Genomic DNA, 56,297 nt, shown 5'->3' with positions numbered 1-56,297 from the left:
GCCGGTCGACGGTGACGCCGGGCACATGATCGGGCAGGCCCGCGACCAGCCAGCAGGTGCGGGCGATATCGCCGGCCTGCGAGCCGATGGTTTCGGTACAACCATAGATCACGTCATCGACGGCGGCCGGGTCGATACCGGTACGCGCCATCAGCGCCTTGATCGGATGCGCGCCGAGATCGGCCGAGTGCAGGGTGGCCAGCGATCCCTTCTTGCGGCCGATGGGAGTGCGCACGGCGTCGACGATGTAAGCTTCGGGCATGTTTCGGACCTCTCCATAGAACGCGCCAGTGGCTGGCACCCTAGGCAAGGACCGGGTGCGGACAATCATCCGAAAAGACGAGCCGGGGGGCTGCGGAAACGCTCACCCAAACAGACGATGCGGTAACGTGAAGATGGACCAATCCTGAATTGCATACCGCATGAAGGGAGGAGTTCATGTCACGTCGCCTTGTGTTGTTTCTCACGTGTCTTCTGTCCACATCCCTGTGGGTCGGGCCTGCGACCGCCTCCGAGTGGCGCATTCTGGCGCAATTCGACGATGCGCCGGAAGGGCTCGTCGCCGATGGCAAGGGCGGGTTCTACGTCAGCCTGTTCCACTCAGGTCATGTCATGCAGGTTGCCAAGGACGGGACGGTCCGGAAGATCGCCGATCTGCGGACTGTGATCGGCTCGGCCAGGGGCAGCACCGTCGGCATCGACTGGGACGGTGTCGACAAACTCTATGTCGCGTTTTCCGAATACTCCAAGCGCTTTCCGTGGCCGGCCAAGGCAAAGCTATCGGTCGAGGCTTGCGGCGATGCGACCGTAACCCGGTCGGGACTGTATGCGGTCACCCTGTCGACCGGTGTCGTGGAACCGGTGGTGACCCGCGCCGATGGTTACCCGTTCTGTTTTCCCGACGATCCGGTGGTCGCCTCCGATGGCAGCGTCTATCTGTCCGATCTCAGCCTGAAGGCGATCTGGAAGATCGATCCGCAGGAAAAGTCCGCCGTCCTGTGGTCGAAGGATCCGTTGTTTGACCCGGCGGGCAAATCGCTGAGCGGATATCCGGTGGGGGTGAACGGCATTGCCCTGGCGCCGGATGAAGGCGCGCTCTACGGGGTCACCGGCGGGGTGCCGATGCTGGTCAAGGTGCCGATCAATGCCGATGGCAGCGCCGGCGAGGCCGAGATGCTGACCTTTGGCTACGACAACATGGACGGCTTGGAGGTCGATCCGCAGGGGAACTTCTACCTGACAGAGACCCTGCGCAGCGAGGTCTGGAAGGTAAGCCCGGATGCGCGCAGTCGCGAACAGCTCGGCGAACCGTTGCAGGCGCCGCTTGGGGCGCCGGCCAGCCTGGCTTTCGGTGAAGACAGCATCTGTGTGACCAATCTCAATTTTTTTGGCCATCTTCCCGACGACAAGGCGAAGTCGATCGCCTGCCGTAGGCTCGGCCCATCGCTCTGGTAGTGGGCGGGCCCGCCGACGACGGCGGTACGCCGGGTCGCGGGACCGCCCGAACAGTCGACGCGATTTCCGGCGCCGAGACCATGTTTCCCCTCTTTGGCTCAGGATTTTGAGAAGAAAAAAGATCCTGAAGTCCTGAAGCTTCGGTTTTTTAAAATGAAATTCATGCAGGAGGCTGAGATGAAGCAATACGAAACGGATGTTCTTGTTATCGGTGGCGGACCGGCGGGATCGACGGTGGCGACCATTCTGGCGAGGAACGGGATCAGGACAAACGTTCTGGAGCGCGACATCTTCCCCCGCTATCACATCGGCGAGTCCCTGCTCGCCTCCCTGATGCCGATGATCGACATCATCGGCGCGGGAGAGAAGATCAAGGCGCACGGCTTTGTCGAGAAGCCCGGCGGCTACTTCAACTGGGGCAACGAGAAATGGTCGTTTCGCTTCGACGAGGTCGAGGGCGCGCCGACGCATTCCTATCAGGTGAAGCGGGCGGAGTTCGACGAGCTGATGCTCAATCATGCCGGCGAGACGGGCGCCAGCGTGCATCAGAACGTCAAGGTCACGAAGATCAACTTTGAGGACGGACGGGCCGTCAGCGCCGACTTTCATGACCGGACCAAAGAGAGCAAGGGCACGATCCGCTTCAAGTATCTGGTCGACTGTTCGGGCCGCAGCGGCATCATGGCGACCGAGCACACCCGCAGCCGGCAGTTCCACGAAGCCTTCAAGAATGTGGCGATCTGGTCCTACTGGACCGGCTGCGATCTCCACTACGACGACCTGCCCGAGGGCTCCACGCGCATCATCTCGATCGAGGCCGGCTGGATTTGGTTCATTCCTCTGCACGACGGGACCGTGAGTGTGGGGATCGTCCTGAGCCACGACCATTTGCGCAAGGAGCGGGCGGCTGGTCGCAGCAATGAGGAGATCTACGACCGCACCCTTGCCGACCACCCCGAGGCGCAGATCATCCTGGCGAAGGCCGCTCGCCGGGAGGTTCGGATGGAAACTGACTATTCCTACACTTCGGACCGGTTTTCCGGCCCCGGCTACTTCATGTGCGGGGACGCGGCCTGCTTTCTCGATCCGCTGCTGTCGAGTGGCGTCCATCTGGCGATGGTCTCCAGCCTCATCGCGGGCGCTTGCATTGCCAGCGTGCTGAAGGGCGAGGTCGCCGAGGACCGGGCCGTCAGCTTCTTCGAGACCAGCTATCGTCAGGCCTACCTTCGTTTCCTGATGCTCGTCTCCTCCTTCTACGACCTCGGTCGCGGCCAGGACGGATACTTCTGGGAAGCCCAGCGTCTTACATCGAAGGACTACGCCGACGGCGACATGAAGAAGGCCTTTGTGAGCATCGTGTCGGGTGGCGCCGATTTCGAGGACGTGCGCGATGGGCGATACGGCGAGGTGGTTGCGAAGAAGGTGGCGGAGAAGCTGCGCCTGGGGGTCGACATGCGCCGCGGGGCCGCGACGGTTGGCGAGGAAACGCGGCAGCAGACCATGGAATTCATGGACGCCCTCAACGGCTTGACGTTCCTGCAGAAGACCGCTGCCATTGACGGTCTCTATGTGGCCACGTCGCCGGAGGTCGTCCTCAAGGAAACCGCTGACGCGCGCGTTTGAAGCGCGCGGAAGGTACGGCGCGGCGGATACGGCGTTTGCGATCGGGTTCCCGCGCCGTCCCGCTGTCGGTGCGGGGGCTCCGCAGCCTCCGCATCTGCCGCCAGGCGCCGCACGGGAGCGCGGCAAGAGTTGCGTCCGATTGGGGCGTTCACGCAATTTCAGAGCGGGCGGCGCGCCTCGCGCCGCCTGGACGGGTGACCAGATGATAGCAGAAGACGACCAATGGAGGTTCACCACGATCCCGGCGCTATGCGCCCGTGCCGCGGAGGTCTACGGAGACCGGCGGGCGGTCGAGGATGCCGGGGTCGCACTTTCCTTCCTCGAGCTCGATGCCATGCGCCGGCGGATGGCCAAGGCGATGATGGCCGCGGGCGTCGAAAAGGGCGACCGGGTGATGATCTGGGCGCCAAACGGCTGGCGCTGGTTCGTGACCGCCCTCGGCCTCGTCAGCGCCGGTGCCGTGCTCGTGCCGGCTAGCACGCGCTTCAAGGGCGGGGAAATCGCCGATCTTGTGAAGCGCAGCGGCACGTCGCTGTTGTTCTCGGTCGGGGACTTTCTCGATCAGTATTATCCCGATCAGCTGAAGCCGGATACCCGCGCGCGGTTGCGGGAGGTCGTTGTGTTCGAGGGGCCGCGCGGCGGCGATCGTGACTGGGCGGAGTTTCTGGCCGCCGGCGACGGCATTGCTGACGCGGATCAGGCCTTGCGAGAGGCTGAGGTCGGTGCGGACGATCTGTGCGACATGCTGTTCACATCCGGAACCACGGGCTATCCCAAGGGGGTGATGTACGCCCATCGCCAGTGTCTGCGCGGCATTGATGGCTGGGCGACACGGGTCGGGGTGCGCGAGCATGACCGGGTGCTGGTCATCCCGCCGTTCTTCCATGCCTTCGGCTATCGCTGCGGCGCCATCGTATCGATGATGCGCGGTGCGGTGCTGGTTCCGCATCTGACCTATGATGCGCAGGAGATCCTGCAGCGGGTGCAGGACAGCCGCATTACCGTCATTCCCGGTCCACCGGCGATCTTTCACGGCATGTTGCAGCATCCCCAGCGGGCGGAGTTCGACACGCGCAGTCTGCGCCTTGGGGTAACCGGCGGGGCGGTGGTGCCGGAGGTGCTCGTCCGGCGTATGCGCGAGGATCTGGGCTTCGAGGGGGTGGTCAGCGGTTACGGTCTGACCGAGTGCGGCGGTTTCGGCACCATGTGCGACTTTTCCGATCCGGATGCGGTGATAGCCAGAACCGCGGGCAGGGCTATGCCCGACACCGAAGTACGCATCATGGGTTCGGACGGCGCGCTCCTGGCGGACGGCGAGCCAGGCGAGGTGGTGATACGCGGCTACACGGTGATGAAGGGATACTTTGAGGATCCGGTCGCGACCCGTGAGACGATCGATGCGGACGGCTGGTTGCATACCGGTGACATTGGCATCCTTGACGAAACCGGCAATCTGCGGATCGAAGACCGGCTGAAGGACATGTACATCACCGGCGGATTCAACTGCTACCCGGCGGAAATCGAGCGCATTCTCAGCGGTCATTCGGCGATCGGCGTCGTGGCGGTGATCGGCGTTCCCGACGAGCGGCTCGGCGAAGTGGGCCGGGCCTTCGTCATCCTGCGTCCCGGCAAGACCGCGAGCGAGGATGAAATCATCGCTTGGGCGCGGGCGAACATGGCGAATTTCAAATGCCCGCGCGCGGTCGAGATCCGAACCTCCTTGCCCATGAGCGCGCAAGGCAAGGTGCAAAAGCAGCGTCTGCGGGAGGAGTTGGCGGCCCGCGTCAGCGTCGCTGTCTAGGGGGCAGCGCGCGGCGAAGCGTCAGAGCCGAACCCGGCACCATAAAACAAAGATCTGAAGGAGGAATACACCATGATTGGCAATGTAGGACGGCTCGGGCTATGGGCCGCGATGGCGGTGGCCCTCGTGTCGACGCAAGGCACCGCTGCGGAGCCGCTGAAGCTCGGTGGGATGGTATCGCTGACCGGCAACGGCGCCTCCATCGGCAAGGTGGCGGAAATCGGCTGGCGCATGGCGGTGGAGGATATCAACGCGCAAGGGGGGATTGCCGGTCGGCCGGTGGAGTTCATTCTGGCCGACACGCTGACGGATCCGACCCATGCGCTGGGCGAGGCCCGGCGCTTGATCGAGAACGAGCAGATTGAGGCGATGGTCGGTCCGGTAACGAGCCAGGAAGTGATCCCCGTCACCGCGGTGACGACGGCGGCGAACCTGCCGCAGATCACCGCCGCATCCTCGGCGACGCTGACGCCCCAGGCCGCGCCCTATCATTTTTCGAACTCGCCGACCGGTCTCGCGCAGATGATTCCCAACATCGATTACGCGCTCGATGTCCTGGGGCTGACCAAGCTGGCGATCATCTCCGACAATGGCGGCATGTCGAAGGATGCGGTCGCGGAGATGGTCCGTTACCTGCAATCGCGCGAGTTGGAGCCGGTCGAGGTGCAGGAGTTTGCCTTCCGCACGGAGGACATGACCCCGCAACTCTTCTCCCTGCGCTCGAGCGGCGCGGAGGCCGTGCTGATCATCAACTCGCTTGGCGATGATGCCCGCAAGTTCCTGCAAAACAGAGATGAAATCGGTTGGAGCGTGCCGGTGTTCGGCAGTCTGACAATGACCAATTTTTCCGTCGGCAACGCCAAGATCCTTGGGCAGGAGGCCTTCGATGAGGTCCGTAGCGTGCAATTCGTTGGTATGACTTATTGCGAGGGGGATCCCGTCGGGGTTTCCGCCTACGCAAGGTTCGACAAGCGCGCGAAAGAGACGGTGAGCGATCTTGAGCGGCTTGGCGGCAGTTCCTCCATCATTCCGTACTACATCGAGCCGTTCATCCTGAAGGCGGCGATCGAAGGGGCGGGCTCGACCGACGGCGACAAGGTCGCCGCCTGGATCGAGGCCAATGCGGCAGCGATGGACAATATGCTGGGAACCTTCGAGGCCAGTAGCGAAACCCATTTCCTGCCCTCGTCGAAAACGCTGGCGGTGGTCAGGAACGCTTATGCGCCGCGCGAGGATGGGCTGACCGAACGGGCCAGGTGCGATTGACGCCCTCACCCTTGTGAAATCGAAACCAGGGGCCGCTTCCGGGCGGCCCTTCTTGCGTCTATCGGGAAGCCGGGTGCGTGCAACGCGCTGCGCGCAAGGATTGTCGCGCCGGTGGATTGCGCGCCGGGTATCGAGCCTCCATCCTGCATTTGGACGATGCGGCACCGCGTTCGGCGTGGCTGATGGAAGGTGGAACAGGACAAATCCGGGATACCCGATGGACGTGCTACCGACCGATGAACACATGATGATCCGCGATGCGCTGGCGCGTTTTCTGGAACGTGCCGGCGGGTTGGAACCGGCCTTCCGGGTATCGGAGGGCGGGGAGGCTTGCGAGTTGTGGCGGGGGATCGCCGAGGAGTTGCAGGTCACCGCCATCGGGCTGCCGGAGGCGTGCGGCGGTCTGGGCGCGGACATGCGGGCGCTGGTCGCGGTCGGGCGTGAATTGGGAAAGGTGCTGGCGCCTGTTCCCTTTGTCTCCACCGTGGCACTGGCCGGCCAAGTGCTGGCGGCGGCAACGCCGGGCAGATGCCGTGATGGATGGCTGTCACGGATTGCGGGCGGAACGGCGCAGGCCGTGCTTGCCCACGGCGCTGATGCCGCCGGCGACTGCTGGGATACGCCTGCGTTCCGGGTCGAACAGGCGGGGGACGGCTATGTTCTGGAAGGGCAAAGCGGTCCGATCCCCGATCTGATGGGCGCGGATCTGGTACTGGTGCCGGCGCTGTGTGCCGGGCAACGGCTGCTGATCGCGCTGGAAGGTGAGGCGTTGTCGGGGCACCGGCGGCCTTGCGCGCCCATGGATGTGACCCAGCCGACGGGCGTTCTGGAACTGACGGATCTGCTCATTCCCGCAAGTGCGGTGCTCGACCGAGGCACGGCTTTTGCCGGGCGCTGCGACACTTCTCTGGACCGGGCGCGATTGGTACTCGCCGCAGAGATGGCCGGTGCGGCGCGGGGCGCCTTCACGCTGACCCTTGAGTATATCGCCGAACGCCGTCAGTTCGGCCGCACCATTGCGTCCTATCAAGCGATCAAGCACCGGATGGCGGATCTCTACGTGCGGCTGAACCGTCTCGATGCGCTGATCGACGGGGCGGCAGCGGACTTCGACCGGTCTGCAAATGCTTCAGACGGCGCGGTGCTTGCCGGGGCTGAGGCCCGAGCAGCAAAGGCGCTGGCCTGCGAGGAGCTTTTCGCCGTCAGCGCCGAGGCGATTCAGCTTCATGGCGGTGTCGGCATGACCTTTGAATACGCGCCGCATCTGTTCTTCAAGCGCGCCACCGCCATGCGGGCGCTGTCCGCTGGCCCTGTCGCGGCCTTCCGGCAGATTGGTCTCGATCTGCTCGACGGGCGGCTTTCCGCGCTCCCGGTCAGTGGGGCTGCGAGTGAGGCGGAGACTGCGTTGCGCCGAGCCGTGGCCGGGTGGATGGCGGAGAACCTTACCGGAGAGTTCGAGCCGCTGCGCGGGCGCGGCGGCGCCGGCGATGGCGATGCCCTTCCGGCGCTTCGCAAGGCCTGGGAGCAGCGTCTGGCCGCAGGCGGTTGGGTCGGGCTGGGCCTGCCCGAGGCGCTCGGCGGGCGCGGCATGTCGGTCGGCGATCAGGTGATCTTCAACGAGGAATACGCCCGGGCCGGCGGGCCGGGGCGGATGGGCCACATCGGCGAAGGGCTGTTGGCGCCGACGCTCGCCGCTTTCGGGACGGAAGATCAAAGGGCGCGATTCCTGCCTGGGATCCTGCAAGGCACCACCTTCTGGGCGCAAGGGTATTCCGAGCCAGGGGCGGGGTCGGATCTGGCGGCCCTGCGCACCCGGGCGCGCCGCGATCCGGCGAGCGGCGACTGGATCATCTACGGGCAAAAGACCTGGACGTCGCTGGCGCATCTCTCCGACTGGATCTTCGTGCTGGCCCGGGCGGAGGAGGGCGCGACCGGCCGCGATGGGCTGATCTTCCTGTTGATGCCGCTCGACCAACCGGGCATCGACATCCGCCCGATCCGACAGATCAACGGCGCCTGCGAGTTCAACGAGGTCTTCTTTGACGGAGCGGTGGCAAGGGCGGAAGACGCGGTCGGGGCACCGGGGGAGGGTTGGGCGATAGCCATGGCGCTCCTCGGGTTCGAGCGTGGCATTTCGACCCTTGGTCAGCAGATGGGGTTTGCGCGGGAACTGGAGGCGGTGGTTTCATTGGCGCGCCAGGCGCGCGACCCGATGGATCATGCCGAAGCGCTGGGCCGGGCCTGGACCGGCTTGCGGGCGATGCGCCATGGGGCCATGCGGGTGCTGGGCGCGGTCGAGCGCGGCGAGCCGGGACCCGAGGCGCTTGGCTACAAATACGAATGGTCGAACTGGCATCGCTCGCTGGGGGAACTGGCCATGGACGCGCTGGGGCCGGAGGCTGCCGTTCATGCATCCGAGCCGGGGATTGCCCGCTTGCAGCAGTTGTATCTGTTTGCCAGAGCCGAGACGATCTACGGCGGTACCAACGAAATTCAACTGAACATCATTTCAGAACAAGGGCTTGGCATGCCGCGCGAACCGCGCGGCCAAACCCAGAGCGGCGTGCGTTAGCGGTTTTTCTTTTTGCGGTGCGAGGGCGAGGGTTTGGGCCTTGGGCTCCAGCTCGCTGGCGTCGCCGCGGTCAGCAATTGAGGAGAAAGGGAGAGGCATGACAGGGGATTTCACGGGCAAGGTGGTTGCAGTGACCGGTGCCGCACATGGCATCGGCCGGTCGATCGTTCTTGGCTTCGCGGCGGAGGGGGCCGATCTGGCGATCCTCGACCGGGATGGCGAGGCGCTGGCGGCCACGGCGGGGGAGGCCCGGGCAAAGGGCGGGCGCGTTCTGGCGCTTGAGGGCGACCTGCTCGACCGGGCGCATGTCACCGCCAGCTTCGCCCGGATCGAGGGGGAGTTCGGGCCGGTGCATACGCTGATCAACAATCTCGGTCAGACGGCGCGGGAGAAATACTCCGAATTCTATCTGGCGGAAGGCGACACGCTGGATTTCGTGATCGACATCTCGCTCGGCGCGACCTTGCATTGCTCGCGTCAGGTGGTGCCGGGGATGCGGGCACGCAGAGAGGGGCGGATCGTGTCGATCTCTTCCGACTCGGCCCTCAATGGCGACATCGGCACGGTCGATTACGCGGCGGCCAAGTCCGGCGTTCTCGGCTTCACCCGTGCGCTCGCCCGGGAGCTCGGCCCGCACAAGGTGACCGTCAATGCGATCTGTCCAGGCCCGACCAACACCCGGGCGATGCAGCGCATTCCGAAGGATGCTTATGAGCGGGCACGCAGTGCGATCCCGCTCGGCGAACTCTGTGAGCCGGAGGACATCGCCAATGCCGCCGTGTTCCTGGCCAGCGACAAGGCCCGCTGCATCACCGGTCAGACGCTGGTGGTCAATGGCGGCCGGGTCTTCAACTAGCCTTGCGGTCCGATAGGGCTCGGCAGTGAGAACGCGTGGGGGAACAAGGGTATGAGGCGGTGGAGATGACAGGCAACGGGTTTGAAACGCCCCTGACACGGGCGCTCGGATGTCGTTATCCGGTGGTGCAGACGGCGATGGGCTGGGTGGCCGATCCGAAGCTTGTTGCGGCAACGACCAATGCCGGCGGGTTCGGCTTTCTTGCCGCAGCCTCGATCCCGCCGGGGGGCATCGATGCGGCCATCGCGGCGGTCAAGGCGGCGACGGATGGCCCGTTCGGCATTAACTTCCACATGTTCCAGCCCAACGCGGAAGAGGTGATCGAGGCGATCCTTTTGCACCGGGTCCGGGCGGTGAGTTATGGCCGTGGCCCGGATGCGGCGACCATCGCCCGGTTCCGCGATGCCGGGATCGAGTGCATGCCGACGGTCGGGGCGGTGAAACATGCCGTGCGGGCGGTGGCGCTTGGCGCCAGCATCATCACCGTCCAGGGCGGCGAAGGGGGCGGGCACACCGGATCTGTGCCGACCTCCCTGCTCTTGCCGCAAGTGCTCGACGCGGTCGATGTGCCGGTGGTGGCCGCCGGCGGGTTTTACGACGGGCGCGGGCTGGCCGCGGCGCTTGCCTGGGGCGCGGATGGCATCGCCATGGGCACCCGCTTCCTTTTGACTTCCGAAAGCCCGGTGCATCCGGAAACGCTCGCCCGCTACCTCAAGACCGCCGATCCGGCGGCGATCCGGGTGTCGAAGGCGGTTGATGGCCTGCCACAGCGGTTCATCGACAATGAGGAGCTGCGCCGCATGGAAGGGATGAGCCGCCCGGCGCGGTTCCTTGCCAGCCTGCGGCACGGCCTGTCCTGGGGGCGGGCGCAAGGGATGAGCTACGCCAGCATGCTGCGGCTGGCCCTGCGCGCGCTGAAGGCGGGTGACGCCGGGTTTGCCGCCACGGTGATGGCTCCGAACCTGCCCCGCCTGGTGGAACAGGGGCTGGTGAGTGGCGATACGCGGGGCGGGCTTTTGCCCTCCGGTCAGGTGGCGGCGTTGATCGGCGAGTTGGAGAGCTGCGACGCGCTGATCACCCGCATCGTTCGGGAGGCCGAAGAGCGTCTTTCCGCTCTGCGGCAGTTGCCGGGCCGCGACTGCGAAACGGCAACACAGGGAGCATGGGCATGAGTGCGCCATTTTCCGCTGAGGTCAGCGATCATATCGGCGAAATCATCCTGAACCGGCCACCGGTCAACGCCTTCGACAGCGCCGGCTGGGCCGCGCTGGCGCGGGCGGTGGATGACATGAACGCGGACCGGCAAGTGCGGGTGCTGATCATCCGCGCCGAGGGGCGCGGGTTCTGCGCCGGGGTCGACATCAAGGAATTGCAGCGGCATCCGGAACGGATCATCGAGGTCAACCGGGGCAACTACGACACCTTCCGCGCCATTCACCGGGGCCGGGTGCCGGTGATCGCCGCAGCCCATGGTTTCGTGCTCGGCGGCGGGATCGGCATCTGCGGTGGCGCGGACATCGTGCTGGCCTCAGATTGCGCCAGTTTCGGCGTGCCGGAGGTGGATCGCGGCGCGCTGGGCGGCGGTGCGCATCTTCAGCGCCTGTTTCCGCTGCAAAAAGTGCGGCAGATGTATTTCACCGGCGATCCGGTGAGCGCGACGGAGGCCTTTCGCTTCGGCGGCATCGAAGCGGTGCTGCCCCGGGCGGAGCTCGCCGATGCGGCGCGGGTGCTCGCGGCGAAAATCGCAGCAAAGAGCCCGGCGATGATCTCGCTGGCCAAGGAGGCGCTCAACGGGGTGGAGGCGGCGGATCTTGAGGCACAGTACCGCTGGGAGCAGGGCTTCACCGCGCAGGCCTATCTGATGGCGGATTCCCAGGCGGCCCGCGATGCATTTGTCGCCGATGGCCGCACGGCCGATTTCTCGAACAAGGCAAGGATGAGCCGAAATGGACGCTGACACATTCTCCGCGAGCCCCTCCTCTCAGTGCCCGCCTTATGTGCCCGGCCATGGGCTGCTCAAGGGGCGGTCGGTGCTGATCACCGCCGCCGCCGGACAGGGCATCGGTTTTGCCACCGCCCGCCGCGCGATGGAGGAAGGGGCGCGGGCGTTGATGGTCTCGGACATTCACCCGCGTCGACTCGATGAAGCCGTTGCCGCGCTGAAGGAGATCGCGCCCGAGACCCCGGTGACCGGGCATCTTGCCGATGTCACCAATGAGGATCAGGTGCAGGCCCTGGTCGGCGCGGCCGAGGCGGCGATGGAGGGCATCGACGTTCTGGTCAACAACGCGGGGCTGGGCGGTGTCAAACCAATCGTCGAGATGAGCGACGAGGAGTGGCACCGGGTGCTCGACGTGACGTTGAACGGCACCTTCCGCATGACGCGGGCGGCGCTGCGGGCGATGATGCCGCGCCGTCGCGGCACCATCGTCAACAACGCCTCGGTGCTCGGCTGGCGTGCGCAAAAAGGGCAGGCGCATTATGCCGCCGCCAAGGCGGGGGTGATGGCGCTGACACGGTGCAGCGCCCTTGAGGCGGCGGATCACGGCATTCGCGTCAACGCGGTCTCCCCGTCCATCGCCATGCACGACTTCCTGAAGCGCTCGGCACCGGAAGAGGTGCTGAAGGATCTTTCCGCGCGGGAAGCCTTTGGCCGGGCCGCCGAAGTCTGGGAGGTGGCCAATGTCATCATGTTCCTGGCCAGCGACTACGCCTCCTACATGGTGGGCGAGGTGGTCTCCGTGTCCAGTCAACGCGCCTGAGGGGAGAGCGCTCGCATGACCTTCCGCTTCCGTTCCGCCGAAGAGGCAATCGGCGCAATCGGCCGCAAGCTCGGTCCCAGCGACTGGCTGACCATCGATCAGGATCGCATTAACCTGTTCGCGCAGGCCACCGGGGATTTCCAGTGGCTGCATGTGGATCCGCAGCGTGCAGCAAGGGGGCCGTTCGGCAAGACCATCGCCCATGGGTTTTTGTCCCTGTCGCTGACGAACCTGTTCCTGCCGGATCTGTTCATGCCGGACAATCTCGATTGGGGGGTGAATTACGGCCTCGACCGGGTGCGGTTTCCCGCGCCGGTGCCGGTGGGCGCAAATATCCGTGCCAGCGGCGAATTGCTTGATGCCAAACCGATCGGCGAGAACGGCGTTCAGACCACTGTGCGCATGGTGATCGAGGTCGAGGGCGGCGACAAGCCGGGGTGCGTCGCCGATACGCTCCAGCGCTATGCGTTTCTTTAGAAGTTTGCCGCCCGGTATCGTCCTGACGGACGATGAGGGTGGCTGGCTGTCTCTCTAGGCTCTTCGGAAACAGGCGGAAATCCTTTCTGCCGAAGGGCAACAGCGATTACGGGTTCATGACATGGACAAACAGAAAAGCCTTCGCGAGGCCGTCCGCAGTCTGCATGACGGCATGGTCATCGGCGTCGGCGGCTGGGGTGCTCGGCGCAAGCCGATGGCATTGGTGCGGGAAATCCTGCGCTCGGATCTGAAGGATCTGACGCTGGTCGCCTATGGCGGGCCGGAGGTCGGCATGCTGTGTGCCGCTGGCAAGGTGCGCAAGGTGATTTACGGCTTCGTGTCGCTCGACAAGATTCCGCTCGAACCCTACTTTCGCAAGGCGCGCGAGAGCGGGGCGATCGAGGTAATGGAACTCGACGAGGGCATGTTTCTGCTCGGTCTCAGGGCCGCTGCCGAGGGCGTCCCCTTCGCGCCGACCCGCATCGGCATGGGCACCGATGTGCTGACCCACAATCCGGAGCTGCGTCTGGTCACCTCTCCCTATGATGCGGAGGATGTGCTGGTGGCGATGCCGGCGCTGAAGCCGGACATCTCGCTGATCCATGTCAGCCGCGCCGACCGGAGGGGCAATGTGCAGACCGATGGGCGCGATCCCTATTTCGACAATCTGATCGCCCGTGCTGCCAGCCGTGTGATCGTGTCGGCGGAGGAGGTCCACGATCGGCTCGATCTGACCCATTCCCACATGGCGCAAAAGAGCCTGTTCGACCGCTCCGTGGTGGAAACGGTGGTGGCGGCGCCCTTTGGGGCCCATCCCACCACCGCGCATGACGCCTACGGTTGGGATATGGCGCATCTGAAGACCTATTGCGATGGGGCGCGTCAGGAAGGGGGCTGGGACGCCTACCTGCGCGACTACGTCGGCGCCGATGAGCCGACCTATCTGGACCGGGTGGGCGGCGTCGATGCGATCCGCACCCTGTCGATCCCCAATCTGTGAGGTGCCGTCATGATTCATGCTGAGACTTTCACCCTGGCCGAGCTGATGATCACTGCCGCCGCCCGGGCCTGGGCGGAGGACGGCGAGGTGATGGCCAACGGCATCGGCACACTGCCCCGGATCGCCGCCGGTCTCGCCAAGCTTCGCCTCAACGACCGGCTGCTGTTGACCGATGGCGAGGCCTTCGCCGTCGAGGAGCCGGTGCCGCTCGGTTGCGCGCCGGAGGACCGGCCCGGACATGCGGGCTGGTTTCCCTATGGCCGTATCTTCGAAAGCCTCTGGTCCGGTCGCCGGCACGCTATGGTGACGCCGGTGCAGATCGACCGGTTCGCCCAGGCCAACATTTCCTGCCTCGGCGATTTCCGAAAGCCCAAGGTGCAGATGCTCGGCGTGCGCGGGTTTCCCGGCAACAGCATCAGCCACCGCAACTCCATGCTGGTGACGAGCCATGACCGGCGCACCTTCGTGCCGGGGGAGGTCGATGTGGTGTGCAGCGCCGGCTTCAACGATCGGCTGTGGCCGGAGGGCGCGCGGCGGCCGGAAATCCGGATCGGTCTGGTCATCACACCGCTTTGCGTGATGGATTTCGGCGGGCCGGACCACGCGCCGCGGGTGCTCTCGCTGCATCCGGGCGTGAGTTTCGAGGAGGTCGCCGCGAACACCGGCTTCGAGCTGTTGCGGGCGCCGGATCTTCATGAGACCGCGATTCCGACGGCGGAGGAACTGGTGGTGATCCGCCAACTTGATCCGCACGATCAGCGGGCCGGCGCCCTGAAAGGCAATCCGTCCGGCCTTCGCGCGCGCGCAGCCTGACGGCGGGCGTCATACGAGGTGCGCCTTGGCGCACGCGCCGGGCAGGACGCTCAACTCCGGGCAAAGGTCGAGCGGATCAGACCGATCCCGGCAGGGGCGAAAAAGCCTGCTGCGGCCGTGGAAAAGCTGACCGACTTTCCCGTCTGACAGGTCCCCAATCCCAGACCCAGAGCGACATGGGTATTGCCCGTGTCACTCGGCCCGGGCGCAATGGCGTTCTCACGTCGCTCGATCCATTCACAGCGCGCAAGTTCCGGTACCTACATCTTGTTTGGCTTTGGGATCGCCGTGTCGTCGATGCCGACAGCCTCCAGCTTTGGGGCCTTCTTCGCGGCGGCGTGCACATGTCGGCAAGTCCGAAGGTCTCCACCAGGCGCAGCGCCTGCACCTATGCGCGGCGGCCAACCAAGGCCGACCGGGATCGGATTGGGCGTTTCGGGGGTGAAAGGGCTTTTGAGGCGCACGTCCGTGAGCAACTGCCCTGGTACGAACTGGCATCGGATGCGGCGGCTTTGGTCGCGAAGCATGACATCCCGAAAGGTGGGCTTGTCTACGATATCGGATGCTCAACCGGTAAAGTCGGTCGATCGCTGGCTGGTGTCCTGGAGGAACGGCAGGCGCGGCTGATTGCCCTTGATGAGTGCGCGGACGTGGTCCGAGCCTATCAGGCCCCGGGTACGGCAATCTGTGCCGACGCGGCAACATTCGATTGAGAGCCTTTCGACGTCGCGATCCTGTTCCTCACCCTCATGTTTCTGCCGGTCTCGCAACGGGTGAAGTTGCTCGCCCTTCTCGGGGCGAGCCTTAACCCGTTGGTTGCATCATCGTCTTCGACAAGAGCGGCACCGCGCCAGGCGAAGAGGGGGCGGCGCTCGCCCGACTGACCTGGCACGACAAACTGCAATCGGGAGCGACACCGCATGATTTGGCCAACAAAAAGATGAAGCTGATTGGTGTTCAAAGACCGATCGACCGGCGGGAAACTGATCCGGCGATCCAAGTGTTTCGCTTCGGCGACTTCGGCGGGCGGATCATCACGTCCGAGATCACCCTGTATCCTCCCGCCTAGAGCATATCCGTTTTGTGTTGGTTCATATCCAGCTGCAGCAAAGTAGTTTGCGCATTCGCGTGGTTTGAAATGGGCGCAGAGGTCGCCAACGGAGTTCCACTAGACGTTGACCGTACGCTCCGTCTTGGCGCGCAACAGCGCCTTGAGTTTCGAAAACGCGGTCTCGATCGGTTTGAAATCGGGACTTTAGGGCGGCAGATAGCGCAGCTCGGCACCGACGTTTTCAATGGCTTCCCGGACCCCGGCAGCCTTGTGGGCCGGCAGATTGTCCATCACGACGATGTCGCCGCGTGACAGCGTCGGCACAAGGACCTGCTCGACATAGGCCAGGAAAGCCAAACCGTTCATGGCACCGTCGAGGACCATCGGGGCCGTCAGGCCGGTCAGGCGCAAGGCTCCGGTGAAGGTCGTCGTTTGCAGTGGCCGTGCGGCACTACCGCCCGGCCACGTCCTCCCCTCAGCGATCGTTCACGCAGCCGATCCATCTTCGTATTAAGGCCGGTCTCGTCAATGAAGACGAGCCTGGCCGCGATCGCCGCCCCCGTCAGGCGCAGGTCGCGCCGCAGATGCAGGGCGAGCGCGACCAGGCGATCGGGCAGACGCCCCGCCACGCGGGCGGGGGCACGGGCCACGATCTGCTCTCGACTATAGACGGTCAGGCGGGCACCTTGGTGCGGGTTGTTCATCTTTCGGGATCCTCGGCTGGAGTTTGGCGATTGCAGCCTAATCCCGAACCGGATGAACAACCTCTCGAGACTTCACACCCAGATGTCACCTTCACCCGGTGCGGCGCGCCATTTCCTTTGAATAGCCCGCCGCGTTGCGTTTGATCCGGTGCCGCTGTGGTCGGCAACCGCGCCACTGCGCACGCCGTCGGAGACGGGATGGAGTCAGGCGCCCTTTGCACCGGCCATGATCCTGCACGTCCGCTCCGGCTTCAGCGGTGTCGCGCTCTTGCGATTTCCCCCGCGATTTCCCTCCCGACCGAGCCGGGTTTTCGATTTTTCATGTCCCCTTGATCGTCACCCGTAGGAACCGACAGGTTATCGGGTCGGGCAATCTGTGTATTCAGATAGGGTCATAGTTTTTCAGCAGGTTAATCAGTTTTGTAAAAGTGAGAATCATGTAGGCGTGATGTAAATCGTGAGGGTGTTCAAATTCTGCGCTCCACGATCATGTGTTTCTTCTTGTCCTTAAGCGGGCTTCGCCGGATGAGAAGTGCAGGCGCGCCTTGTCAGAGATCCTTCCTGGGTGTCCGCCTCCAGGTGAATGATGATCGGGACTTTGAACCATGAAACACATACAGCCTCCGCTTTCGGATACGAAGGTCGTCGCCGTGACCGGCCTGGAATCCGAGGTTCGCTCCTATTGTCGCAGCTTTCCCGCGACCTTTGCCCGTGCCGCCGGCAGCATTCTCGAGACGGACGGGGGCGAGCGGTATCTGGATTTTCTCGCCGGGTGCGGCGCGCTCAACTACGGGCACAACAATCCGCTGCTGCGACACCGTCTGACCCGCTACCTTGAAGACGATGGCATCTCCATGTCGCTCGACATGGAAACGGTGTCGAAAGCGGCCTTCATGGATCTGTTTCGCCTCCGGATCATGATCCCGCGAAACCTCGACTACAAACTTCAGTTTCCCGGGCCGACGGGTGCGAATGCGGTCGAGGCAGCCGTCAAGCTGGCGCGCAAGGTCACCGGCCGCACCAATGTCATTGCCTTTACCAACGCTTTCCACGGCTGCACGCAGGGCGCGCTGTCGCTCACCGCGAACGCCCACCATCGCTCAAGTTCCTCGGCACTGCTCAACCAGGTGACCCGTCTGCCCTATGACGGCTACCTCGGCGCGGACGTCGATACGGCCGATATTGTGGAAAAACTCCTGGCGGACGGATCGTCCGGGGTCGACAAGCCGGCGGCCATCATCCTTGAGACGGTGCAGGGCGAGGGCGGGTTGAACCGTGCCAGCGCCGCGTGGTTGCGCCGCATTCGCCGGATCGCCTCGGATCATGGCGTGCTGGTGATCGTCGACGATATCCAGGCCGGATGCGGTCGGCTGGGAACCTTCTTTTCCTTCGAGCATGCGGGCCTTCAGCCGGACATCGTCGTGCTGTCGAAATCGCTTTCCGGTTTCGGGCAGCCGTTGGCCATGCTCATGATCGCGCCGCAATGGGATGCCTGGAAGCCGGGCGAGCACAATGGCACCTTCCGCGGCAACAACCTCGCCTTCGTGACGGCGGCCGCCACCCTGGAGGCCTATTGGTCCGACGCCCTGTTCGCGTCGGAGGTGGTCCGCAAGGGGGGCCTGGTCACACATGCGCTCGATGCCATGGCCGCTGACTATGGCGGCATGCGCAAGGGAGCCGGCATGATGCAGGGTCTCGACGTGCGCGACGGCAAACGGGCGGCGCAGATCCGCGAGCTTTGCTTCCACAACCGGCTGATCCTGGAAACCTGCGGGCCGGACGAGACGGTCGTGAAGCTCCTTCCCCCGCTCACCATCGACGACGGCGACCTTTCTCACGGGCTTGCGGTTCTCAAACGCTGCGTCGCAGCGACCTGCGCGGGACCCGCGCGCCTGGCAAGCATCCATTGAACAGCGGAGGACATTTCATGACTTATCAAGGCGATATTGATCCACTCGTGCCCCTTCGCGACAGGATCGACCGGTACAGCGAGGCCGAGGTCGCGCGTTTCAGGGCCGACTTTCTCGCAAACGGCTTCGTGCGCATCCCGCACTTCCTGCCGTCCGCGTTGCATCGCGCGATCACGCGGGAGTGCGAGGGGATCAGCTCGACCAGCGGGCGCAACAAGCACCTGACCATGAAGAGCACCGGCGACACGCCGCGCCGGATGCGCACCGTCGGCCAGCACATCCTCAGGGAAAAGAGCCTCTTCATCCCCCGGATCTATGCGTGCGAGGCGGTGCGCGGGTTTCTGACTGCGATCACCGGAGAGACGGTCCACCGCGTCCCGTGGCCCCCGGAGGAATATGTGCTCAGCAACCTCTTCCGCGACGGCGATACCCACGGTTGGCACTGGGATGACTACTCCTTTGCCTTCGTCCTCTATCTCAAGGCGCCGGACGTCGCCCAGGGCGGCTTCTTGCAGCTATGTGGCGGTGGAAGCTGGGACAAGGAAAATCCGAAGGTCAACGAAACGCTCCTGAGCGGGGCGATCCACACGCACCGCTGCGACGCGGCGGACGCCTATCTCCTCAATGCCCAGAAATACCTTCACCGCGTCACGCCGATCGCCCGCGGCGGCGAGCGGCTGATCGTCAACATGACCTGGGCGAACGAGCGCGACCTGGCGGCGGAGATGACGCACGAAACCAACGATGTGCTGTTCGCCAGCTGAGGCCGGGAGGGTTCACGAGATGACGTCGACCTATCTGTCTCCCGCCCGCGAGGAACTGGCGCACCGATTGCCGCCGGGGGTCCAGTCTTTCGTGACCTGGCTCAGCGGCATTCGCGGCTCGCGTGATCCGGCCGCCCGGCCGCTGTCGCCGGTGGAGGTCGTCGGGATCGGCGTCGCCTCGATTGTTGCCGGCTTCGCCCTGATCGGCCTTGCGCTCTCTCTGGGGGGGATCGGCGGCGGCCTGGTCTACATGCTCGGCTTTTGTTTCGTCTCCGGCGGAATGCGACGCCTGGACGTTCTCGTCATCCACCAGACGCTTCACTACAAGGTGCTGAAAACGCCCCTTGCCAATCATGTGCTGGGGGAGGTTCTGACGACACTGCTCCTGCGAACGCCGTTTCGCGAGAACCAGAAATCCCATCTCATGCACCACCGGGCGCCGTGCTTTGAAGACGACGCGGATGTCCTGTTCCTGCGCAACGCGGGGCTGGGACTGGAGGAAAGTCGCGGTCGCCTGTGCCGCCGGATCGTCCTGATCTGTCTGTCGCCGGTCTTTCATGTCCGGTTCCTGGCCGAAAGGCTCAGGGCGAATTTCATCGATGCGCGTCCGCTCTATCGGCTCGCATTGTCCTGGGCCTATCTCGCGGCTCTGGCGCTGCCGGGGGTTTTCCTCGGGTCCGCTTATTACGTCGCGCTCGGGCTCTTCTGGCTGCTGCCGCTGACGATCGGCTTCCAGATTTCCAACTTTCTCTACACGGCCAGCAAGCACCGGTGGTGGGCGTTTTCCAACCAGACCATCCGCGACCGGGAGAAGAAGGACTTCCTGAGTTTCACCCGCGTGTGCTGTTGCAAGGCGCCGGAGCGAAACACGTTCGTTGCCTGGATCCCGTGGTGGATCAGGGCGGTGTCGATCCACATGCCCGCGCGGTTGTTCGTCGTCGTCGGCGACACGGTGCACCATGACCTGCACCACATTGCCCCCAACTGCGACTGGCCGAATTCCTCGGCGGAACGTCCTGGATATGTTGGCCGGACGCCGGACCGGTTTTCGGAAGTCTGGGGCGGGCTCCCGGCGCATTTGGGCGAATGCAACCTTCGGGAAAATTCCTTTCGCGCGACCGCCAGGACCGTGACGGCGTGACGGGGCGTCCCTTGACACCTGGAGCCGGGATCGTCCCGCCTCTCACTTTCCAGGAAGGAAAATCCATGACCCATACTGTGGTGGTTGTCGACAAAACGGGACGCGGGCACAGCATCTGTGCGGCCCTCGTTGCCAATTCCAGGACGGTGAAGGTCCACTATCTTCCAGGGACCGGCGGGATCCTTGGCGAAAGGATTGCGCGTGCGCCGCGAATCGATGATTTCCGCTCGGTCATTGCCGCCTGCGAGGACTTGCGGCCGGACCTTGTGTTCGTCTCGCACATCGAAGCGCTCGACGACGGGATCGCCGATGAGCTGAGGCAGCGCGGCTTTCGCGTCTTCGGCGCGTCGAGCAAGGCCGCCCGGCTCGAAAGCAGCAAATGGTTCTGCAAGGAGGTCTGCCGCGAAAACGGCGTGCCGACACCGCGGGCGCGTCTGTTTGAGGATCGGGCGGCGCTGGGCGCGTTCCTGTCCGACCCGTCCAATCTGCCGAAGATGGTCAAGGTCGACTGGTTGACGCGCAACGGCAATGGCGCGATCCCGGTGCCGGCCGGGACCCGGCCGCAGGACGTGCTTGCGCAGATCGACGCGGTGATCGCGCAAAACCCCGGGGCGCCCTTCAAGGTGCTCGCCGAGGACTACCTGCCCGGCGTCGATTATTCGGCGCATTACTTCGTCCAGGGTCGAAGCATCGTCGAGTTGCCGTCCGCCCAGGACTTCAAGAAAAGCCATGACGCCGACGGCGGTGCCAATTGCGACGGCATGGGCAGCCTCTCGCCCCACATGATGGATTCGCCGGCGCTGAGCCAGACGATCGCCAACAGCATTCTCAAGCCGGTGCTCAAGGGACTGCGCGCGCGCGGCATATCCTACAGCGGGCCGATCTATCTTGGCCTTCGGATCGATGCGGACGGGCGCCCTCATCTTCTGGAAATCAACACCCGGCTGGGGGATTCGGAAAGCCAGACCATTTTTCCCCGTGTGGACGAGGACCTGTTCGCGCTTTTGATGCGCATGACCTCGGGCGAACGCGTCGAGCGCCGGCTGAAGGTCAAGCCCCGCTCCTGCGTCACCATTACCCTTTCGGCGGGAGCGAAATCCGCCCTGAAGGATCAGGCGGAGCTCGACCGGGAGACGGACTGGCCGTTCCGCGATATCGGAAGCGGAGAGATCGTGAGGTTCTTCCCGGCTCTGCTGGCGGACAAAGCCATGGTGTTCTGGGCGGGGGTCGAGCAGTCCGCCGACAGCAGCCTGCGGACCCGCGCTGGCCGCGTTGCCCATATTTCTGCGCTTGGCGGCAGCATCCGCGAAGCCCGCGACCGCGTCTACGCCTCGATCCAATCCGTGTGCTTTCAGGGCAAACGGTGGCGCACGGACATCGGCGCGTGACGTCGAGGACCGCATGACGGACCCCGACTGGCCTGCGGCCGGTCGGGTCTTCCCGCCGTCCGGTCCGTTAATGGCCCGCGAATGGGCTGGGGCGCGCCACGTCCTAGAAGGTCGGCCCCTGGGCGAGCGGCGAACGGTCGAAGAAGCGGTTGAACCGAAATCGTGTCAGGTCGTGCGGCTGTGCGCGGCCGCCGGCCCAGTGTCCGACGACGCGCGCGACCGCCGGAGCGATGCCGAAGCCGTGGCCGCTGAAGCCCGTGGCGACAAAGACCGACCCGCCTGCATGGGGCGTGTCGAGGACCGGCAGGAAGTCCGGCAGGAGATCGATGGATCCGGCCCAGCACCGCCGGACGCGGGCGTTTGGGCCGATCAGCCCGCGCTGACGCGCGGCGCTCATGCTGTCGCGCACGACCTTGCGGGACGGGGCGGGGTTGACGTCGCCACTGCCCTTGCGGGGCAACGCCAGGCGCGCCATTTGCAGGCAGCTTCGCAGCGAGCGCGCATAGTGGCCGAGATGACGCAAGGTCTGCGGCCCGACCCGGTGCACGAAGCCCTTGCACAGGCTGAGGCCGACATGGCCTTGCGCCGTGCGATAGAAGGCCAGGACGCCGTCTGTTCCCGATCCCCGCCACAGGTTTGACGGATCAAAGACTTCGGTCACGGTCGATTCCACGCACAATTGCGGCAGGCGGGCTGCGGCGCCGGCGGCAAGGCTTGCCGATCCCGCGCCCGACGCGATGACGACGCGTTCCGCGGTGAGATCTCCCAGGTCCGTCTCGATCCGGACGCGGCCGTCGCCCCCGGGGTCAATCGAGCGAACGGCACAGGTCTCGAAGATGCGCCCGCCCTTTTCCAGAACGGCGTTGGCAATCGCGGGCGCGGCAAAGGCAGGCGCGACCCGCCCGTCGCCCGGCGTGCGGAGCCCGTATTGCCAGCGTTGTTCGGGCAGGGGGTAAAGCTGCGCGATCCGCCTGCGGTCGAGCCTCTCGGGTCGAACGCCATGTGCCTCGAGCGCTGCGGCGAAGGTCTCGTATCGCTGCGCATCCGACGGGTGAAGGCCGAGATAGTTGATGCCGGTCTCCTCGAAGGCGAGCGCGGCGGACCCGCATCGCTCGCCGAGCTCCTTCCAGAGCCTGCAGGCCTCCACCATCAGCGGCAGCTCGGCTGGATCGCGTCCCTGCTGCCGGATCCAGCCCAGATTGCGACCGGATTGGGCCCAGCCGACCCGGTCTTTCTCGAGGCACACCACCCGGTGGCCGCGCTCGACCAGTTCGAGGGCGCAGAGGATCCCGACAATGCCGGCGCCGACAATACAGACTTCGGTGCTGGACGGGATGGTCGGGTGCTGGGAAGGTTGCATTGCCTGTCTCCTTGCGCGAGGGGGGCTTGTGCGGCGCGCATGCGAGGCGGTGCGCGCGGCTGCGCCGGCGAGCCCGGGACGCCGACGCGCCGGGGGCGGGCGCAGGGCCCGCTCCCCGAGCGATCGTTTCGACGGTGTCGTCCGCCGGCCCGCGGCTTCGCCATCCGGTCGGTCGCTGGTCAGTTGACCTGCGGAATGTCGGCCGGGTGAAGTCTGAGGGCCACCGACCGCACGCCGCCGACCAGGGTCGTCCTGCCGTCGCCGAACCGCTGGAGGCGAACGCCGTGCCGGCGCAGCAGCCGTTCGATGGCGGTCGTGGTCACGAAGACGAACGCGCTGACGCGGTGGTCGCTGGCGTAGCGGCGCAACTCCTGCAGGATCAGGGACATGACCCCTCCGCGCAGCGACGGGCAGGCGGTTGCCGCGAGACGGCTGATTTCGATCACGGCTGGATCCGGCAGATAGTCTTCCCCGCGCAAGAGGCCGGGAAACACCTCCGACAGCATTGTCGGGCGCGTGGTCGGAATGAGCCGGCACGTGCAAATCAGCGTGTCTTGGTGCCTGACGACGAGATAGTCGCAGTCGGCATTGTCGAAAGCATCGAACTCAAGCCCGCCAGAGCACAGGACATTCCATCCGAGTCGATCGAAGAAAACATCCTTGCGAATGCGATAAATTTTTTCGAGGTCCTTTTCATCGCATGAAGTATTTTTGAAATATTCTGCCTTTATAAACATCAAACCATCCCCTCCCGATAAAGTGATGGGACAATTCTTAAATTTACTGCACTTTCCAGCAACTGGCTGATCCGACAGCATGGTCCTCCCGGAACCTGTTGGTTCCTACAGCAGAGCCCGGCAAGCCGGGTGCGTAGGATGGTCACCACAATTGACCCAATGCCACGAAGCGGAACGGACGGGGGGAGCAGCTTCATGAAAACCGACAAGCTGATTCTGGGCGTGCCGAAAGGGCGTGTCATGAACGACACGAGGCGGCTCTTCAATCGCTGCGGGATCGACCTGTCGATCTCGCGAAAGGACGAAAGGGCGATTTTCGCGGACACCAGCCGGGCGGATCTGACCCTGTGTCCGGTGCGGTCCTCCGATATTCCTCTCTTGCTGGAGGAAGGGGTCCTGGACATCGCGGTGCTTGGCGGCGATGTGATCGCGGAAGCGGCAAACCTGTCCTTCGGCAGCAAGCGCGATCTGGACATTTGCAAGTGTCGGCTGTCGGTGATCGGTCTTCCCGGCGCATTCGTCAGCCGGACCTACATTCGTCGGCCGCGTGTGGCGACGAAATATCCGCGGATCGCCCGCGAATACTTCGAACGGCAAGGCTGTGCCCCCGACATCGTCAAAATGTACGGATCCGTCGAACTGGCGCTGCTCGCTGGCATGGCGCATTTCGTGGTCGATATCGTCGATACCGGAGCAACGATCGCCCGCAACAATCTGCGCGAGCTCGAGGTCATCCAGAAGACCGGTGCGATCGCGTTGATCAGTCATCGCACGACGGGTGCCAGGCGGCAGCGATGCCACGACCTCTTGAGCCACATCCTCGACGCCCCGCATTCCCTTCGTCGGTCTGCGCCGGCGATGAGCGAAGAAGCCATTCTCTAGGACCGGGAGACCTCCGATGAACGTCGCAATTCACCCTTCATCCACGCTTGAGACCACAGCCGCAGGGCGGACCAATCCGCTGTCGATGAACCTGCCGCCCTATTTCACCATTCCGGCGGACTCGGGCCTTGTGTCTGGCGAACAGCCTTGCCTGAAGCCCAAGAAACACCTGATGGATATCATCGAGCTCGTCGCGGCGCGCTACGGCCCGCATCACGGCCTGCGGGTTCTTGCAGGCAATGTGATCGGTGCCGGCGGCTGGGCGCGGCTCCCCACGAAACGCCAGCACGACTATGTCAACTCTCGGGCGGGCGCCTTCATTGCCTCCGGCATGATGTATCTCGAGGTGTCGGGCCCCCAGGCGCTCGACGTTCTCGATTACCTGACGCCGCGCAATCTGCGGTCGCTCAAGACAGGCCGCGCCGCTTTCACCCTTTTCACCACGCCGACGGGAACGGTCGACGAGGAGGCCTTGGTGCTGAGGGTCGAGGAGGACCGCTATCTGGTCTCCTGTGGCGGCGGCGCGCCCCCCTCCCATCTGCACGAGGCGCTTGAACGCTTTCCCGATGCGCGGGTCGTGGATTCCGATTTCGTCAGCTTCAACATCAAGGGACCGGACCGCATTGCCGTGATGCGCGATCTTGTCTGCGCCGCCGACCGGGCCGCCGTCGACGCGCTCAAACCCTTTCAGGCCTGTCGTTGTCGCACGAACGCCGGCGACGACGTGACCGTCGTCCGCTCTGTCATCGGCATGGAAATGTGGGGCATGCCGGAGGCGGTCACCGCCGTCTGGACCGCCATGCTCGACATGCCGGACAGGGTGCTCCCCTGCGGCTGGGACCTGCTCGATACCTATCGCATCGAATGCACGGATATCGACTTCCTGCTTCACCCGCTCGACATGAACTACGGCACCACGCTCGGTGAAATCGGCCTCGGGTGGATGGTCGATCCCCAAAAGACGGCGGATTACGTCGGTCGCGAGGCCATTCGGGAACCGGCGGCAGAGCCGCGGATCACGGTCCGCAAACTGGCCGTTGCCGGCGACAGGACCAGTCGGCCCCGGATCGGCGAAGCCGTTCAGGACGCCGACGGGCGCATCCGCGGTCATGTCTCGAGCTGCGGCTATTCCTATGCCGCGGACAGACATGTCGCCTTCGTTCACCTGACCGACGACGGGTCGGATGCCCCGCTTGAGCTCAAGGGCTGGACTTCTTTCCAGCCCGGTGTTCGCGCGGCCGGCTAGCGCGGTGACCTGCAAGACGTCCGCCTGGCCGCCAGGGTGTCGTGCGCGTGTGCCGAACTCCCCGGACGGCGAGGCGGTGGCCGGAGGCCATGAAAGGAAACAAAATGCGAAACACACTCAACGGATTGGCGCTGCTGACCACGCTCGCCGCGATCTGGGGAAGCTCGTTCTTGTTCATCAAGGTGGGACTGGGGTCGGTGACGCCGCTGACCATCGCGGCAAGCCGCATCACTCTGGCCGCGGTCGTCCTGCTGGTCGTGGCGCGTCTCGCCGGCTACCGGTTGCCGCCTCCCGGCAAGCACTGGGTGTATATCGTCAGCGCCGCGCTCCTCGGCAACGTCCTGCCGTTTTCCTTCATCAGCATGGGCGAGCAATATATCGACAGCAGCCTTGCGGCGATCCTGATGTCCTCGATCCCGCTGTTCACCATCGCCATGGCGCATGTCATCACCGATGACGAGCGGCTGACGATCGAAAAGGCCGCAGGTGTTGCGGTCGGCTTCGTCGGCGTGGTCTTGCTGATCGGCCCGGCGTCGCTGCTGAATCTGGGCCAGCAAACGCTCGCGCAATTGCTCGTGACCACCGCCGCCCTGTGCTACGCCCTGTCGGGAATCTTGAGCCGTCACCTTCGGGATCTGCCGAAGTTCCAGACCTCGGCGGCCATCCTGCTTGTGGCGAGTGCGTTCATCCTGCCGGCGGCGCTGGTTCTGGAAACGCCGTGGACGCTGTCGCCCGAGCCGTCGGCGATCGGCGCCATTGTCGTGCTCGGGCTCTTGTCGACGGCGACGGCGCAACTGATCGTCCTGCGCATCCTTCAGAAATACGACGCCTCCTTCCTGGCGTTGAACAACTACCTGGTTCCCATGTTCGGCGCGTTCTGGGGCATTCTCATTCTCTCCGAACGTCCCGGTCCCAACACCGGCATCGCGTTCTTCGTCGTGCTGGCCGGCATCTTCATCTGCCAGGGCGGCATCTCCAGGACCGTCATCGCCATCCGGCGGTGGCGCACCCACCACAAGGTGAAAACTGGCGTCTATTGACCCCCGCCCGCACCCGCGCCGCTTCCGCGCCCGGCCGCGCGCGAGCGGCGCGGCTATGGCAGGCGCGCTACTTCAAAACCTTGAAGGGGTCGCCGGAGAAAAGATCGGCGTTCAGAAGGCCCAGGATCGCGGCCTTGGCCACCGAGTGCGCCCGGCTCGTCGTCTGCAGTTTGTTCTGTATGTTGGAAAGATGAAACAGCACGGTTCTTTCCGAGATCGACATGATCACGGAGGTCTCCCATGACGTCTTTCCTTCGCTCACCCACTTGAGGCACTCTTTCTCGCGCTCGGAGAGGATTGGCGCGGTGGCGAGCTCGGTCTCCGCTATGCAAATGACCGAATTGCAAAGATAGGGGATGATGAACTGGGCGCCGACCATCATTTCCGGGCAAACGTCTTTCTTGCGAACGGCGAAGCTGACCGAGCAGATGTGGTGGCTGCCGCGAACCGTGCAGGTCACGCCGTCGCCGATGCCGAATTCCTTCGCCGCGCGAAACACCTCGGTGTCGGAAACCTCCGACCAGAGCAGGGACGGCTTGCTGAACGTCAGGGGGCTGTTTGCCGGATCCTTCGAGAAATAGGATCTGGTGCGATAAATCTCCTCCCATTCCTCGGGATAATTGTGATTGATAACAACGTTATTTTCAACGAGGTTTTCAATTCTGCGGATAACAATACTGTAGAATTCGAAGTCGAGCTTTGCGGAAACATTGGACGTCAGCGCAAGGATTTCGCTGTGTGAGGCGCATTCGGCGATTGGCCGGATAAGCTCATAGAGGTCTTCGAACTTCATTTGACAATTGCTTCGAATGAGCGACTGGTCAGCCAATGTGATCGAATATGATTTCCTCATCACGCGAAATGCAACCATAAGTTTTTACGTTTTGGATTGCAAGTCACTCCGGAGCGGGCGGGTTGCTCCTTTCTGCGCTTCCGCTGCGGAACAATGGTCCGTTTCCTTCTGCGCCTCAAAAGCCGCTTGAAGGGGATACATCGCAAAGCTTGGCTCCATGCGATGGGAAAAGCCCTGGCAAGGCTCGCCGGCGCGGGTTCGCTCGGGTCCGGTCGGCGCGCGCGGGCCTTGTTTCTAGCGGCTTTCACCCGGTGCGTCCGCTTCCGCGCCGGCTTTCGCCTCTGCCTCAACTTCCGCTTCGCGTTCGGCTTCCGCATTTTCCGCCGCCCAGACGCCGGCGGCTTCCACTGCGACCGGCGAAGCGGTCGGGAGCACGCCGAGATAGCTCTCCGTCTCCTCGCTCGGGGTGACGGCGCGCTGCGTCATGCGGAAGAGCGCATAGAGCGCGATTGCCGCGAAGGTCACCCCAAGCACCGGCCAGAAGGCGAAGGGGCCGAGCCGTTCCATCGCCCAGCCGGTCGCCAGCGGGCCGACGATGGCGCCAAGCCCGAAGGTGAAGACGAGCCCGCCCGAGGCCGCCGGCATGTCCTCGGCCGAAAGCGTGTCGTTGGTATAAGCGAGAAACAGCGCATAAAGCGGCGTCGTCACCCCGCCTGCGAAAAAGGCGGCCGCCATCAGGGAGGTCAGCCCGCCGCCGGTCAGCCAGCCGAGCAGACAGGCGGCCGCGCCCAGGCAGGAGGCGCCGAAGATCAGCTTGCGCCGGTCCATGCGGTCCGACAGCCAGCCGATCGGATATTGCAGCACCAGCGCCCCGGCAAAGAGCATGGCGACGAAGAGCGCGATCTGCGAGGCGGTCATGCCGATCTGCGAGCCGAACACCGCGCCCATGCCCGATTGCGTCGCATAGACGCTGCCGAGCAGGAAAATGCCGACCGTTCCAAGCGGCGAGCTGGCGAACAGCCCCTTGAGCGACATCGGCCGCGCGACCTCGACAGCCGGCACATGGGCGACCGACAGGAGAATGGGCGCGAAGGAGATCGACACCAGGATCGAGGCGCCGATGAACAGAACCGAGGTGCCGGCGTCGCCCAGCGTCAGCAGCCCCTGCGCCCCGATGATGCCGAGCGTCTGGGCGATCATATAGGCCGAAAGCACCTTGCCGCGGGTCTCGTTGGTGGCGGCGTCGTTGAGCCAGCTTTCCGCCGCCACATAGATCCCTGACATGCAGAAGCCGACGAGCACCCGCAGCAGCGTCCAGGCGATGGGGTCGGTGAAGAGCGGGAAGGAAATCAGCCCCGCAGACATGAAACTGCCCAGCGCCGCGAAGACGCGCACATGCCCGACCCGGCGGATCAGCGCCGGCGTGAAGCGCGCGCCCGACAAAAACCCGGTGAAATAGCCGGAGGTGACGATGGCAAGCTCGGCGGCCGAGAACCCCTCGATGCCGCCGCGCAGGCCGATCAGCGTGAAATGCATGCCGTTGCCCAGCATGATCAAGACGATGCCGAGCAACAAGGCCCAGACCCCGGCCAGTACCTGAAACATGTGACCCGTCCTTGTCCCGCTCGCGCGCGTTTCTCAGCATCCAGCCCTGGCACGGACAGGGCTGCGCAATCGTCGTCGCAGCGTCGCATCCCTGCGCGATTGCGACAAATGTGACGCTGCGTAAATTTGAGGCAGTCGTCTCACGTGTTTCCAAGCGCCTGAAAACGCTTTAGCTTTGCCCGCAATCGAAGACAGCGCGCGGGGAGACACCGGGACATGACGACACGGGACGAGGCGGTGGCGCGGGCAGCGCGCTATTTCGACGACGGCGGGTTTCGCACGGATCTCCAGCGGCTGGTCGCCTTCGAGACGGAGAGCCAGGACCCGTCGCAGGCAGCCGAACTGCGCCGCTACATCGACGAACTGGCCCGTCCCTGGCTGGAGCGGCTCGGCTTTGCCTGCGAGGTGATGGAAAACCCCGATCCGCGCGGCGGCCCGCTCTTGTACGGCGAGCGGATCGAGGATCCCGCGCTGGAGACCGTCTTCACCTATGGCCACGGCGATGTCATCCGCGCCCAGACAGAGCAGTGGCGCGCGGGGCTGCATCCCTTCAAGCTGGTGGAGGAGGGCGACCGGCTCTACGGGCGCGGCACGGCCGACAACAAGGGCCAGCACCTGATCAATCTTTCCGCGCTGGAAGCGGTGCTTGAGGCGCGCGGCGCGCTCGGCTTCAACGTCAAGATCGTTCTGGAAATGTCGGAGGAAACCGGCTCGCCGGGTCTGGCAAAGCTTTTCGCGGAGAACCGCGAGCGCTTCGCCGCCGACGTGCTTATCGCCTCCGACGGGCCGCGTCTGGAACCCGACCGCGCGACGATGTTCATGGGCTCGCGCGGCGGCGTGAACTTCGATCTCAAGGTGCATCTGCGCGACGGCGCGCATCACTCCGGCAACTGGGGCGGGGCGCTCGCCGATCCGGCGACGATCCTGGCGCATGCAATCGCGGCCATCGTCGACCGGCGCGGATCGATCCGCGTTCCCGAGTGGCGGCCGACCAGCCTGACGCCGGAGATCCGCGCCACGCTCAAGGGCCTGCCGGTCGATGGCGGCGACGGACCGAAGGTCGATCCTGACTGGGGCGAGCCGGACCTGACGCCGGCGGAACGCGTCTTCGGCTGGAATTCCTTCGCGGTGCTGGCGATGACGAGCGGCGTGCCGGAAGCACCCGTCAACGCGATCTCGGGCGAGGCCCGCGCCCATTGCCAGCTGCGCTATGTGGTCGGCACCGACCCGGATGACATTCTCCCCGCGCTGCGCCGCCATCTCGACCGGGAAGGCTTCGACATGGTGGAGATCACCCCGGCGGACCGGGTGTTCTTCCGCGCGACCCGGCTCGATCCGTCGAACCCATGGGTCGGTTTCGTCGCCGCCTCGCTGGAAAAGACCGCCGGCCAACCTCCGCATATCCTGCCCAATCTCGCAGGCTCGCTGCCCAACGACACCTTTTCCGAGGTGCTCGGCCTGCCCACCGTCTGGGTGCCGCATTCCTATCGCGGCTGCTCCCAGCATGCGCCCAACGAGCATGTCATCCAGTCCACCTGCCGCGAGGCGCTGCAACTGATGGCGGGGCTCTTTTGGGACATCGGCGAGCGCTCGGCGAAAGCGCCGTCGTAACGCCGGGTTAAGGCAAAGCCGCACCCGCGCTCGACGCAAGGCGCAACAGGCCGTAAAACGCGAGAGATTTCGGTTTTTCGCGTTTTACGGGTGCGTCGGTGGCGGGTTTTTCAGATCGGGTCTTGCGATTGCGTCGGCAGGCTGTGGCCGTCGTTTTTCTCGCGCTCGGCCTTGCCGCGTGCGTTTCGGAAAATCCCGCATATCCCGCCTATTACCGGTTTGCGGTGGATGTGAAGGTCGACGGCAAGCCGGTCACCATCGAGCGGGTGATCAAATGCACGGGAGAGTTCGTGACGGGCTCGACCGTGGCGCCAAGTGCGACTTTCAGCAGAACATATATCAGTCCGCCGGTCATCGGCGCGAAGGTTCCAGATAGCGCAGCGGCTGTCTATGTGCCTGTGATATCCGCCTGTTTCTGGGCTGCTCTGGACGATGAAGGTCGCACATGGGAAGGCAAGACGGTCGATGACTGGGAAGCGGCGGCGCCGTTCACCGAGGCTCACCGCACGCTCAAGCCCGACTCCAGGCTGCCGATCCTGTGGGTCGAGGATCCCGAGCGTTTCGCCAACATCGAATACCACATCAGCGAGCGGGCCCTGTCGGGCAGGCACGGACGGATAGAGTTCGTCCGTGCCCATCCGCCGGAAAAGGTGGATGAAGCGGCCTTCGAAGCCTCGGAGCGCCGGGCGCGCCTGGAAAGCCCCGATCTCACGCCGTTTTTCTTTCCCGAAGACAGCAAGGTCATCCACGGCACGAAGATCTACCGCGATCGCTTCGCCAAATGGCAGGGGCGTCGTGGTAAGCCGCGCATTGGCACCTATTGCTTGGCGGCCTGGGTCATTCCGCGAGAAGAATGGACGCGTGTGCCCGGGGTCGAGCAGTGGGTGGAGACGCTGAGAAAAGATGAGAATACGGCCTACCGATTGTCGGACGACCTCAATGACGCGTTTAGAGAGCATATACCGACCTCCCGAAGAGGAAGAGGGAACGGGCAAAGCCTTTTTCCGATCGGTTATGTCTCGGACCGGGACCGGGAAGAGGTCGGCCGGTTCGCGTTTTTCGACACGGCCCACCCGGTCATCCATACGCCTGAAGGGCTTTATATCGATCTGCAGCGCTCCGGCCTGGCGGGATGCAACTATGAGGCTCTTCATCCGGAACGCCGCCACTGGGTTTGGGCCAAAGCAAATTTTCTTCGCGACGTCACACCGAATGGCGTCACCGTCGCGCGTTTGGATGGGTCACAGCTCTGGCTGGCAATTCGAACGTTGGAGCGTTTTTTTATTGCTGATATCGACGCTTTTGTTGTCTTTCGAGCGGTTTCCACGGGCGTGAGCAAAAGCGGCGAGCCTGTTGAACAGGGATGGAAAGAATGACGATTTCTCAATGGTGTGCGCCGATCTGACACGAAACATCAGGTCGTCATCCCGGACGGAGCGAAAGCGCAGATCCGGGATCGGCGAGGCACGACGTTTCAGCTCTTGCCCCGTGAAGACGACCGGGCCTTTGGCTCCCGATACCGGATCGCAGCTTCGCCTTGCCCGGTATGACGCGGGAGTGGCGGTACCCTCGACAAGCCCGCAGGCACGGTGCCTGAGACACTGTACCCGCTGCCCAGGGTCGCCGGCGCATTGCCGCCGGTCGCGCCTCCGACCCGCAGGCGCGACTGCCAAATTGTCGCGGGGCGAAACCGGTTCGGCTCCGCCGGCGTAAACCGGCTATCCAAAACGGGAGGACAGGATGACCGGGTTTCGAAATCCCCACACATCGCGCGATCTGTCGCGCATGCTGACGCTTCAGGCCGGCTACCTGCGCAAGGCGGGCCTGATGAAGGAAGCCGCAGCGCTCGCCAGGCGGGCCGAGGAAATCGGCCTCTATGCCGCCACCATGGAGGCGCTGCGCAGCACCCCGATCCGTCTGGAGGACGGCGCGCGGGCGTGAGTTTGAACCTTTTTCCCCCGACGCGTGCGGAGGCGACGGCGCGGCTTGCGGCGTTTCTTCCGCACGCGGGTAAATCTTACGCCAAGCTGCGCAATCACGACCCCGGTCCCGATGCGCCCGCGCATGTCTCCAGGCTTTCTCCCTACGTTCGCCACCGCGTCGTCACCGAGGCTGAACTGGTGCGCGCCGCCGTCGACCGGCACGGCGAGGGGCCTGCGGAAAAATTCATTCAGGAAGTCTTCTGGCGCACCTATTGGAAGGGCTGGCTCGAGCTTCGCCCGGGCGTCTGGGACGATTATTGCGCCGCGCGCGAGGCCGCGCGGGCGCAAGCCGGCGGGAATGCCAGCCTTGCCGGGCGTCTGGCCAGCGCGGAAGGCGCGCGCACCGGGATCGACTGTTTCGACCATTGGGTGCGCGAGCTGACCGGGACCGGCTATCTGCACAATCACGCGCGGATGTGGTTTGCCTCGATCTGGATCTTCACGCTGAAACTGCCGTGGGAGCTGGGCGCGGACTTCTTCCTGCGCCATCTGCTCGACGGCGATCCCGCCTCCAACACCCTGTCCTGGCGCTGGGTCGGCGGGCTGCAGACGCGTGGCAAGACCTATCTGGCGCGCGCCGACAACATTGCGGCCCACACCGGCGAGCGTTTCAACCCGCAAGGGCAGCTGGCGCAAGAGGCGCTGCCGCTCGACGGCCCGCTGCCGCCCGTGCCGCGGCCGATTTCACCTGGTCCAAGGCTCGGGAAGGACGGCGGTCGGACCGGGCTTCTCGTCTTCGACGACGATGTCGACGTGCAGTGCCTGTCGGATCGTGTCGCGCCGGTCGCGGTGGCGGCCGCGTCCAGCGCCGCCTTGCGCTCGGACGTTCCGGTCTCGGGGCAGGTGCAGGATTTCGTCGCGGCCGTGCTGGACGACAGCCTGTCGCGGCTCTCGGTACCCGGCGCGCGCTTGCGCGATCAGGTGATGGTGCCGCATGGCATTGACGAGGCCGTGCGCGACTGGGCGCGCGACCATGCTCTCGACCGCGTGGTTGCCCGTCATGTTCCGGTCGGTCCGGGGCGCGAGCTGGCGGATCGCATCGCGCGGGCGCTCGCGCAGGACGGCATTTCCTTCGTTCAGGAGATGCGCGCCTATGACGCCCGCGCCTGGCCGCTCGCCACCAAGGGCTTCTTTCCCTTCAGGAAACACATTCCGGACCTGACCGCAGCACTTGGGGCCTCCGACTGAGTGCAGCGCAGCCCTGCCTTCACACCGCTTGACCCGCCCGCAGACGTCTCCTATCGTCGCCTTCGATTTCGTTGGGGTGCCCCTCGGGGCTGAGAGACGCGAACCTGCGTCAACCCACTGAACCTGATCCGGGTCGTGCCGGCGGAGGGAACGAATGAAGCGCCACCCGGCGCATGGCCGCAGTCTCAAGCGGTCTTTCGGATCTCCCTTTTCGCCAAATACCTGTTCCGGATCGCGACCATCGGTTTGCGTTGCGCTGAAGGCTTGCCCCGCGCGACGCCGGGAGAGCGGGTGAGACATGGACGCGACGACACGCGACGGCACTGCGGAGACCGGGCACCACGGCGCCGGCAAACAGGCACCGCCCGCGATCGCGCTGACCATCGCCGGCTCCGACAGCGGCGGCGGCGCCGGCATTCAGGCCGACCTCAAGGCATTTTCGGCACTTGGCGTTTATGGCGCCAGCGCGATCACGGCGATCACGGCGCAAAACACGCGGGCCGTTACCCACATTCACGACATTCCGCTTGATGTCGTCGCCGGCCAGATCGCCGCCGTGCTCGACGATCTGAATGTCGCGGCGGTGAAGATCGGCATGCTCTCCTCGCCGGAGATCGTCGAGACGGTCGCCGGGGCGCTGGGCGGCTACAGGGGGCCGGTTGTGCTCGATCCGGTGATGGTCGCCAAGTCCGGCGCGGCATTGCTGCGTCCCGAGGCGGTGGCGGCAGTGCGCGACATTCTGGTGCCGCGCGCCACGCTGATGACCCCCAACCTGCCGGAGGCCGCACTCCTGCTGGGTGAAAAGGCCGCGACGGATCTTGCCGCCGCCGAACGTCAGGGGCGCGCGCTTGCAGCCCTCGGCCCGGCTGTCCTGATGAAGGGCGGACATGCGCAAGGGGCGGTCTGCACCGATCTCTTGATCGCCGGCGATCTACCCTCGCTCAAACTCAAGGCGCGGCGGCTGGAGACCAAAAACACCCATGGCACCGGCTGCACCCTGTCGGCGGCGATCGCTGCGGCGCTGGCGAAGGGGGCCGATCTCCCGCAGGCCGTGCGCGATGCCCATGCCTATCTGCATGGCGCGATTTCCTGCGCCGACGAGCTGCGGGTGGGGTCGGGCCATGGCCCGGTGCATCACTTCTATCGCCAGTGGGGGCGCGCATGACGCAGGTCTCGGTCATCGGCGCCGGCGTCATTGGCCTCGCCTGCGCCACGGCCATGACGGAAGCCGGCCATGACGTCACGGTCTACGACCGGGGCGAGGGGCCGGGTCCGGCCTCCTGTTCCTGGTGGGCAGGCGGCATGCTCGCGCCTTGGTGCGAGGGCGAAAGCGCGGAAGAGCCGGTCGAACGGCTCGGCGCAGAGGCGCTCGACTGGTGGGCGGAGCGCGTCGACGGTGTCGCGCGCAACGGCAGTCTGGTGGTCGCGCCGGCGCGCGATGCAGCCGACCTTCGCCGGTTCGAGCGCCGCACGCGAAATGCCGAGAAGATCGACGGCGAGCTGATCGCGGAGCTGGAACCCGATCTCGCCGGGCGCTTCCGTCAGGCGCTGTTCTTTGCAGGCGAGGGCCATCTGGACCCGCGCGCGGCCCTAGCCGGACTGCGGCAGCGGCTGGCGGAGGCCGGCACGCGGGTTCGCTACGGCGAGGACCGCGATCCCGAAACCGCGCCGGGCGATGTCGTCGTCGATGCGCGCGGCTTTGCGGCGCGGTCCGGCTTCAGCGACCTGCGCGGCGTCAAGGGCGAGATGCTGGTGCTGCGCACGGCGGAGGTCGCGCTGTCGCGTCCCGTGCGGCTGCTGCATCCGCGCATTCCGCTCTACATCGTGCCGCGCGGCGAGGGCGTCTTCATGGTCGGCGCGACGATGATCGAAAGCGACGAGCGCGACCGCATCTCCGCCCGCGCCATGATGGAGCTTCTCGGCGGCGCCTATGCGCTGCATCCGGCCTTCGCGGAGGCCGAGATCCTGGAAATCGGCGTCGACGTGCGCCCGTCCTTTCCCGACAACCTGCCCCGCCTGACGCGCGAGGGCCGGATTATCCGCGCCAATGGCGCCTATCGCCACGGCTTTCTGCTGGCTCCCGCGCTCGCCGCGCAGGCGGCGGGCCTTGTTTCCGATCCTTCCTCCCAACCGGAGTTTTTCCATGAGCATCATCGTCAACGGCAAACCGCATGACCTTGCGCCGGTTTCGCTGGCGGCGCTCCTGACCGATCTCGGCTATGGCGACGCCATCGTCGCCACCGCGCTCAACGGCGATTTCGTGCCGGCCGAGGCGCGGGGCGAAACGGCCGTCGCCGATGGCGACCGGGTCGAGATCCTCGCGCCCATGCAGGGAGGCTGAGGCATGCTCAAGCTCTACGGTCACGCGGTCGAAAGCCGGCTGCTGCTCGGCACCGCGCTCTATCCCTCGCCGGCGATCATGGCCGATGCCGTGCGCGCGGCGCGTTGCGATATCGCTACCGTGTCGCTGCGCCGGGAATCGGGCACGGCCCGCGCAGGCCAGGATTTCTGGGGCTTCATCCGCGATCTCGGCATCCGCGTGCTGCCCAATACCGCCGGCTGCCACACGGTCAAGGAGGCGGTCACGACGGCGCAAATGGCGCGCGAGGTCTTCGGCACGCCCTGGGTCAAGCTTGAGGTGATCAGTGACGCCGACACGCTCCAGCCCGATGTTTTCGGTCTGGTCGAGGCGGCGCGGATCCTCACCGGTGACGGCTTCCAGGTCTTTCCCTATTGCACCGAGGATCTCGGCGTCGCCGAACGGCTGGTCGAGGCCGGCTGCGAGGTCCTGATGCCCTGGGGCGCGCCGATCGGTTCCGCGCGCGGCCTCAACAATGTCTATGGCTTGCGCTCGCTGCGCGCGCATTTCCCGGACATTCCGCTGATCGTCGATGCCGGTCTCGGCGTGCCCTCGCATGCGGCCGCGGCGATGGAACTCGGCTATGACGCGGTGCTCCTCAACACGGCGGTCGCCAAGGCCGGCGATCCGGTCAAGATGGCCGATGCCTTCGCCCGCGCGGTCGAGGCCGGCCGGCTCGCCTTCGAGGCCGATCCGCTGGAGCCGCGCGACATGGCGGCTCCCTCCACCCCCGTTCTCGGTAAGGCGTTTCTGGAATGAAACTCGATCCCTTCTACCCCATCGTCGACAGCGCGGCCTGGGTCGCGCGCATCGTTCCGCTCGGCGTGCGTCTGGTGCAGCTGCGCATCAAGGACCGGCCTGAGGACGCAATCCGCGCCGAGATCCGCGAGGCGGAGGCGCTTTGCCGCGCGAATGACTGCCTGCTGGTCGTCAACGACTTCTGGCGGATCGCCATCGAGGAGGGCTGCCGCTTCGTCCATCTCGGTCAGGAGGACCTCGCAGACGCCGATCTCGACGCGATCCGCAAGGCGGGGCTCGGTCTCGGGCTCTCCAGCCACGACCATGCCGAGCTTGAAACGGCACTTGCCGCGCGGCCCGACTACATCGCGCTTGGCCCGGTCTATCCCACGATCCTGAAGAAGATGAAATGGGCCGAGCAGGGTCTCGACAAGCTCACCGAATGGAAGGCGGCCATCGGGGATATCCCGCTCGTCGCCATCGGCGGCATGAGCGTGGAGCGCGCGCCCGGCGCCTTTGCCGCCGGCGCCGACATCGTCTCCGCCGTCACCGATATCACCCTCAACGAGGACCCGGAAGGCCGGGTCCGGGCCTGGCTCGCGGCGACGCGGCGCTGAGGCAACTCGTGCAATTTTCACAAGATGAGGCACAAAAAATGCGAATTCTGGCACTGTTTTTAGCGATATTGATCAGCACGCCGGCGCTCGCCGCCGACAAGATGACGCTGCTGCTCGACTGGTACGTCAACCCCGACCACGGTCCGGTGATCGTCGCGCAGGAGCTCGGCTATTTCGAGGAAGCGGGTCTCGAGGTCGAGATCATCGCCCCGGCCGATCCCTCCGCCCCGCCCAAGATGGTGGCCGCCGGCAAGGCGGACCTCGCCATCTCCTATCAGCCGCAGATCCATCTGCAGGTGGCGGAAGGTCTTCCGCTGAAGCGGGTCGGCACGCTGATCGCCTCGCCGCTCAACTGCCTGATGGTGAAAGACGACGGGCCGATCAAGACGGTCGCCGACCTGAAGGGCCGCAAGGTCGGCTATTCGGTCGCCGGCGTCGAGGAGGCGCTGATGGTCGCGATCCTGAAGAAGCACGGCCTGACCATGGACGACATCGAGATGATCAACGTCAACTGGTCGCTGTCGCCGTCGGTCATGTCCGGCCAGGTCGACGCGGTGATCGGCGCCTACCGCAATGTCGAGCTGAACCAGATGGAGATCGAGGGGGTGAAGGGCCGCTGCTTCTTCATCGAGGAAGAGGGCACGCCGACCTATGACGAACTGATCTATGTCGCCAATCCGGAGCTGATGGACACCGATAGGATCGCGCGCTTCCTCGAGGCGACCGAGCGGGCGACGCAATATATCATCAACCATCCGGAAGAGAGCTTCCGCATCTATTCCGGCACGGCCAAGGAACTGCAGGACGAACTGAACGAGCGCGCCTGGTTCGACACGCTGCCGCGCTTTGCGCTGCGTCCGGCCGCCCTCGATCACCGCCGCTACCAGCGTTTCGAGGCCTTCCTGAAGGACGCGGGCCTGATCGACACGATCAAGCCGGTCTCCGACATCGCCATCGACGTGACAGCGCAATGAGCGGCACGCCCGATTTCGGTTCGAAGGTGTTTGCGGCCTGGCGCGAGGCGGCAGGCCCGGCCTGGCCGGCCTACACCGGCCACGCCTTCGTGCGCGGTCTTGGCGACGGCACGCTGCCGCGCGAGGCCTTCCTGCATTATCTCAAGCAGGACTACATCTTCCTGTTCCACTTCGCGCGCGCCTGGGCGCTGGCGGTGGTCAAGGCGGAGACGATCGCCGAGGCGCGCCTTGCGGCCGCCGTCGTCGACGGGCTGGTCAACACGGAGATGTCGCTGCATATCGAGATCTGCGGCCGGGCCGGCATCGCCGAGGCCGATCTGCTTGCCGAGGAGGAGGCGCTGGAAAACCTCGCCTACACCCGCTACGTCACCGATGCGGGGCTTTCGGGCGATTTTCTCGACTTGATCGCAGCCCTTGCGCCTTGCGTGCTGGGCTATGGCGAGATCGGCTTGCGGCTCAAGGCGACCGCCGCCGCCGACACGCCCTACCGGGAGTGGATCGACACCTATGCCGGCGCCGACTATCAGGAGCTTTGCGCCAAGGTCGGTGCGCTGATCGAAACGGCAACCGCCGCCCGGCTGGGCGAGCGGGCCCAGGAGACGCCGCGGTTTTCCGCCATCGCCGACCGGTTCCGCAATGCCACCCGGCTGGAAGTCGGCTTCTGGGACATGGGCCTCAGGGGCCATGTGTAAGGATCACGCGTGACAATGGCTGAAACGCCCGCCTCCGCTCCCGGCTCGGCACTGGCACCAGCTCCGGCCCTCCGGCTTTCCGGCGACTTCCGCCACGCCGGCCGGCCGCTGTTTTCGGGCCTCGACCTGCCGGTGGAGGCGGGTCGCTGGACCTGTCTGCTCGGACCCTCAGGCGTCGGCAAGTCGACGATCCTGCGGCTTTTTGCCGATCTCGACACCGGCGGCACTTTCGACGGCGAGATCTCGGCAAGCGACGGCGCGCGCGTCGCCGGGCGGGTCGCCTTCATGGCGCAGACGGACCTGCTTGCGCCCTGGCTCGATGTCATGGGCAATGTCACGCTGGGCAGCCGGCTGCGCGGGGAGCGGGTCGACCGGGCGCGCGCCCGCGATCTCATCGCCCGCGTCGGTCTTGCCGATCACGTCGAGAAGGCACCGGCGCGGCTTTCGGGCGGCATGCGCCAGCGCGTTGCGCTCGCCCGCGTGCTGATGGAGGACCGGCCGATCGTGCTGCTCGACGAACCCTTCGCGGCGCTTGACGCCCGCACGCGGGCGGAGATGCAGGATCTCGCCTTCGACACGCTCAAGGACCGCACGGTGCTGCTGGTGACCCATGATCCGGCCGAGGCCGTGCGCCTCGGCCACCGGATCTTCATTCTGGCGGAAACCGGCCTGTCGGAGGTCGAGGCGCCCGCGCTCGAGCCTGTGCGCCCCGTCGAGGCGCGGGAAACGATGGACATGCAGGTGCGGCTCTTCCGCGCGCTGAGAGGAGAGCCGGCATGAGCGCGGGAGGGGCGTTCCCCGTTGAGGTGACGAGACTGCAGCGGCTGCGCGACGCGGGGCTTGCCGCGGTCGTGGCGCTGCTTCTCTGGCAGGCGGTGGTCTGGGTGACAGGCGTTCCGCCATTCATCCTGCCCGGTCCCTGGCGCGTTGCCGAAAGTCTCCTCGCCAACGCCGGGCTGATTGCGGAAAACGCCTGGGTGACCATCGCCGAAGTGATGATTGGCCTGCTGCTCGGCGCGGCACTCGGGGCTGCGACCGCGCTGCATTTGATGATGTCGCCGCTGGCGCGCCGGCTGGTGCTGCCGATCATGGTGTTCAGCCAGGCGGTGCCGGTCTTCGCGCTGGCGCCGATCCTGACGCTGTGGTTCGGCTACGGCATGGCCTCCAAGATCGCCATGGCGCTCTTGATCATCTATTTCCCTGTGGTCTCGACCTTCTATGACGGCTTGCGTCGGACCGATCCGGGGCTGCTCGATCTCGCCCGCACCATGGGCGCGCCGCCGTCGCGCACGCTCCTGTTCCTGCGGCTGCCGGCGGCACTTCCGGCTTTCGGATCGGGCCTCAGGCTTGCGGCGGTCTATGCGCCCATTGGCGCGGTGATCGGCGAATGGGTCGGCGCCTCCAAGGGGCTCGGCTATCTCATGCTGCTTGCCAACGGACGGGCCAAGACCGACCTGATGTTCGCCTCGCTCTTCGTGCTCGCGCTCTTTGCCGTGGTGCTCTATGCGGCGGTCTCCGCCTTCACGCGGCGCATGACGCGCTGGGCGAGCGAGACGACCGACGGGACGTGAGGGCCCGATCCTCAAGCCCCTGCGATATCGCCCTCGGCGCCGGGGCGCGCCAGCAGCACCGCGGTGCCGGAACGAAGCGTCACGCCGACCCCGGCGCCATTGCCGGCTGCGACGCGGTTTGAAAGCGTCAGCGACTGGCCCATGGTCACGTCGCGGTCGGTAAGCGGCCAGTCGACGCCGCGCAGCGTCAGCGCCGCAAGATCGGAAAAGGCGAGCACGGAAAACAGCGTGCCCGCCGGCAGCATCACGGTCTGTTCGCCGGTCATCAGCGGCCAGGCTTCCTCCGTTCCGCTGGTCATCATCACCGGCAGGCCGCCGGCATGCAGGCTGATGCCGTGCAGCAGGTTGTGCACCGCGTGGTCGGAGCGCGCGCCGCCGAGCGCGCCGGCGATGACGAAGGCATCCGCGCCGCGCGCAAGCGCTGCCTCGATGGCGAGTTCCCCGTCGGTCATGTCCTTGTCCTGCGGATGCGACTGGCGCGGGATTTCCGCCCAGTCGCGGGCAAGTGCATCGTCGCTGGAATCGAAGTCGCCCACCCAGAGTTCCGGCCTCACCCCGAGGGGCGTCGCATGGCGGATGCCGCCGTCGGCCGCGATCACGCGATGGCCGGCGATCTGCGCGATGAGGCGCGGCGTCGGCACGACCGCGCCGCCAAGCAGGATGAGAAAGGGCGTGTCGCCTTGCATGTCGCGCCGTCCGTGTTGGTTCGGTGTTTGATCATCTCCTTGTAACACGACGATTTTTGCGCGCATTCTTCGTTCAAGGGAGGACCAGATGAATCTATCGCACATGCTCGCAGACCGCGCCGAGGCGGGAACCCCGGTGCGCGTCGCCCTGATCGGTGCCGGCAAGTTCGGCTCCATGTATCTGACCCAGGCCCGCCTGACGGCGGGCGTTCATATCGCGGCAATCGTCGACCTCAATCCCGCCCGTGCCCGTGAGACGCTTGCGACCTGCGGCTGGCCGCAGGAGCAGGGCAATGCGCCCTCGCTTGACGCGGCCATGGCCTCGGGCGCGACCTTCGTCACCGACGGTCTCGATGCGGTGCTCGCCGACGGGCGCGTCGACGTGGTGATCGAGGCAACAGGCGACCCGGCGGTCGGCATCCGCCATTGCCTTGCGATCATCGACAGCGGCAAGCATGTAATCATGGTCAATGTCGAGGCGGATGTTCTCGCCGGCCCGCTTCTGGCCCGCAAGGCACGGGCGGCGGGCGTCGTCTATTCGCTCGCCTGGGGCGATCAGCCGGCGCTGATCTGCGAGCATGTCGACTGGGCGCGGACCTGCGGATTCAAGGTGGTCTGCGCCGGCAAGGGCACGCGCTATCTGCCGGGCTACCACCAACTGACGCCCGACACGGTCTGGGACGTGCTGACGCAATATCTGGATATCACCGACCGCAGCATGATCAACCCGAAGATGTTCAATTCCTTCCTGGACGGCACCAAGTCCGGGATCGAGATGACGGCGGTATCCAACGCGACCGGCCTGCTGCCGCAGCCCGACGGACTGGCCTTTCCGCCGGCAAGCCGGTTCGAATTGTCCAGCGTGTGCAAGCCGAAGGAGGCCGGCGGCACGCTGGCGTTTTCGGGCACGACGGAGGTCGTCTCCTCGCTCACCCGCGACGGCGAGAACGTGCCGCATCACCTGGCCATGGGCACATTCGTGGTGATCGAGGGCGAGACGGATTATGCGCGCCAGTGCTTCCGCGAATACCACATGCTGGAGGACGACAGCGGACGCTTTGCCACGCTTTACCGGCCGACCCATATGATCGGTATGGAACTGGGGCTTTCGGTTGCCTCCGCCGTGCTTCGGCGCGAGCCGACCGGCGCGCCGAGGGCTTTCGTATCGGATGTGGTGGCGACCGCGAAACGCCCGCTCAGGGCCGGTGAAATGCTCGACGGCGAGGGCGGGGCGACGGTCTGGGGCAAGCAGCAGCCGGCGGCGGTCTCGCTGGAAAAGGCCTTCCTGCCGCTCGGTCTTGCCAGTGGCGTGCGGCTGACGCGCGATATCGCGGAAGGCGAGGTGCTCACCTGGGACAGCGTCGATATCGATACCGATGATGCGGCGGTGAAGATCCGCCGCGAGATGGAAGCGGCCTTCGCGCCCGCCTGATCCCGCGACGTTGACCGTGCGGGGTCAGCACTCCACGACGTTGACCGCAAGGCCGCCTTTCGAGGTTTCCTTGTATTTGTCGGTCATGTCGAGGCCGGTCTGGCGCATGGTCTCGATGCAGCTGTCGAGCGGCACGAAATGGCTGCCGTCGCCGCGCAGGGCCAGCGAGGCGGCGGTCACCGCCTTGACCGCGCCGAGCGCGTTGCGCTCGATGCAGGGCACCTGCACCAGCCCGCCGATCGGGTCGCAGGTCATGCCGAGGTGATGTTCGAGCGCGATCTCGGCGGCGTTTTCCACCTGCTCGTTGCTGCCGCCAAGGGCCGCGCACAGGCCGGCAGCGGCCATCGCCGAGGCCGAGCCGACCTCGCCCTGGCAGCCGACCTCGGCGCCGGAAATCGAGGCATTGGCCTTGATGATGCCGCCAATCGCCGCCGCCACCAGCAGGAAGGTGCGAATGCCTTCCCGGCAGCCGTCCGGGCAATGGTCGAGATAGTAGCGCACGACCGCAGGCACCACGCCGGCAGCGCCGTTTGTGGGGGCGGTGACCAGCGTTCCGCCGGCGGCGTTTTCCTCGTTCACCGCCATGGCGTAGACGCCGAGCCAGTCCATCACCGTGTGCTGGAAGGGGCGGTTCTTGCCGGCCTCTCCCAGAAGCTTTTCGTGGATCGCGCGGGCGCGTCGCTTCACCTTCAGTCCGCCGGGCAGTTCGCCTTCGCCGGACAGGCCGCGTTGCAGGCAGGCGTTCATCGCATCCCAGATCCGGTCGAGCTCCGCATCGAGATCGAAGTCGACCCCCTTGGGCGCGCGGGCGATCTCGTTGGCGCGTTTCATGTCGGCGATGGAGAGGCCGCTGTCGGCCCCCATCTTCAGCATTTCCTTCGCCGAGCCGAAGGGGTAGGGCGCGCCGGCCTCCTGTGTCTGGGTCATCAGGTCGTCCTGGGCGGCAAGCTCTTCCGCGCTGACGACGAAGCCGCCGCCGATGGAATAGAGCGTGTCCTCGGCGACGACCGTGCCTTTTGAATCCAGCGCGCGAAAGATCATCCCGTTGGCATGGCCGGCAAGCGGCGGGCCGTAGTCGAAGACGAGATCCTGTGCCGGATCGAAGGCGACGGTGCCGATGCCGTCGATCTCGAGCCGGCAGTCGCGGGCAAGCCGCTCCATCTCCGCAGCCACGCAATCGGGATCGATGGTCGCCGGGTCGTGACCGGCGAGGCCGAGGCAGATCGCCCGGTCGCTGGCGTGGCCCTTGCCGGTGAAGGCGAGCGATCCGTGCAGCGACACCTGGATCCGTGCGGGTGCGCGCGCGGGCGCGAGGCCGGCCTCGCGCAGGTCCTGGAGAAACCGGCCGGCGGCGACCATCGGCCCCATCGTGTGGGACGAGGACGGCCCGATGCCGATCTTGAAGATGTCGAACACGCTGATGAACACGAACCCCTCCCGCGTCTGTCATCAAAGCCGCTCCCGACGGCGGGCGCGATCATGGCGTGCGAATCGCGCTCCGTCATCCGTGCAGTGCGGCAATGGCGCAAACGCGCGCTTGCATGCCGGTTTCGGATCGCGCGCTCAGGCGTCCTCCGGCCAGAGGAAGGCGTAGACGGCGAGCGAGAAGCCGATGTGCTCGCGCAAGAGCGCCACGGCGGCCGTGGTGTCGCGGTCGAGTGTCGCTTCCATCATCTGCGTGTGATGGGCAAGGCCGAGCGTCCGGGTGACCAGGTCGGTGAAGGCGGCCCGCGCGGCGTCGTCCAGCTCGCGGTGGGCTGCGGGATCGAACAGCATGTGCCGGTGATGGCGGCGCAATTGTTCCGTGACCTGGCGCTGGAAGCGCATGAGGCAGTCGGAATTGCCCGCCGACAGCAGCGCGTCGTGAAAGCCGTCGTGGCGCAGTTCCCATTCGGCCATCGCGGAGGCGGCAACGCCGGGACCGGGCACGGGTGTGCGGGCGAAGGTGTGATGGGCGGCGACGATGCGTCCTTCCCATTCCGCGTCACCCGAGGCGATGGAGCGGGCCAGCAGGGCTTCCTCCGCCGCCTGGCGGCCGACCTGGAGATCTCGGATCGAGGAGGCGGAGACCGGCGCGACCCGGTAGCCCCGGTTGCGCTCCGACACCACCAGCCCCTCTGCCTCCAGCCGCGACAGCGCCTCGCGCAGCGGCGTCCAGCCGAGGCCGTAGCGCTCGGTCAGCGTGGCGATGACCAGCGGCGTGCCGGCAAGCAGCGCGGCGTTTAGAATATCGGCCTTGAGCCGTTCGAAAGCCTCGTCCGTCTTTGCCATCTCGGGCCTGTCCCTTGCAGGTCTGGGAGCCTTGGGTCTGTCTGGTGCGGCGCGCGCCAAGGCACGCGTCCGCAAACCTGTAGAAAAAATATAATACCAGAAATTATATATAATATATTGAGCTCGGTCATCCCGCTTGCTAGGGTGATGTCACTTCATCCACCGCCGATGCGCCACCGTCAGGGCGCGTTCCGGCGGGAAGCGCCGCGCAGGCGGCGCCAGCGAGTGCCAGGACGACCGACATGCTCACGACCCAGGGCGCCGACGCGCGCCGTCTCGACGAAACCGATCCCCTCGCGGCGAAGCGCGATCTCTTCTCCATTCCAGACGGCGTGCTCTATCTCGACGGAAACTCCCTCGGCGTGCTGCCGGCCGCCGTGCCTGCCCATGTGCAAGAGGTCGTCACGCAGCAGTGGGGCACGAGCCTGATCCGCGCCTGGAACGATCACGACTGGATCGACCTGCCGCAGCGCGTCGGCGACAAGATCGCCCCGATTGTCGGCGCCGCGCCCGGCACGGTGACGGCCTGCGACAACACCTCCGTCAATGTCTTCAAGGTGCTGGCCGCCGCCCTTGCGCTTCGCCCGGACCGCAAGGTCATTCTCTCCGACAACGGCAACTTCCCGACCGATCTCTATATGGCGCAGGGCCTGCGCGATCTGCTGGGGCGCGGCCATGAACTGAAGATCGTCGACCCGGAAGCCGTCGAGGCGGCGATCGACGAGACCGTCGCCGTCGTCATGCTGACGGAGGTCGACTACAAGACCGGCCGCCTGCACGACATGGCGGCGCTGACCAAGCGCGCCCATGACGTCGGCGCGCTGACGGTCTGGGATCTGGCCCATTCCGCCGGCGCCCTGCCGGTGAAGCTCGACGCCGCCGGCGCCGATTTCGCCGTCGGCTGCGGCTACAAGTATCTGAACGGCGGCCCCGGCGCGCCGGCGTTTCTCTATGTCGCGGCCGGCCTGCAGGACAAGGTCACGCCGCCGCTCACCGGCTGGATGGGACACGAGGCGCCCTTTGCCTTCGATCTCGACTTCCGCGCCGACACCGGCATCGGCCGCATGCGGGTTGGAACGCCGCCGGTGATCTCGCTCTCCGCCCTCGACAAGGCACTCGACGTCTTCGCCGATGTCGACATGGAGGTGCTGCGCGCCAAGTCGATCAGCCTGAGCGAATTGTTCCGCGCCGAGATCGAGCGCCGCTGCCCGGAGCTGGAACTTGCCAGCCCGCGCGACCCGCATGCGCGCGGCAGCCAGGTCTCCTTCCGCTTCGAGCACGGCTACGCCTTGATGCAGGCGCTGATCGCGCGCGGCGTGATCGGCGACTTCCGCGCGCCCGACGTCGTGCGCTTCGGGTTTACCCCGCTCTATCTCTCCCACGCCGACGTGCTCGCCGCCTGCGACATCCTCGAGGACATCGTCAGGACGCGCGGCTGGGACAAGCCCGAGTTCCACAAGAGGGCCAAGGTGACATGAGCGATACACCCAAGCCGCGCGACAAGCTGCTGACGCCCTTCGATCCGGAGACGGACGGGGCGGAGATGGAATTCGACGGACGCATGTCCTATGGCGACTACCTGTGCCTCAACCGGGTGCTGACGTCGCAGAACCCGCTGTCCGACGCCCATGACGAGATGCTGTTCATCATCCAGCACCAGACGTCGGAACTGTGGATGAAGCTGGCGATCCACGAGCTTGTCGCGGCGAAACGGCAGATCGCCTCCGACGACCTGCCGCCGGCGTTCAAGATGCTGACGCGCGTGTCGCGCATCTTCGAGCAGCTGACCGGCGCCTGGCAGGTGCTGCGCACGATGACGCCGTCTGAGTACACCGAGTTTCGCGAGGATCTGGGCCAGTCGTCGGGCTTCCAGTCGCATCAGTACCGGGCGATCGAGTTCCTCGCCGGCAACAAGAACGCCGCGATGCTGCGCCCGCATGCGCATGTGCCGCGCATCCACCACTGGCTCAACCAGCTGCGTCTGGAGACCAGCATCTACGATGAGGCGATCCGCCTGCTGGCGCGCTCCGGCTTTGCCATCGATGCGGATCATCTCGCCCGCGATCCGAGCGAGCCCTACGTCCGCAATGCCAGCGTCCATGCCGCCTGGATGGCGGTCTACCGCGATCCGCGCAAGCACTGGCCGCTCTACGAGCTCGCCGAAAAGCTGGTCGACTTCGAGGACTACTTCCGCCGCTGGCGCTTCAACCATGTGACCACGGTGGAGCGGGTGATCGGCTTCAAGCGCGGCACCGGCGGCACCTCGGGCGTCAACTACCTGCGCCGGATGCTCGATGTCGTGCTCTTTCCCGAACTGTGGGACATCCGCGCCGATCTGTGACAGCGTCCGGTCGGCGAAGCGCGCCGCCCCACACCTGAGGAGACATCGTGTCCCGACTGATCGACATCACGCCGCCGCTGGCGCCCGGTGCCGCTGTCTTTCCAGGCGATGCGCCCTACAAGGTCGCGCAGACCTTCGCGATCTCGGCCGATTGTCCGGTAAACGTGACGAGCGTCTCGCTTTCCACCCACTGCGGTGCCCATGCCGACGCGCCGCTGCACTACGACGCGAACGGGGCCGACATCGCCGCGCTGCCGCTTGAGGATTTCATCGGCCCAGCCCGGCTGATCGATGCGCGTGGGGCGGGCCCGCTCTGCCTGCCGGAGGAGATTGCCGACCGGCTCGACGATGTGCCGCCGCGCGTGCTGCTGCGGCTCGCGGATACGCTCGATCCGAAACGCTGGCCTTCGGGCTTTCGCGCGCTGGCACCGGAGACGGTGGAGCTGCTGGCCGCGCGCGGCGTGCGGCTGATCGGCGTCGATGTGCCGTCGGTCGACCCGGAAACCTCCAAGGCGTTGCCTGCCCATATGGCGGTGCGGCGGCACGATATGCGGATTCTGGAAAATCTGGCGCTCCACATGGCGGATTTTGGGGATTATGAGTTGATCGCGCCGCCATTGAAGTTAGAAGGACTGGATGCGGCGCCGGTGCGCGCGGTCTTGCGACCTCTCTGAAGAAGAGGCGCAAGCGGGATAGGGCAAGGCGGCAGGCGAACAGACCGCCGGAATACACGAGGGAGGCGAGGGGCTTGGGAGAGCTTATGCTGGAGGTGGACCGCCTGGTCATGGACTATGGCGGGTTTCGCGCGGTCGATCATTGCTCCTTTCAGGTGCATGAGGGATCGATCACCGGCCTGATCGGACCCAATGGGGCCGGCAAGACCACATTGTTCAACCTCATTGCCGGTGCGTTTCCCCCGAGCGAGGGGACGATCCGCTATCTGGGCAAGACCATCACCAAGCTGTCCACCGACAAGCGGTTCCACCGCGGTCTGGTGCGCACGTTCCAGATCCCTCACGAGTTTCACCGCCTGACCGCGCTGGAAAACCTGATGATGGTGCCGCCGGCGCAAGCGGGCGAGAGCCTCATCGCCAACTGGGTCAGCTATGGCCGGGTGCGCGAGACCGAGGCGAAGGTGCGCGCCCGCGCCGAGGAGGCGCTGGATTTTCTCGAGCTCAGCCACCTTGCGAACGAACGCGCCGGCAATCTGTCCGGCGGCCAGAAGAAACTTCTCGAGCTCGGCCGCACGATGATGACCGATGCCCGCCTCGTGCTCCTCGACGAGCCGGCCGCCGGCGTCAACCGCACGCTCTTGCGCAAGCTTGAGGAAAAGATCGCGATCCTCAACAAGGAGCGCGGCTACACCTTCATCCTGATCGAGCACGACATGGAAATGATCGAGAAGCTCTGCGACCCGGTGATCTGCATGGCGGAAGGGCGGGTGCTGATCCAGGGCGACTTCGCGACGGTGCGCTCGGACCCGAGGGTGCTGGAAGCCTATCTGGGCGAAACGGTCGGAGACGCCGCATGAGCGACATTCTCGTGATGCGGGACCTGGTTGGCGGCTATGGCGACGCCAATGTCCTGCAAGGCGTGTCGATGACCGCTGCAAAGGCCGAGATCGTTGTGATCGTCGGCCCCAACGGTGCTGGCAAGTCGACGGCGATGAAGGCGATCTTCGGTCTCCTCAAGGTGCGCGGCGGCTCGATCACCGTCGACGGCACGGATATCACCGGCTGGGAGCCGAACCGCATCGTCGAAGCCGGCGTGTGCTATGTGCCGCAGGTGAGCAACGTCTTCCGCGAGATGACGGTGCATGAAAACCTGGAGATGGGCGCCTTCCTGCGCTCCGGCGATCTCTCCGCCGCCTACGACCGGGTCTACACGCTGTTTCCCGACCTGAAGGAACGCCGCAAGGCGCTGGCCGGCAATCTCTCCGGCGGGCAGCGCCAGATGGTGGCCATGGGCCGCGCGCTGATGCTGGAGCCGAAGCTTCTGCTTCTCGATGAGCCGACGGCGGGCCTGTCGCCGCGCTACATGGAGCAGATCTTCCAGATCTGCCGGGACGTGCGCGACACCGGCGTGACGATCGTTCTGGTCGAGCAGCACGCCAAGCAGGCCTTGGCCTTCGCCGACCGCGGCTATGTGCTCGCCTCCGGCGCCAACCGCCACGAAGGCACCGGCGCGGATCTCCTCGCCGACCGCGACGTCGCAGACATGTTCCTCGGAGGGTGAGTGCGATGGGCGCGCTGGAAATCATCAACTTCTATCTGGTGCCGGGCATCGTCATCGGTTCGATCTATGCGCTGGGCGCGGTCGGCATCACGCTGGTCTTCGCCATCCTGCGCTATGCGCATCTGGCTCACGGCGACCTAGCGACGCTGGGCGCCTTCCTGGCGCTGGGCGCGGTGACGCTTGGCGGCGTCTCGCCCTATGTCGCGCTTCCCGTCGCCATGGTGCTGACGGCCGCCGCCGCCGTGATGATCGACAAGGCCTTTTACGCCTATCTGCGCGAACGGCCGAAGATCGTCACCGTGATGGCCTCGCTCGGTGTGGCGCTCATGGTGCGCGCCGTGGTGCAGGTCGTGTGGGGCGTCGATTCGGAGACCTACACCCGCGGCATCGTGCGTCCGGACGTATGGTTCGGCATCCGCATCCGTGACCGGGAACTGATCACCATCCTCGCCATGATCGGCCTGGTGCTGGCGCTGCATGTCTTTCTCCAGCAAAGCAAGTGGGGCAAGGCGATGCGGGCGATGTCCGACAATCCGGATCTCGCGCTGCTGTCGGGCGTCGACAACAAGAAGGTCGTCATGCTGACCTGGATCATCGTCGGCGGGCTGTGCGCCGCGGCCGGCGTGTTCCTCGGCCTCAATTACGAGCTCAAGGCGATGATGGGCTGGACCATGCTGCTGCCGATGTTCGCCGCCGCCATCCTCGGCGGTGTCGGACGCGTCGAGGGCGCGGTTCTCGGCGGGCTGATCGTCGGCATCGCGGAGGAGATGTCGACGCTGTTCCTGCCGACCGAATACAAGGCCGCGACCGCTTTCGCGATCCTGCTGCTCATGCTGCTTGTGCGCCCGACCGGGCTGCTCAAGGGCAAGGTTCTTTAGGGGGGACGGCTGACATGGAATGGATCGGTCTTGCCAATTATGCCGTCTTCATGGCGATCTTCATCTGCATCTATGCGCTGTTGTCGCTCGGGCTGAATATCCAGTGGGGCTTCACTGGCCTCTTCAACGCGGGTATCGCCGGCTTTTTCGCCGTCGGCGCCTATACCTCCGCGATCCTGACCTCGCCCGCCGTCGAGGGCCGGATCGGCGGCTTTGACTTGCCGGTGCCCGTTGGTTGGATCGGCGCGATGCTGGCTGCGGCGCTGATCGCCTGGCCGATCGGAAAGATCTGCCTGCGCTTTCGCTCCGACTATCTGGCCATCGCCACCATCGGCGTTGCCGAAATCATCCGCCTGGTGATCAAGTCGGAGGACTGGCTGACCAACTCCGCGCGTGGCATCACCGATATTCCGCGGCCCTTCGGCGATCTTCCCTACGTCTATTCGCAGCTCGCCTATCTGGCCATCGTCGCCGGCGTGCTGCTCGTCGCCTATCTGATGGTGGAACGCCAGATCGCCGCGCCCTGGGGCCGGATGATGCGCGCCATCCGCGACAATGAGGACGCCGCCCGGGCGATGGGCAAGGACGTGCCGTTCCGCCGGCTGGAGGCCTTCATCTTCGGCTCCGCGCTGATGGGGCTGGGCGGCGCGCTCTTCGCGCATTTCAACCGCACGATCACGCCGGAGGCGATCGATCCGATGATCGCGACCTTCCTCGTTTGGATCATGCTGATCCTCGGCGGGTCGGGCAACAATCGCGGCGCGATCCTAGGCGTGGCCGTTGTCTGGATCATCTGGTCGATGTCGGAGATCGTCACCGACCAGCTGCCGCATGAATATGCGGTGAAGGCGAAATACATGCGCGTCTTCCTGATCGGGCTGATGCTTCAGCTGGTGCTGCGCTTCCGTCCGGAGGGGCTTTTGCCGGAGCCTCAGGGGACACGCGAAGAGGTGTCTGAAAAGTCGAAATGAAGCTTGTGGGGACGGCACGTTTCGGTTGAGACTGTCTCCTCAGACGGGACCGGAAAGACGGATCCCGGCAAGACGCGCGGTCTTTGACCGCAGCGTGAATCATAAGTGGAGGTGAGTGATGAACAAGTTCCGTACCGCCCTGGCCGCGACGCTGCTTGGCGCGACGGCAATGGCTGCGCCGGCCCAGGCCGACGTGAAGATCGGTCTGCTCGGCGGCGTGTCCGGTCCGATCGCGGCGATGGCGCCGGCGATGATCGACAGCGCCCGTCTTGCCGTGCAGCAGGTGAACGACAACGGCGGTATCCTCGACGGCGAGCAGCTGGTCGCGGTGATCGGCGACAGCGCCTGCAACCCGCAGAACGGCACGGATGCGGCCACCAAGGCGGTCAACATCGAGAACGTGATCGGCATCGTCGGCCCGCATTGCTCGGGCGCAGTGCTTGCGGCAACCAATTCGGTCACCATTCCTGCCGGCGTCACCGTGATCACGCCGTCCGGCACCTCGCCGGAAATCTCCGGCCTCAACGACAATGACACTGTGTTCCGCACCGTGCCCTCCGATGACTTCCAGGGCCGCGCGCTTGCCCGCACGCTGCTCCTGCGCGGAACCGCGAAGGTCGCCGTCGCCTATCTCAACAACGACTACGGCAAGGGCCTTGCCGAAGCGTTCCGCTCGGAGTTCGAGGGCAATGGCGGCGAGATCGCCGGCTTCGCCGCGCATGAGGGCGAGAAGGCCTCCTACCGGTCCAACCTGGCCGAGCTTGCCTCGGGCGGCGCCGACACGCTGGTGATCTTCGACTATGGCGACGGCTCCGGCCTGACCATGCTGCGCCAGGCGCTGGAAAACGGCTTCTTCACGAACTTCGTCGGCGGTGACGGCATGAAGTCCGACGCCCCGATCAAGGAACTCGGCGCGGAGAACCTGACCACCTTCCTCTCTTCGGCTCCGGTCGGCGAGAAGTCGGATTCGCTCGAGATGTTCTCCAAGGCGTTTGCCGACGTCGGCGGTGATCCCTCGGCGATCTTCGCCACGACCTCCTACGACGCGGCCTTCATGCTGGCGCTTGCCATCGAAAAGGCCGGCGGCGACAAGGCCAAGGTCTCGGCCGCGCTGCGCGAGATCTCCAACGGCGAAGGCGAGCCGATCCGCGCCGGCGAATGGGCGAAGGCCAAGGAGCTGATCGCGGCCGGCACCGCCATCGACTACAAGGGCGCGGCTGGCGACCACAACTTCGACGACAAGGGCGACGTTCCGGGCACCTATGCCCTGTTCAAGGTCTCCGGCGACGGCTTCGAAGTGGTTTCGGAAATCCAGTAAGCGCAACTGATCGCGCAAAAAATCAGGCCGTCGGGGCATCCCCGGCTGCCTGAGGATGATGACAAAGCCTGAAGGGTCGTCATCCCGGCCGAATGCAATGAGAGCCGGGATCGGAGAGGCACCGTCTCGCGGCGGGCAATTCGCTGAAAAGGATGGGCCTTTGGCTCTCCGATACCGGGTCGCGCTTGCGCTTGCCCGGTATGACGTGGAAGAGCCTTCGCACCCTTCGTCAGCAGTTTGAGGCCGTCGGGGCATCCCCGGCGGCCTTTTTCGTTGCTGTCGTGGTCAGGCGATCCGACGCGCGGCGCGATCCGTCAGGCGGATCAGGAAACGCGTGCCACGGCACCGTCGACGGCGGGGTCGATGTTCAGCAGGAAGCGGATTTCGCCCCGGTCCTCGGCCAGTTCCGCGATCGTATGCGCGTCAAGCACGTTCATGAAGGCTTCCAGCGCTTCATGCAGCAGGCCGTTGAAGCCGCAAGACGTGATCAGCGGACAGTCCTTGCGACCCGATTCGAAGCACTCCGCCAGCAGGAAGCTTTCCTCGGCGGCGCGCACCACGGCGCCGACGGTGATCTCCTCCGCAGGGCGGGCCAGCATCAGCCCGCCGTTGCGACCGCGAAGCGTGCGCACGAAGCCGTTGCTGACGAGAACCTTGAGGATCTTGAAGAGATGCGTTTCCGACATCTCGAAGCTGGCCGCGATGTCCGCGACCCGGCTGGGCTTGTCGGGGTTTGCCGCACAATAGATCAGGGTGCGGACCGCGTAATTGGTCTGTTGAGTGAGGCGCATGCCTTAAGATATGCGTCGCGCTCGCAGCCGCGTCAACGGCGCGATGCGAAAATCCTGCGTGAAAGGCTCATGTTTCGAAGAATTCGCGGGTTTGTGGGCGGTTCCCCGTCGTCAGGGCGCTGCGTCCCGCTGCACGAGCACGTCGATCAGGGACCTCGAAAGTTCCCGCAAGGACGCGTCGTCCTGATGGACGCGCTCCATCACGGCCAGCCCGCGCGTGAAGGTCACGAGGAAACGCGCCGTCTCGCGCGGGGGGAGAACCAGTTGTGCCGCCAGGCCGTGTTGCCGAAGGCCCGCCTCGATGGTGTCTTCCAGCTCCTTGAGCCAGCCGCGGATGCGCTCACGTACCAAGGGCGTGGTCTCATTGCTTTCCGCGGCGGTGCGTGTCGTCAGGCACCCGCGCGCCGGAGACCCGGTCGTCATGCGCGTCAGCACCTGATCCACGAAGGCGGTCAGCGCCGCGCGCGCGTCCGGCTGGTCGAGGGCGACGCGGATCCCTTGCAGGTAGTCCCGGGCGTATTGCTCGAATGCGGTCAGGAAGATCGCGTTCTTGCCGCCATAGGCATTGTAGAGCGAACCGCGATGCACGCCCGTGGCAAGCGCCAGGTCGATCATCGAGGTGGCGGAAAGTCCCTTGTGGCGAAACACGTCCAGTGCGCGTTGCATCACCGCGTTTTCGTCGAACTGTCTGGTTCCCACCATCTGCGCAGCGTCCACTTCGTTTCAATCTTGACAGGTCTGTCAAGTTTGACATGATAGTCAAGAATGGCCGTTTCCGCAATGCTGCGGCGTGGGTCGACAGCGCAGCGGGCAACCGCGCGGGGCAAGCCGGGATCCCTTGCGGATCGAATCGGGGGGGCAGCATGGAGAGTTCCCAAGCCGTTGACCGCAGCAGCGGCGACGCGCGGATCGAATTCGCGACCGCGATTGCGCTTTCGACCGGAGCCGCGCTCGCGCTGGGGCTGTCGCGGTTTTCCTATGCCTTGCTGCTGCCGCCGATGCAGGCCGATCTGGCGTTGAGCTATGTCCAGGCCGGGGCGCTGAACACGGCGAATGGCGTCGGCTATATCGCCGGCGCGCTGAGCGCGCCCTGGGCCGCGAGCCGATGGGGCGCAAAACGCACCTTTCTCGCCGCCTTTCTGCTGAGTGCCCTGGCGCTGCTTGCCACCGGGGTGTTTGCGGAATTCACCATGCTGTTTCTGGTGCGGACGCTTGGCGGCGTCAGCACGGCACATACCTTCGTGATCGGGGCGTTTCTGGCTGCGGCCATCTCCCGGTCGTCCGATCCGCGGCGCAGAGGCACCATGGTCGGGATCTATGTCGCCGGTGTCGGGGTCGGGATCCTGTTGGCGGGGTTTGCCGTTCCGATTGCAATGAACGGTGTCGCCGCGCGCTGGCCGGACGGCTGGATCGCGCTTGGCGGTCTGGGGCTGGCCGGCCTGCCGATGGCCGCCTGGGCCGTGCGCGGCATTCGCGAACCGGCGGGCGGCAATTCGCCACTCCTGGGCCTCCCGGCGTTTCGCCGCATCGCGCCGACCTTTTTCGGCTACGGCCTCTTCGGCGCCGGCTACGTCGGATACATGACCTTCATCATCGCGCTGCTTGGCAGCCAGGGAATCTCCGACACGCGCATGACCTCCTTCTGGATGGTTCTCGGGCTGGTTTCGGCGATTTCCACCCTGGTTTGGGGGCGGGTTCTCGGCGCGCTCCGGGGCGGGCTCGGCCCAACCATCGTGTTCGCAACGGCGACGGTCGGCACGCTGGCGGTGCTGGTCTCTTCGGGGCCGGTCGCTATGTTCGTGTCGGCGGTCATCTTCGGCGGCAGCTTTCTCGCCGGCCCGACGGCCATCACGATCGTTGCCCAGCGACAACTCCCGGCCAGCGACTGGACCGCGGCGATTTCCCTCCTGACACTGAGCTTTGCGCTCGGTCAGACGGTGGGGCCGCTCATCGCCGGTGCCGTTTCCGATATTGCCGGCGACATTTCGGCAGGCTTTTGGGTCTCGCCGGTGTTTCTGGGCGCGGCAGCGTTGGTCAACGCCTTGCAAAAGCCCTCCGACGACGGGACGATATAGCCTGCGCCCTGAACCGGTTGTCGTCCGGGTCCCGTCCCTTTCTCCCGCGGCCCTGTTGCGACCGCATTCCCGCGGATGCGTCCGTTGCGCCGGCTTGCAAACGCAGGCAAGCCCCTTGCGTCATCTGCTCAAAACATGAATACTGAATCATAATTCATGTTTGGAAGGCGGCGGAGAAACGGTGAGCAATCCGAAGGGAAACGGTCCGCGAGCGGAGAAGGGCGCGGCGGGGCCAGGCCGGAGCCGCTTGAAACCGGCGGCTGCGGCCCAGACGGCGGCGGCGCGCCGGCGGCCGGATCCGGCCGCGCCCACGCCCAAGAC

General features: G+C 65.5%; 53 protein-coding genes, 2 pseudogenes and 1 riboswitch (1 of these 56 running past the window's edge). Of the genes and pseudogenes, 43 read left to right on the top strand and 12 right to left on the bottom strand.

The genetic code is table 11. The features are described 5' to 3' along the window. On the bottom strand, positions 1-262 hold the start of the coding sequence (locus LC092_RS17310; RefSeq protein ID WP_224808595.1) for an acetyl-CoA C-acetyltransferase. Its footprint begins 890 nt before the window's first position; only the first 262 of its 1,152 coding nucleotides appear in the window; the start codon lies at positions 260-262; its stop codon lies off the left edge, out of view. Positions 263-438: 176 nt separating this feature from the next. On the opposite strand from LC092_RS17310, the gene LC092_RS17305 reads away from it, so the two are divergent. The 12 genes from LC092_RS17305 to LC092_RS17250 all read left to right on the top strand — a co-directional run bounded on the left by LC092_RS17305 (position 439) and on the right by LC092_RS17250 (position 14,625). Next, positions 439-1,455 carry an SMP-30/gluconolactonase/LRE family protein gene (locus tag LC092_RS17305; RefSeq protein WP_224808594.1) on the top strand — a complete coding sequence of 339 codons (1,017 nt, stop codon included), beginning with the start codon at positions 439-441 and terminating at the stop codon, positions 1,453-1,455. Positions 1,456-1,632: 177 nt separating this feature from the next. Beyond that, positions 1,633-3,078, top strand: coding sequence for an NAD(P)/FAD-dependent oxidoreductase (locus LC092_RS17300; RefSeq protein WP_224808593.1), 1,446 nt, complete (start codon positions 1,633-1,635; stop codon positions 3,076-3,078). A 202-nt stretch (positions 3,079-3,280) separates the two neighbouring features. Beyond that, entirely contained in the window at positions 3,281-4,879 is a 1,599-nt protein-coding gene (locus tag LC092_RS17295) for a FadD3 family acyl-CoA ligase (RefSeq protein WP_224808592.1), read from the top strand. A 72-nt stretch (positions 4,880-4,951) separates the two neighbouring features. Further along, entirely contained in the window at positions 4,952-6,145 is a 1,194-nt protein-coding gene (locus LC092_RS17290; protein WP_224808591.1) for an ABC transporter substrate-binding protein, read from the top strand. 217 nt (positions 6,146-6,362) lie between these two features. Next, positions 6,363-8,717, top strand: coding sequence for an acyl-CoA dehydrogenase (locus tag LC092_RS17285; RefSeq protein WP_224808589.1), 2,355 nt, complete (start codon positions 6,363-6,365; stop codon positions 8,715-8,717). A 97-nt stretch (positions 8,718-8,814) separates the two neighbouring features. Then, complete coding sequence (locus LC092_RS17280) at positions 8,815-9,573, top strand: SDR family NAD(P)-dependent oxidoreductase (protein WP_224808587.1); 759 nt, start codon at positions 8,815-8,817, stop codon at positions 9,571-9,573. A gap of 65 nt (positions 9,574-9,638) precedes the next feature. Continuing rightward, on the top strand, positions 9,639-10,745 hold the full coding sequence (locus LC092_RS17275; RefSeq protein ID WP_224808586.1) for an NAD(P)H-dependent flavin oxidoreductase: 1,107 nt from the start codon (positions 9,639-9,641) through the stop codon (positions 10,743-10,745). After that, positions 10,742-11,530 carry an enoyl-CoA hydratase family protein gene (locus tag LC092_RS17270; protein WP_224808585.1) on the top strand — a complete coding sequence of 263 codons (789 nt, stop codon included), beginning with the start codon at positions 10,742-10,744 and terminating at the stop codon, positions 11,528-11,530. The genes LC092_RS17275 and LC092_RS17270 overlap by 4 nt, the downstream gene beginning before the upstream one ends. Continuing rightward, positions 11,520-12,335 carry an SDR family oxidoreductase gene (locus LC092_RS17265; RefSeq protein WP_224808584.1) on the top strand — a complete coding sequence of 272 codons (816 nt, stop codon included), beginning with the start codon at positions 11,520-11,522 and terminating at the stop codon, positions 12,333-12,335. Before LC092_RS17270 ends, LC092_RS17265 begins: the two co-directional genes overlap by 11 nt. A gap of 15 nt (positions 12,336-12,350) precedes the next feature. Continuing rightward, positions 12,351-12,812, top strand: coding sequence for a MaoC family dehydratase (locus tag LC092_RS17260; protein WP_224808583.1), 462 nt, complete (start codon positions 12,351-12,353; stop codon positions 12,810-12,812). A 121-nt stretch (positions 12,813-12,933) separates the two neighbouring features. Beyond that, positions 12,934-13,812, top strand: coding sequence for a CoA transferase subunit A (locus LC092_RS17255; RefSeq protein WP_224808582.1), 879 nt, complete (start codon positions 12,934-12,936; stop codon positions 13,810-13,812). A 9-nt stretch (positions 13,813-13,821) separates the two neighbouring features. Then, positions 13,822-14,625: a CoA-transferase subunit beta gene (locus LC092_RS17250; protein ID WP_224808581.1), complete on the top strand. Its 804-nt coding sequence runs from the start codon at positions 13,822-13,824 to the stop codon at positions 14,623-14,625. Positions 14,626-14,732: 107 nt separating this feature from the next. Here the strand turns inward: LC092_RS17250 and LC092_RS17245 are convergent. After that, positions 14,733-14,921 (bottom strand): annotated as a pseudogene (locus tag LC092_RS17245) (ATP-binding protein); the annotation flags it as partial. 644 nt (positions 14,922-15,565) lie between these two features. On the opposite strand from LC092_RS17245, the gene LC092_RS21190 reads away from it, so the two are divergent. Continuing rightward, the gene (locus LC092_RS21190) at positions 15,566-15,694 is read left to right on the top strand and encodes a hypothetical protein (RefSeq protein WP_263627192.1); all 129 of its coding nucleotides are present in this window, start codon (positions 15,566-15,568) and stop codon (positions 15,692-15,694) included. 18 nt (positions 15,695-15,712) lie between these two features. Here LC092_RS21190 and LC092_RS17240 read toward each other — a convergent pair. Then, positions 15,713-16,218, bottom strand: a pseudogene (locus LC092_RS17240) (IS630 family transposase); the annotation flags it as partial. A gap of 767 nt (positions 16,219-16,985) precedes the next feature. Between LC092_RS17240 and ectB the strand changes: the two are divergent. The 4 genes from ectB to LC092_RS17220 all read left to right on the top strand — a co-directional run bounded on the left by ectB (position 16,986) and on the right by LC092_RS17220 (position 21,583). Beyond that, positions 16,986-18,290, top strand: coding sequence for a diaminobutyrate--2-oxoglutarate transaminase (gene ectB / locus LC092_RS17235; protein WP_224808580.1), 1,305 nt, complete (start codon positions 16,986-16,988; stop codon positions 18,288-18,290). A gap of 17 nt (positions 18,291-18,307) precedes the next feature. Then, a complete protein-coding gene (locus LC092_RS17230; RefSeq protein ID WP_224808579.1) occupies positions 18,308-19,054 on the top strand; it encodes a hypothetical protein in 747 nt (248 codons plus the stop codon). Positions 19,055-19,073: 19 nt separating this feature from the next. Beyond that, positions 19,074-20,195 (top strand): fatty acid desaturase, encoded by a 1,122-nt coding sequence (locus tag LC092_RS17225; protein WP_224808578.1) that lies wholly within the window; start codon positions 19,074-19,076, stop codon positions 20,193-20,195. Between the two features lie 65 nt (positions 20,196-20,260). Beyond that, positions 20,261-21,583 (top strand): phosphoribosylamine--glycine ligase, encoded by a 1,323-nt coding sequence (locus LC092_RS17220; protein WP_224808577.1) that lies wholly within the window; start codon positions 20,261-20,263, stop codon positions 21,581-21,583. A 103-nt stretch (positions 21,584-21,686) separates the two neighbouring features. Here LC092_RS17220 and LC092_RS17215 read toward each other — a convergent pair whose 3' ends face one another. Beyond that, complete coding sequence (locus tag LC092_RS17215; protein WP_224808576.1) at positions 21,687-22,943, bottom strand: NAD(P)/FAD-dependent oxidoreductase; 1,257 nt, start codon at positions 22,941-22,943, stop codon at positions 21,687-21,689. A gap of 179 nt (positions 22,944-23,122) precedes the next feature. Then, positions 23,123-23,761 (bottom strand): acyl-homoserine-lactone synthase, encoded by a 639-nt coding sequence (locus LC092_RS17210; RefSeq protein ID WP_224808574.1) that lies wholly within the window; start codon positions 23,759-23,761, stop codon positions 23,123-23,125. Positions 23,762-23,875: 114 nt separating this feature from the next. Here LC092_RS17210 and hisG point away from each other — a divergent pair, with 114 nt between their 5' ends. The 3 genes from hisG to LC092_RS17195 all read left to right on the top strand — a co-directional run bounded on the left by hisG (position 23,876) and on the right by LC092_RS17195 (position 26,848). Further along, a complete protein-coding gene (hisG, locus tag LC092_RS17205) occupies positions 23,876-24,562 on the top strand; it encodes an ATP phosphoribosyltransferase (RefSeq protein ID WP_224808572.1) in 687 nt (228 codons plus the stop codon). A gap of 16 nt (positions 24,563-24,578) precedes the next feature. Continuing rightward, complete coding sequence (locus LC092_RS17200; protein ID WP_224808570.1) at positions 24,579-25,808, top strand: hypothetical protein; 1,230 nt, start codon at positions 24,579-24,581, stop codon at positions 25,806-25,808. A gap of 104 nt (positions 25,809-25,912) precedes the next feature. Then, the gene (locus LC092_RS17195) at positions 25,913-26,848 is read left to right on the top strand and encodes a DMT family transporter (protein WP_224808568.1); all 936 of its coding nucleotides are present in this window, start codon (positions 25,913-25,915) and stop codon (positions 26,846-26,848) included. 67 nt (positions 26,849-26,915) lie between these two features. Here the strand turns inward: LC092_RS17195 and LC092_RS17190 are convergent, their stop codons facing one another. Next, on the bottom strand, positions 26,916-27,641 hold the full coding sequence (locus LC092_RS17190) for a LuxR C-terminal-related transcriptional regulator (RefSeq protein WP_224808566.1): 726 nt from the start codon (positions 27,639-27,641) through the stop codon (positions 26,916-26,918). A gap of 294 nt (positions 27,642-27,935) precedes the next feature. After that, positions 27,936-29,246, bottom strand: a complete 1,311-nt coding sequence (locus LC092_RS17185) for an MFS transporter (protein WP_224808565.1) — start codon at positions 29,244-29,246, stop codon at positions 27,936-27,938. A gap of 216 nt (positions 29,247-29,462) precedes the next feature. Here LC092_RS17185 and LC092_RS17180 point away from each other — a divergent pair, with 216 nt between their 5' ends. From LC092_RS17180 to LC092_RS17120, 13 genes are all read left to right on the top strand, one after another. Continuing rightward, a complete protein-coding gene (locus tag LC092_RS17180; RefSeq protein ID WP_224808563.1) occupies positions 29,463-30,857 on the top strand; it encodes a M20 family metallopeptidase in 1,395 nt (464 codons plus the stop codon). A gap of 98 nt (positions 30,858-30,955) precedes the next feature. Further along, complete coding sequence (locus tag LC092_RS17175; RefSeq protein ID WP_224808562.1) at positions 30,956-32,233, top strand: hypothetical protein; 1,278 nt, start codon at positions 30,956-30,958, stop codon at positions 32,231-32,233. Between the two features lie 364 nt (positions 32,234-32,597). Then, positions 32,598-32,798, top strand: coding sequence for a hypothetical protein (locus LC092_RS17170; RefSeq protein ID WP_224808561.1), 201 nt, complete (start codon positions 32,598-32,600; stop codon positions 32,796-32,798). Then, positions 32,795-34,027: an FAD-binding domain-containing protein gene (locus LC092_RS17165; protein WP_224808560.1), complete on the top strand. Its 1,233-nt coding sequence runs from the start codon at positions 32,795-32,797 to the stop codon at positions 34,025-34,027. The genes LC092_RS17170 and LC092_RS17165 overlap by 4 nt, the downstream gene beginning before the upstream one ends. A 62-nt stretch (positions 34,028-34,089) precedes the next feature. Continuing rightward, a riboswitch (TPP riboswitch) is annotated at positions 34,090-34,194 on the top strand. A 131-nt stretch (positions 34,195-34,325) separates the two neighbouring features. Further along, complete coding sequence (gene thiD, locus LC092_RS17160) at positions 34,326-35,192, top strand: bifunctional hydroxymethylpyrimidine kinase/phosphomethylpyrimidine kinase (protein ID WP_224808559.1); 867 nt, start codon at positions 34,326-34,328, stop codon at positions 35,190-35,192. Then, complete coding sequence (thiO, locus tag LC092_RS17155; RefSeq protein ID WP_224808558.1) at positions 35,189-36,202, top strand: glycine oxidase ThiO; 1,014 nt, start codon at positions 35,189-35,191, stop codon at positions 36,200-36,202. The genes thiD and thiO overlap by 4 nt, the downstream gene beginning before the upstream one ends. Then, entirely contained in the window at positions 36,171-36,368 is a 198-nt protein-coding gene (thiS, locus tag LC092_RS17150) for a sulfur carrier protein ThiS (RefSeq protein ID WP_224808557.1), read from the top strand. Before thiO ends, thiS begins: the two co-directional genes overlap by 32 nt. A 3-nt stretch (positions 36,369-36,371) precedes the next feature. After that, the gene (locus LC092_RS17145; RefSeq protein WP_224808556.1) at positions 36,372-37,145 is read left to right on the top strand and encodes a thiazole synthase; all 774 of its coding nucleotides are present in this window, start codon (positions 36,372-36,374) and stop codon (positions 37,143-37,145) included. Beyond that, positions 37,142-37,741 (top strand): thiamine phosphate synthase, encoded by a 600-nt coding sequence (locus LC092_RS17140; protein ID WP_224808555.1) that lies wholly within the window; start codon positions 37,142-37,144, stop codon positions 37,739-37,741. The genes LC092_RS17145 and LC092_RS17140 overlap by 4 nt, the downstream gene beginning before the upstream one ends. A 38-nt stretch (positions 37,742-37,779) precedes the next feature. Beyond that, positions 37,780-38,715 (top strand): ABC transporter substrate-binding protein, encoded by a 936-nt coding sequence (locus LC092_RS17135; protein WP_224808553.1) that lies wholly within the window; start codon positions 37,780-37,782, stop codon positions 38,713-38,715. Continuing rightward, a complete protein-coding gene (gene tenA, locus LC092_RS17130; RefSeq protein ID WP_224808552.1) occupies positions 38,712-39,407 on the top strand; it encodes a thiaminase II in 696 nt (231 codons plus the stop codon). The genes LC092_RS17135 and tenA overlap by 4 nt, the downstream gene beginning before the upstream one ends. 15 nt (positions 39,408-39,422) lie before the next feature. Next, positions 39,423-40,187 (top strand): ABC transporter ATP-binding protein, encoded by a 765-nt coding sequence (locus tag LC092_RS17125; protein ID WP_224808550.1) that lies wholly within the window; start codon positions 39,423-39,425, stop codon positions 40,185-40,187. After that, positions 40,184-40,978 (top strand): ABC transporter permease, encoded by a 795-nt coding sequence (locus LC092_RS17120; RefSeq protein ID WP_224808549.1) that lies wholly within the window; start codon positions 40,184-40,186, stop codon positions 40,976-40,978. The genes LC092_RS17125 and LC092_RS17120 overlap by 4 nt, the downstream gene beginning before the upstream one ends. An 11-nt stretch (positions 40,979-40,989) precedes the next feature. Here the strand turns inward: LC092_RS17120 and LC092_RS17115 are convergent, their stop codons facing one another. Then, positions 40,990-41,664: a thiamine diphosphokinase gene (locus LC092_RS17115; RefSeq protein WP_224808548.1), complete on the bottom strand. Its 675-nt coding sequence runs from the start codon at positions 41,662-41,664 to the stop codon at positions 40,990-40,992. 88 nt (positions 41,665-41,752) lie between these two features. On the opposite strand from LC092_RS17115, the gene LC092_RS17110 reads away from it, so the two are divergent. Beyond that, on the top strand, positions 41,753-43,096 hold the full coding sequence (locus LC092_RS17110) for an NAD(P)H-dependent oxidoreductase (RefSeq protein WP_224808547.1): 1,344 nt from the start codon (positions 41,753-41,755) through the stop codon (positions 43,094-43,096). Positions 43,097-43,120: 24 nt separating this feature from the next. On the opposite strand, the gene LC092_RS17105 is transcribed toward LC092_RS17110, so the two are convergent. Both LC092_RS17105 and LC092_RS17100 read right to left on the bottom strand, forming a co-directional pair. Then, positions 43,121-44,524 (bottom strand): L-serine ammonia-lyase, encoded by a 1,404-nt coding sequence (locus LC092_RS17105; protein WP_224808546.1) that lies wholly within the window; start codon positions 44,522-44,524, stop codon positions 43,121-43,123. A 135-nt stretch (positions 44,525-44,659) separates the two neighbouring features. After that, positions 44,660-45,367 (bottom strand): GntR family transcriptional regulator, encoded by a 708-nt coding sequence (locus LC092_RS17100; RefSeq protein ID WP_224808545.1) that lies wholly within the window; start codon positions 45,365-45,367, stop codon positions 44,660-44,662. 242 nt (positions 45,368-45,609) lie between these two features. On the opposite strand from LC092_RS17100, the gene kynU reads away from it, so the two are divergent. The 8 genes from kynU (at position 45,610) to LC092_RS17060 (ending at position 53,110) form a co-directional block, all read left to right on the top strand. Then, positions 45,610-46,845, top strand: coding sequence for a kynureninase (kynU, locus tag LC092_RS17095; protein WP_224808544.1), 1,236 nt, complete (start codon positions 45,610-45,612; stop codon positions 46,843-46,845). After that, on the top strand, positions 46,842-47,708 hold the full coding sequence (gene kynA, locus LC092_RS17090) for a tryptophan 2,3-dioxygenase (RefSeq protein ID WP_224808543.1): 867 nt from the start codon (positions 46,842-46,844) through the stop codon (positions 47,706-47,708). Before kynU ends, kynA begins: the two co-directional genes overlap by 4 nt. Positions 47,709-47,755: 47 nt before the next feature. Next, entirely contained in the window at positions 47,756-48,382 is a 627-nt protein-coding gene (gene kynB, locus LC092_RS17085) for an arylformamidase (RefSeq protein WP_224808541.1), read from the top strand. Between the two features lie 86 nt (positions 48,383-48,468). Continuing rightward, positions 48,469-49,239 (top strand): ABC transporter ATP-binding protein, encoded by a 771-nt coding sequence (locus LC092_RS17080; RefSeq protein ID WP_224808539.1) that lies wholly within the window; start codon positions 48,469-48,471, stop codon positions 49,237-49,239. Next, on the top strand, positions 49,236-49,943 hold the full coding sequence (locus LC092_RS17075) for an ABC transporter ATP-binding protein (RefSeq protein ID WP_224808537.1): 708 nt from the start codon (positions 49,236-49,238) through the stop codon (positions 49,941-49,943). The genes LC092_RS17080 and LC092_RS17075 overlap by 4 nt, the downstream gene beginning before the upstream one ends. 5 nt (positions 49,944-49,948) lie before the next feature. Next, positions 49,949-50,821, top strand: coding sequence for a branched-chain amino acid ABC transporter permease (locus LC092_RS17070; protein ID WP_224808535.1), 873 nt, complete (start codon positions 49,949-49,951; stop codon positions 50,819-50,821). 14 nt (positions 50,822-50,835) lie between these two features. Beyond that, positions 50,836-51,792: a branched-chain amino acid ABC transporter permease gene (locus LC092_RS17065; protein ID WP_224808533.1), complete on the top strand. Its 957-nt coding sequence runs from the start codon at positions 50,836-50,838 to the stop codon at positions 51,790-51,792. Between the two features lie 118 nt (positions 51,793-51,910). Further along, positions 51,911-53,110 (top strand): ABC transporter substrate-binding protein, encoded by a 1,200-nt coding sequence (locus LC092_RS17060; protein WP_224808531.1) that lies wholly within the window; start codon positions 51,911-51,913, stop codon positions 53,108-53,110. Positions 53,111-53,433: 323 nt separating this feature from the next. Here LC092_RS17060 and rirA read toward each other — a convergent pair whose 3' ends face one another. Both rirA and LC092_RS17050 read right to left on the bottom strand, forming a co-directional pair. Next, a complete protein-coding gene (gene rirA, locus LC092_RS17055) occupies positions 53,434-53,901 on the bottom strand; it encodes an iron-responsive transcriptional regulator RirA (protein ID WP_224808529.1) in 468 nt (155 codons plus the stop codon). Between the two features lie 111 nt (positions 53,902-54,012). Beyond that, positions 54,013-54,603, bottom strand: a complete 591-nt coding sequence (locus LC092_RS17050) for a TetR/AcrR family transcriptional regulator (RefSeq protein WP_224808527.1) — start codon at positions 54,601-54,603, stop codon at positions 54,013-54,015. Between the two features lie 161 nt (positions 54,604-54,764). Here LC092_RS17050 and LC092_RS17045 point away from each other — a divergent pair, with 161 nt between their 5' ends. After that, a complete protein-coding gene (locus tag LC092_RS17045) occupies positions 54,765-55,976 on the top strand; it encodes a YbfB/YjiJ family MFS transporter (protein ID WP_224808525.1) in 1,212 nt (403 codons plus the stop codon). Positions 55,977-56,297: the final 321 nt, after the last annotated feature.

This window comes from Stappia stellulata (assembly GCF_020176715.1).
Classification (GTDB): Bacteria; Pseudomonadota; Alphaproteobacteria; order Rhizobiales; family Stappiaceae; genus Stappia.
This window is presented reverse-complemented; position numbering and strand designations above follow the sequence as displayed.

Excerpts from the sequence above, each read along its gene's own strand:
- LC092_RS17305 (WP_224808594.1), top strand. The coding sequence starts at position 439 with ATGTCACGTCGCCTTGTGTTGTTTCTCACGTGTCTTCTGTCCACATCC.
- LC092_RS17300 (WP_224808593.1), top strand. The coding sequence starts at position 1,633 with ATGAAGCAATACGAAACGGATGTTCTTGTTATCGGTGGCGGACCGGCG.
- LC092_RS17295 (WP_224808592.1), top strand. The coding sequence starts at position 3,281 with ATGATAGCAGAAGACGACCAATGGAGGTTCACCACGATCCCGGCGCTA.
- LC092_RS17290 (WP_224808591.1), top strand. The coding sequence starts at position 4,952 with ATGATTGGCAATGTAGGACGGCTCGGGCTATGGGCCGCGATGGCGGTG.
- LC092_RS17285 (WP_224808589.1), top strand. The coding sequence starts at position 6,363 with ATGGACGTGCTACCGACCGATGAACACATGATGATCCGCGATGCGCTG.
- LC092_RS17280 (WP_224808587.1), top strand. The coding sequence starts at position 8,815 with ATGACAGGGGATTTCACGGGCAAGGTGGTTGCAGTGACCGGTGCCGCA.
- LC092_RS17275 (WP_224808586.1), top strand. The coding sequence starts at position 9,639 with ATGACAGGCAACGGGTTTGAAACGCCCCTGACACGGGCGCTCGGATGT.
- LC092_RS17270 (WP_224808585.1), top strand. The coding sequence starts at position 10,742 with ATGAGTGCGCCATTTTCCGCTGAGGTCAGCGATCATATCGGCGAAATC.
- LC092_RS17265 (WP_224808584.1), top strand. The coding sequence starts at position 11,520 with ATGGACGCTGACACATTCTCCGCGAGCCCCTCCTCTCAGTGCCCGCCT.
- LC092_RS17260 (WP_224808583.1), top strand. The coding sequence starts at position 12,351 with ATGACCTTCCGCTTCCGTTCCGCCGAAGAGGCAATCGGCGCAATCGGC.
- LC092_RS17255 (WP_224808582.1), top strand. The coding sequence starts at position 12,934 with ATGGACAAACAGAAAAGCCTTCGCGAGGCCGTCCGCAGTCTGCATGAC.
- LC092_RS17250 (WP_224808581.1), top strand. The coding sequence starts at position 13,822 with ATGATTCATGCTGAGACTTTCACCCTGGCCGAGCTGATGATCACTGCC.
- LC092_RS21190 (WP_263627192.1), top strand. The coding sequence starts at position 15,566 with ATGAAGCTGATTGGTGTTCAAAGACCGATCGACCGGCGGGAAACTGAT.
- ectB (WP_224808580.1), top strand. The coding sequence starts at position 16,986 with ATGAAACACATACAGCCTCCGCTTTCGGATACGAAGGTCGTCGCCGTG.
- LC092_RS17230 (WP_224808579.1), top strand. The coding sequence starts at position 18,308 with ATGACTTATCAAGGCGATATTGATCCACTCGTGCCCCTTCGCGACAGG.
- LC092_RS17225 (WP_224808578.1), top strand. The coding sequence starts at position 19,074 with ATGACGTCGACCTATCTGTCTCCCGCCCGCGAGGAACTGGCGCACCGA.
- LC092_RS17220 (WP_224808577.1), top strand. The coding sequence starts at position 20,261 with ATGACCCATACTGTGGTGGTTGTCGACAAAACGGGACGCGGGCACAGC.
- LC092_RS17215 (WP_224808576.1), bottom strand. The coding sequence starts at position 22,943 with ATGCAACCTTCCCAGCACCCGACCATCCCGTCCAGCACCGAAGTCTGT.
- LC092_RS17210 (WP_224808574.1), bottom strand. The coding sequence starts at position 23,761 with ATGCTGTCGGATCAGCCAGTTGCTGGAAAGTGCAGTAAATTTAAGAAT.
- hisG (WP_224808572.1), top strand. The coding sequence starts at position 23,876 with ATGAAAACCGACAAGCTGATTCTGGGCGTGCCGAAAGGGCGTGTCATG.
- LC092_RS17200 (WP_224808570.1), top strand. The coding sequence starts at position 24,579 with ATGAACGTCGCAATTCACCCTTCATCCACGCTTGAGACCACAGCCGCA.
- LC092_RS17195 (WP_224808568.1), top strand. The coding sequence starts at position 25,913 with ATGCGAAACACACTCAACGGATTGGCGCTGCTGACCACGCTCGCCGCG.
- LC092_RS17190 (WP_224808566.1), bottom strand. The coding sequence starts at position 27,641 with ATGAAGTTCGAAGACCTCTATGAGCTTATCCGGCCAATCGCCGAATGC.
- LC092_RS17185 (WP_224808565.1), bottom strand. The coding sequence starts at position 29,246 with ATGTTTCAGGTACTGGCCGGGGTCTGGGCCTTGTTGCTCGGCATCGTC.
- LC092_RS17180 (WP_224808563.1), top strand. The coding sequence starts at position 29,463 with ATGACGACACGGGACGAGGCGGTGGCGCGGGCAGCGCGCTATTTCGAC.
- LC092_RS17170 (WP_224808561.1), top strand. The coding sequence starts at position 32,598 with ATGACCGGGTTTCGAAATCCCCACACATCGCGCGATCTGTCGCGCATG.
- thiD (WP_224808559.1), top strand. The coding sequence starts at position 34,326 with ATGGACGCGACGACACGCGACGGCACTGCGGAGACCGGGCACCACGGC.
- thiO (WP_224808558.1), top strand. The coding sequence starts at position 35,189 with ATGACGCAGGTCTCGGTCATCGGCGCCGGCGTCATTGGCCTCGCCTGC.
- thiS (WP_224808557.1), top strand. The coding sequence starts at position 36,171 with ATGAGCATCATCGTCAACGGCAAACCGCATGACCTTGCGCCGGTTTCG.
- LC092_RS17145 (WP_224808556.1), top strand. The coding sequence starts at position 36,372 with ATGCTCAAGCTCTACGGTCACGCGGTCGAAAGCCGGCTGCTGCTCGGC.
- LC092_RS17140 (WP_224808555.1), top strand. The coding sequence starts at position 37,142 with ATGAAACTCGATCCCTTCTACCCCATCGTCGACAGCGCGGCCTGGGTC.
- LC092_RS17135 (WP_224808553.1), top strand. The coding sequence starts at position 37,780 with ATGCGAATTCTGGCACTGTTTTTAGCGATATTGATCAGCACGCCGGCG.
- tenA (WP_224808552.1), top strand. The coding sequence starts at position 38,712 with ATGAGCGGCACGCCCGATTTCGGTTCGAAGGTGTTTGCGGCCTGGCGC.
- LC092_RS17125 (WP_224808550.1), top strand. The coding sequence starts at position 39,423 with ATGGCTGAAACGCCCGCCTCCGCTCCCGGCTCGGCACTGGCACCAGCT.
- LC092_RS17120 (WP_224808549.1), top strand. The coding sequence starts at position 40,184 with ATGAGCGCGGGAGGGGCGTTCCCCGTTGAGGTGACGAGACTGCAGCGG.
- LC092_RS17115 (WP_224808548.1), bottom strand. The coding sequence starts at position 41,664 with ATGCAAGGCGACACGCCCTTTCTCATCCTGCTTGGCGGCGCGGTCGTG.
- LC092_RS17110 (WP_224808547.1), top strand. The coding sequence starts at position 41,753 with ATGAATCTATCGCACATGCTCGCAGACCGCGCCGAGGCGGGAACCCCG.
- LC092_RS17100 (WP_224808545.1), bottom strand. The coding sequence starts at position 45,367 with ATGGCAAAGACGGACGAGGCTTTCGAACGGCTCAAGGCCGATATTCTA.
- kynU (WP_224808544.1), top strand. The coding sequence starts at position 45,610 with ATGCTCACGACCCAGGGCGCCGACGCGCGCCGTCTCGACGAAACCGAT.
- kynA (WP_224808543.1), top strand. The coding sequence starts at position 46,842 with ATGAGCGATACACCCAAGCCGCGCGACAAGCTGCTGACGCCCTTCGAT.
- LC092_RS17080 (WP_224808539.1), top strand. The coding sequence starts at position 48,469 with ATGCTGGAGGTGGACCGCCTGGTCATGGACTATGGCGGGTTTCGCGCG.
- LC092_RS17075 (WP_224808537.1), top strand. The coding sequence starts at position 49,236 with ATGAGCGACATTCTCGTGATGCGGGACCTGGTTGGCGGCTATGGCGAC.
- LC092_RS17070 (WP_224808535.1), top strand. The coding sequence starts at position 49,949 with ATGGGCGCGCTGGAAATCATCAACTTCTATCTGGTGCCGGGCATCGTC.
- LC092_RS17065 (WP_224808533.1), top strand. The coding sequence starts at position 50,836 with ATGGAATGGATCGGTCTTGCCAATTATGCCGTCTTCATGGCGATCTTC.
- LC092_RS17060 (WP_224808531.1), top strand. The coding sequence starts at position 51,911 with ATGAACAAGTTCCGTACCGCCCTGGCCGCGACGCTGCTTGGCGCGACG.
- rirA (WP_224808529.1), bottom strand. The coding sequence starts at position 53,901 with ATGCGCCTCACTCAACAGACCAATTACGCGGTCCGCACCCTGATCTAT.
- LC092_RS17050 (WP_224808527.1), bottom strand. The coding sequence starts at position 54,603 with ATGGTGGGAACCAGACAGTTCGACGAAAACGCGGTGATGCAACGCGCA.
- LC092_RS17045 (WP_224808525.1), top strand. The coding sequence starts at position 54,765 with ATGGAGAGTTCCCAAGCCGTTGACCGCAGCAGCGGCGACGCGCGGATC.